We start from the raw sequence: 55,332 nt of genomic DNA on the forward strand, positions 1-55,332 counted from the left end.
GCCACCGGCATCCGCATCCTGGCCGGCGTTGATTACAAGAGCAACCGCAACAACCTGTTCATCGTGGCCCTGTCTATCGGCTTCGGCATGCTGCCGCTGGTGGCGGAACAGTACGCGCAGCACATGCCGAAGGCCCTGTCACCGCTGCTGCACAGCGGCATATTGCTGGCCGCCATCGTCGCCGTGCTGCTCAATCTGTTCTTCAACGGCTTGGCATCGCAGGAAAAGGCGCGGGAGCAGGCGCGCGAGCACACCCATGGCAGCGAGTAAGGCGCCGCCAGCGCCGTGAAAAAGGGCGCGGGGCGCATGCGTCAGCCAGGCGGCAGAATCCTCAGCACCACGCAATTGCGCCCCGCATCCTTGGCCTGGTACAGCGCGGCATCGGCCAGCCGCAACAGGGCGTCAGGATCGGCGGCGCCCGGCGCTGACTGGACCGCGATGCCGACGCTGATCGTCACCTGCTGCGCTTCCGTACTCGCGTGGACGATGTCCAGGTCTTCGATGGCGCGCCGCAGCGCTTCGCCGATCTGGCGCGCTTCGTCCGCGCCCGTGTTCGGCAACACGATCGAAAACTCTTCGCCGCCGTAACGCGCCGTCAGGTCGCCTGCGCGCCGCATGCCGGCCGCCAGCGCCTGCGCGACCCGGATCAGGCATGCGTCACCGGCCTGGTGGCCGTGGCGGTCGTTAAAGAGCTTGAAGTAGTCGACATCGAGCATGACGACGGCAAGCGGCTGGCCGACGCGCGTGGCACGCGCGCATTCGGTGCGCAGCACGTCGTCGAAATGGCGCCGGTTCGACAGGCCCGTCAGGCCGTCGGTGATGGACAGGGTCGCCAGCTTGCGGTTGGCCTCTTCCAGTTGCCCGGTGCGCTCGGCAACGCGCCGTTCCAGGCTGTCATGCAGCCTGGCGCTGGAGATCGAGATCATCGCCTGCGCGCCGAGCATGCGCAGGAATGCGACGCGTTCCTCCGTAAACGAGGCGTCGGCCAGCCGGTTCTCGAAGTACAGGATGCCGTCGATCCGGCCGCCGTGCCGGATCGGCAGGCACATGACGGCGCGCGGCAGGTGCAGCTGCACGTACGGGTCGGCGGCAAAGCGAGAACCGCCCGTGATGCAGTCTTCGATCACCTCCGCGCCAGTGCGGATGACGTAGCGCAGCAGCGACAGCGGGAATTGCGGGTCGCTGGCGGCGTTCAGGTCCAGCGGGCGCGCTTGCAGGACGGTGACGCCATCGCCGTCTATATTGGCCTCCAGCTGGTAGCTGCCTTCCGACAGCAGCAGCAGGCGCGCTACCTGCCCGCCGGCGTTTTCGCACACGATGGCAATGAGGCGTGTCAGCACGTTGCGCAGGCCGACTTCGTTCGACAGGATTTGTGCCGCCTTCAGCAGCGACACCAGGTCGAGCGCGGAACTACCGTGCGTGTGGGAGACGGAATGCCGCTGCGTGCCGCGGCCATCCATCCTTGACAGCAGCGCGGCATGGCGCTCCCGCAGCTGCGCCACCTTGCCCTCCGCGCCCCACTGGCCGTAATGCGCGATGGCGTCCCCGATGAAGACGGCTGCCACGCGCGGCTGCCCCTGGTCGCACCAGCATTCGCCGCACAGTTCATTGCCCAGCGCTTGCATGTTGACGTAACCTGCCAAGCCAGCCGCGTCGATCGCCTGCTGGTAAAGGCGCGTGGCCAGCTGCAGATCGTCCCGGTAGCGTGCCATCTCGGCCATCACCAGCAGGTGCTTGGCCGCGCTGTTGTCCGAGCCTTGCCTGGCCCACTCGGCGAGACTCGCTTGCAGCGTGCCGATCACGGCCCGCAGATCGCCCGCATCGGTGCGCGCGGGAGCGCGCCGCAAGGCGCGGATCAGGATCAGCACGGCATAGAAGCTGCACTCGGCCACCTTGGCCTGGCCGCGCATGATCTGCGTGACGATGCCGAGCTGGCCGGCCAGCTGTTCGGCGTCGGCGTTGTCGAACAGGTAGGCGTTGCGTATCTTCCCTTGCAAGAAGTAGGCGCGGTACAGGTGCGAGTCGCCATACCGTGCGAGGAAGCCTGCCTCGCTGAACGCCGCATCGTCGTAGCTGTCATGGCGCGGCAGGAGGCCCGTCAGGCACTTGATCGGCTGGACCGCGGCGGCGACGCAGCAATCGGCCATCGCCTGCTGGCCGTTGGCGCGCATCAGCGCCAGGTCGTGCTCGATGTCGTGCATCAGGTGCGGCAGGTAGTCGCCGAGGATGATCCGGTCGGTGGCGCGCACGGCGGCCACCACGCCGACCTGCACGAAATCGGCGATTTCCAGCGCCCAGCCAAACGCTTCCTCGTACAGGGCGTCGGAGCTGCGCAGCGGCTGAGTCCAGTGGTTGCTGAGCGCGCCGAACATCAGGCCCGTGAGCGTGCGCGTCTGCAGATTGGCGCGGCGCCTGGCCAGCGCCATCGCCATCGCGCCGAAGTGGTAGCCGCGCGCGATGTCGCCGCTGTACAGCGCCAGCATCATCGCGTAGCCGACATAGGCGACAGCGCTGAAATCGCTGCTCCCCCGCTGCATGGACAGGCGCGTCATCGACACCACCATCAGCGCGCTGAGATCCTGCTGGCCGGCGTAGTAGCTGGCCATCCACAGGCCCTGCATCATCTGCATCGCGGCCACCGCGTCCGGCTCGCACATGTCGGCGGCCGCCAGCAAGGTCTCGGGCGCATGCGCGCCAGGCTGCCGCCCGATGTCGGCGAGAATGTCGGCGAAGCGCGCCTTCATGTGCGCCACATCGTGCGGAATGTCGATGTCCAGCTGTGCCAGGCCGTCGCGCTGCACGGCGATGGCGTCGAGCAGGCGGCCCTGCAACTGATACTGGTGCGCCTGGATGGCAATGCAGCGTACCTGCTGCAAGGGGCTCAAGATACGGGTGCGCACCAGTGGATAGATCGCCTCGGCGGCATCGAACTGGCCACACAGGTAGGCCGCTTCGGCGGCGCCCAGCTGCAGCTCGAGCCAGAGGCCGGCGTGGGTGTTCCATGCGTCCGCCGGCAGCAGGTCGAGACCGATGCGCATGTGCTCCAGGGTCGACTGGAACGCGGCGGAGCGCCGCGCCTTGACGCCGGCCTGGAGATTGAGCGTCGCCAGATGCACGCGCTCGCCCGCCTCGTCGATCAGCACGCGGCCGGCGTTGAGCTGCTCGACGATGTCGAACAGCGTCTCGTCCTGGCGCTCCGGCGGCGTATGCCGCAGGAGCAGGCGGCCGATGAGAAGATGGTTGGCCGCGCGCGCGCCGGCATCGGCGACCAGGTAGGCTGCCTGCTGCACCCGGTCGTGCAGGAAGCGGTAACTGACGCCGCTGTTGCCCGCGACGGTGTCGCCATTGACGTATTTGTAGCGTTCGTCGAGCGGCTGGATCAAGCCTGCCCTGAGCGCCGGCCACAGGTCTTGCTGCGTTTGCCGGGGAGCGCGGTCCACTGCCAGGGCGAGCGTGTCGAGCGTGAAGCGGTTGCCGCTGGAGGCAGCCAGTTGCAGCAGGTGCTGCGTCACGCCGGGCAGGCGGCGGATTTTCTCCAGCAGCACCTCGACCACGTTGTCGGCGTATCCGGCCTGTTCTATCGCAGGCAGGTCCCAGTCCCAGCAATCGTCGGCGGGCCGGTAGCGCAGGTGGCCCGCCTCGTTGAGCGCGGCGAGGAACTGGTTGAGGAAGAAGGGATTGCCGGCCGTCTTGCGGTAGCAAATGCTGGTCAGTGGCGCGCAGTAAGGCGCCGCCACGCGCACGGTGGCCGAGACCATTTGCGCCACCTGCGGCTCGGTCAGCGCGCTCAGTAACAGCGTCGACTGGCGCACGTCACGGGCGAGCAGCTTGTCGCGCAGCGCGCTGAGCGGATGCGCGGGGCCCACTTCATTATCGCGGTACGCGCCGATGAACAGCATGCAGCTCTTGTCGCAGGAGACCATCAGCAGCTCGATCATCCGCAGCGTGGCCGCATCGGCCCATTGCAGGTCGTCGAGGAACAGCACCAGCGGATGCCCGGCGCAGGCGAAGACTTCGACGAAGCGGGGGAAGAGGCGGTCCAGGCGCAGCTGGGCCTGTGCCGGCGCCGCCGCGGGCAGCGGATCGGTGGGGCCGACGATCAAGGCCAGTTGGGGAATCAGCTCGACGATTACGCCCACGCCGCTGCCCAGGGCTTCGTGCAGTTTTGCGGACCATTGCCGCAGGGTTTCTTCCGGCTGGTCCAGCAACTGGCGCACCAGCCCCTGGAAGGCCTGGATCAGCGAGGCATACGGCACGTCGCGCTGGAGCTGGTCAAATTTGCCGGACAGGAAGCGGCCGCGCCGGGCGATGATGGGCTTTTGCACTTCGTTGACGACCGCCGACTTGCCGATACCCGAATGGCCGGCCACCAGCAGCATCTCGCACGTGCCGGCGGCACTGCGCTCAAACGCCGCCAGCAGCGTGGCGATGGCATCCTCGCGCCCGTGCAGCGTTTGTGGAACGAGGAAGCGGCCGTCGTGGTCGGACAGCCTGAGCGCCTGCGCCGGCTTGTTCGCGCGGCAGGCTTCGAGGTCGCTGCGCAAGCCTTGCAGGCTCTGGTAGCGCTGATCGGCATTTTTTTCCAGCAGCCGCTGGATGATCGGCAGCAGCTGGCCGGGCAGGCTTGCCAGCGCCGGGTGCGACCATTCCGGACTGCGCGCAATGTGGCAATGCACGAGTTCCATCTCGTCGCCCGTCTCGAACGGCGCCTGGCCGGTCAGCATTTCGTACAAGGTGGCGCCGAGCGCATAGAAATCGGCGCGCCAATCGACCCGCCGGTTCATGCGCCCCGTCTGCTCCGGCGCCATGTAGCGCAGCGTGCCTTCCAGGGTCTGGAGATTGACGATGCCATGGCTTTCGCAGGGCAGTTCACAGGCGATGCCGAAATCGATCAGCTGCAGCAGGCGCCGTTCGGCATTCCACACCAGATTGGAAGGATTGATATCCTTGTGGATCACGCCCTGACGATGGACCTCGTCCAGCGCCGCGCACAGTTGCAGCGCGATGTCGAAAAAATCGTCCAGCGCCAATGCGGGCTGCGACGGAGTACTGCGCCTCGCCACCTGCGCGCGCAACACCTGGTCGAGCGCCAGGCCGCCGGTATCTTCCAGGATCATCGTCCAGCGCCCGCCGTGCAGCTGCAGCGCCAGCGGATGCGCCACGCCCGGATGGCGGCAGCGGCGAGCAATCGCATACTCGCGCTTGAATTGTGCCAGTTGCTGAAAGGAGGGGAACGGCTGATTCGGCATCTTGACGATCAGCGCAGTGCCATCGGCGGCCCGGGCGCGGTAAACCCGCGAGCGCGTACCGCTGTGCAGCTGTTTGATGATCTCGTGGTCGAAAAGGGAGCGCATGGGCAGGGCTTAGCGGTACACAGACGGTTGCGGGAGCCTTGAGGCGCACATCTCGGAGTACTAGTTGATTGCTAGTATTATATCAGTAGGGAGTTGCGGGGGAGGGCGCGGGGCGATGGGGGCTGTTGTAAAAACGTCAGCGGGGGCAGGCACTGAGGGGGAGCGATGAGGGGATGTGGCACCAGCGCAACCTGGAAACTGGATAATGAGCATGATGGCGCACTTTGTACGCCATCGGAAAAAGAATGTGCAGGCTAATTCGCACAAGCAAACAGTGCGGCTTCCTTTTTTCATGCGTGCTCTGACTCAGCGTGCTCGCGCCCCGCTTACCGGTAAATAGTCAGGTATTTCGCGGGAATGTCGAGCGGGTGGAGCATGCCAGCCAGCGCCAGGTTGATCAGCAGGGCGACCACCAGGCCGACTCCTGCCGGAACGCCGATGGCGAGCCTGCGCACCATTGGCGAGTGCGCTTCGGCTTGCCAATATGCGGCACAGCCCAGGTGCGTGAATAGCGCATACACTGCGAAGAAATAATACGGTGCAAACAACAATTCATATGGCATCAGCACAAAACCGGCTGCGGCATAGTAAAAATTGGTGTCGAGCTTGAGCGCGGCGCGGCCAAACAGGACCGCGCCGACATGAAAAAGCAGGAACAGGGCCAGATAGATCCCTGAGCCGGCCTGCAGCCACGCTACGAACCCGCAGCGTTTTTTCCATCCCCGCAGCACCATCCATATTCCGCTGCCACATTGAAACAGCACGCACGCCAATAGCACCGGCTCGACGACGGCATGTCGATAGAGTGGCCGTGTCGCCTCCATGAAGGCGATGTGCGCATGTGCGCCGGCAATGGCCATCAGGTGATTGACAAGATGCAGCAATATATAGGCCGCCAGGACACATGCCGACAGGCGGTGAAATTTACGAATTGACATATGAATCCATGAGTGAGTGTGATTTTCCCTATGTTGCGCTGGGGCTCCACACCTCATCGAGGGCTACAGATATTGCACCGAAAATTTCATTTATTAATAAATCGTCAATTTCGCGCAAGGCGGACATGGCAGCGGTATTCATCAGACTCCCTCGGTTGGCATCAGATGGAGGTAGTATCGTTTGGTTGTCTAAGCAGGTCTTGAACGTTTGCGACACGCAACAATATTTTTATGACGCTATCGGATGCTGTCCGCCTTGTTGCCTGCGCGTGGCGCTAGCCTCTTGTGTACGAGCCTCGTTGGTGCGCAGCACCGTTTATTTTCCGCCGTTGTGGCCAGCCACCGGTGAAAAGGCGGGGCTTTTGACACGCACTATTTGACAAAAGGACTTGCCGTTCAAGACGGTATCTGACGGATATCCGGCTTGGGCATGGCGGACAGTGAGAGGGTGCGCAGTACTTCCAGGCCTGCCACGAAGGAGTGCCCGCATTCGGGGTTCTGGCACATGCAGGTGATTTCCTTGAACATGGCGGACATCGTGCGGCTCTTGACGGCGCGGACGGTGTACTCGCAATGCGGGCAGGGCAGGCCGATGACTCTCATTTCAGCTTTCTTTCCACTTGGTACAGGGCGCGACCGCGACCTGTCATGTTTTTCGACTGTATGCGTAAGCGCGACTTGACGAGCCATTCAGCCGCCTGATCTATACTTGCCAGCCCCTGGCGTTGGCGCACGAGTTCCAGCACCGCGCGCTCTTCGTCATTGAGGTTAATTTGGTGGTCTGGCATTTTCTGTAACTTTAGAGTTGCTCAAAAGTGACTCGGTTTAAACGCTACGACGCTGTACGCTGTCGATGGTGGAGTCATCCAAGGCGATCACTGCCAAGGCTTCACGCATCACGATCTGGCGCACCAGCACCGCAAGCTCTTCGCCCTGGTAATTGGCGATCGAGGAAACAAGCTGGTGCTCGTAATCGTCCAGGCGCAGCATGACGCGGTGGCTGCGGATACGTTTTGCATCGGGGTACATGACGTTGTCCTTAGTGGGTGGGTTTGGATGCGAGTTCACGCTTGTAGTCGGCGAGGCCGCGCAGGATCAGGAGGCGCAGGAGCCACGCACGTGAGCGCTGTTGAGCCGCGGCAAGAGTTTCGATTTCTTTTACCTCGTCAGGAGCCAGACGAACGCCAAGCGGCTGAGAGGTGACGCCTTTGGTAATGCGTCCGACTTTTGACAAGTTTTTCATAATGTTATGATGTGTAATCGCTACAGGATGGCGTAACTATAGTATGTTAAAGAATACTTGTCAGCGTAGATGTATGGATAAAAATATTTTTGGTGATAGGTTAAGGCAAGAGCGCACGCGCTTGGGCCTTACACAAGAAGCGTTCGCGGCCATTGGTGGCGTGAAAAAACTCGCTCAGATTAATTATGAGCAAGGGAAGACCTTGCCTGATGCCGGCTACATGGTTTCATTGGCCAGCATTGGAGTAGACATCTCGTATGTGATGCTTGGTGTTCCAACAAGTAATTCTTTAACTGACGATGAGAACGAGTTGTTAGTAGGCTATCGACGGCTAGATTTGCGCGGGAGAGCACGTGTGTTGGGAGTTGTCGAAGGCATTGCTGACGCACCTGCTAGCGCTGTCGCTAAGTCTGTAGAACGGCATACTCAAGTCATTGTTCATGACGAGATTGGTCAGCAGATCCACGGGAATATAACTGCGCCGCAAACGATCCATGTAGGTCGTAAAAAAAAATGATCAATGCTATGTAATGGCCGACACAAATCACTCACCGTTTGGCTGTGCTGTACAGTGGATTATCCTCTACTTCGTAGTGTGCATGGTTGCCGTGTGTTTCAAACGATAGAAAAAACATTTGATGAACTAAATTAACTGGAGATTTCATGGCACTTACAGACGAAATTCAAGCTACTAGAAAAAGAGTTGTAACCGATGGATATGAAATGTCACTCGGTGAAATTATCAACTTATACAAGGATGGAGAACTTGTTATTGATCCAGTTTTTCAGCGGCTTTTTCGCTGGGAAGATGAGCGAAAAACACGATTTATTGAATCATTAATTCTCGGAATTCCTATTCCACCAATTTTTGTTTACCAAGATGAAAATGGAGTTTGGGAGCTTATCGATGGGCTTCAGCGCCTATCAACCGTTCTTCAGCTTACTGGCGATCTTAAAGGTGAGCGCGCAGAGCAGTTAGGCCCTCTCGTTTTGAATGGAACTCGATTCTTGCCGAGCCTGGACAAAAAACGTTGGAAAGAGTCTGCTGAAGGTGCAGATGACGGGATTGGACAAGCGCTACAGATAGAGATGAAGCGTGCACGAATTCGTGTGGAAATTCTTAAGGCCGATAGTGATGTCGCCGCGAAATTTGAACTCTTTCAGCGTTTAAATACAGGTGGAGCAGGGCTATCCGAACAGGAAGTGAGAAACAGTATGGCGGTTTCTTTAAATAGGGAGTTTTACAACTGGCTAATGGAACGTTCCATTGATGTTTCCTTTTTAAGAACCACAGATCAAACTGATGTTGCTATCGAGTCGCAAACCGGCGTTGAATTGGCGTTGCGATTTTTTGCATTTAGAAATGTCCCGTATCTAGCTGGTTTAGACGTTCATGAGTATCTCGATGATGCCTTGATAAAAATTGCAACTGATGAGAGTTTTAATATGGACTCTGAAAAAGAAGTATTTTCTAAAACGTTTAAGTTCTTAGATGATGCGTTAGGTAGCATGGCATTTAAGCGCTGGAACGGAACCAGTTTTTCCGGGAAATTCTTAATTTCTGTATTCGAAGTGATGGCTACTGGGGTTTCTTTAAACCTTGAAAAGATCGAAGCCATGTCGCCAGCAGTACGTCATACATTCCTTAATGAAGTCGCTCGAGGGCTTTGGGTTACAGATGCTTTTACACAGAGTTCTGGCGCTGGCATAAGAGGCACCACGCGTCTCTCAAGACTTCTTCCTTTGGCCGCTATTCTCTTGAATCCAACAGGCGCTGGCAATGTCTGATATTAAAACCTTAACCCAGCTTCAGGATGCACTTGATAAAGAGATGGGGTGGAGAGTTAAGGAAATAGGCGCATTTAGATTTGCGTCTAAATCTGTTGGTCAGGAAAAAAAGTTTTTTATTAGGGCCGGAGTGGCAATTCTTTATGCCCATTGGGAAGGGTTTGTAAAAAATGCATCTGAGCATTATTTGAATTATATAAATAACCAAGGGCATACCTATAGGGAGCTGCAAAGTTGCTTTTCGTTGTTTGGTTTGAAAGGTAAGTTGCAGACTCTTGTTAATTCAAGAAAATCTGGCCCGAATCTTGAGGCATTTAACTTTATTTTTTCTGAGCTTGAAAAGAAAGCTAATTTGAATATGTCGTCAGCTATTGATACGGAATCAAATTTGACTTCAAAAGTATTTTCTAATATAGCTGCATCTTTGGATATAAATACAGCCTCTTATGCGACGAAGTTTAATCTTATTGATGAAAGCCTTGTGCATAAGAGAAATAAGGTTGCGCATGGTGAATATCTGGATTTGGGTGGTAGGGAATTTGGTGAGCTTGTTGAGGAGGTTTTGCAGTTGATGCGTGAGTATAAAACCGATATAGAAAACGCTGCCTCGATGAAGAAATATATAAGATCGATTCCGAATTTGTTGCAGGCGTAAACGCGGAATTAATTGAGAGATTTTCCTTTGGTATTGCTCTTATTGGTTTTAACTTAATCTGATGAAAAATGTCATGTGAGTGAAAATTTTCGTGCTACGGCTTCCTGATAGAGGTGGTCACCGTAAAAACCGCTGTATAACTTCCTTGGTGAGAAAAGAGTGAGCGCAAGTACTTATAACGAGTTTCGAAGAATTATATTTTCTGCAGCAAACGACCCACAGAAAGGATTTGCTGTTGCGGGAGAGTGGCTAGAGAATACTTACAAGAAAAAACTTGACCAAAAAAGCTACGCAGGTTTGAAAGCTGAATTAAAATTTTACGAAAAGCATCGACGTGATTTCTTTTTGACTGTTGCTGGCGATGTGGGCGAACACGCCGATTTTGCTGGCAATTATGATGGGGTACCTACTAGATTTGATGTAACTACTAATATCAATTTCAAAAAATTCCGTGATTATGAACCTTACGTCGGCGATGGGATTCGTTACAAGATTGCGTTGTTAGATCAAAAAAATTTCGAAATTGTTGATGTATTTGATCTGGCTTTTGATCGTTGTAAATGTGGTGGGCATTTGATCCCATTCATAAATATGCTTAGTGGTAACTATAATCGTCATGGAGATCCTCTCTGGCATAATGATCAAGCTGAACTGCATATTTGCTCGACATGCCATAACTTTGTTGAGGTTAATCGATTTTATAATCAGGTCCGTTTTAGTCCTCAAGAATATTATAATGACTTATTGGATATTGAAGATTATGAAGAGAGAAATAGGATGTGTAACGAATATTGTGTTGAAAATTACAAATATTTTCGCAGTACCCATCAAGAGAATCTGATGGGCATTGCTGAACCGACATATGTTAATGCTGGCTATAAAGGAGAGGATGGTTATTGGGCTTTAGGTTTTACTTTCCTTAATAGGGCTATTGAAGAGGATTTTTCGGCGCCCATACAGACCGACGGACCATTTGTATAATTGTTGTTGGCATTGGATTGCTCCGTTTTAGAGGAAAATTCTGTTTTAGTGAGGTTGCTATCGATTATTGGACACAATTTTTCTAATCAGATATGAACTATTAATTCCTACTAACTACCGAGGATCGTTGCTAAGGTTCCTCTTTATTTTCGCGGATAATATCCCGTACTTCTTCGATATGCTTCCAAGCATGCAGCGCCGCCCGCTTCGCGGCCTGCTTGCTCTTGTAAACATGCTCCAGCGTCTTGAGCGTACCTGTGGCGCCAGCCTGTTCTTGTCCCGCTTTTTTCTTCTTCGCCGCTACGTCCCTCCACTTCGCCACCACGCCCGTGATGCCTTCGTCCGGGTCTTTCTCTTCCTCGCGCTCGGCCTCGACCGCTTCTTTCTTCGTTTCAAACTCCACGCGCGTGGTAAAGCCGTTGCCACCTAGGCTGTGCGTGACCTTGACCGATAGCCATTCGGTGGCGTCGATCTCGGGCTTGAAGCCTTGCACCGTCACGGGCGATTGCGGGAACACCGCCGGGTTGCCCAGGGCCAGGTTCATCTCAAAGGTGGCCAGGCCGCGCAGGATGCGCTGCCATTCGGCGACGGCCGCCGCGCGCGCGTCTGTTTCATTGGCGAAGGTGGTGCGCAGGCGCTTGCTGTTGCCGGGTACGCCGGCCACGACGCTGCGGCGGCGCGCGTAGCGCTCGTCGTACCAGAAGGCGCGCACGCCCGTGTAGGCGTCGCTTTCGGCGCTGTGGTAGCGGTGGCCATCGCCCAGGGCGCGCGTGATGGGAATCACGGGCAGCGCCTTGCCGTTGGCCGTGCGGCTCTGGTTGATGGGGAGGAACAGCAGGGTGTCGTTCTTGACGGTGGCCACCGCGTCGTATTTCCTGCCGAGCCGGCGCAGGAAGGCCGCATCGCTTTCGTGGGTCTGGTCGATGTGCTCGATGGCCGTGTCGCGCAGGCGCGCGGAAACGCCCGACGCCAGCTCGTTGCGGAAGGCGATGGCCTCGATGATGGCGCCCAAGGTGGTTTTGTGAAAGCTGTGTTCCTGCTGCTGTTTGAAGGTGTCGGCTGGTCGGACTGACCGCAAGCCATTTCCATTCCCTGCGCGTAGTCGTGAAAACGTGAGAAAGCAAGTTCAGCTCACGATTTACGGTGGCGCCGGTGACCTTGTTTCCCCCGGTCATGCGCTGATCGCGCCAGGTGCCGAGCAGTTCGGGCGTCACATTGGCCAGCTTGATATCTTTGATTTTCACGCCGCCAATGAGCACTTCGCCGATGGCAGTGAGGCGCAGCCTTTCCCGGCGCTCGCCGCGCTTGTGGATGGAGATTTCTTCTAGATACCTGTCGAATGCATCGCCGCAGCTTTTCCCGACGACAATGCCACTGTCGGCGCCGCGCCGGATTTCGGTTTTGCGTTCCGACGCCCAGGCCGCAGCTTCGGCCTAGGTGCTGAATGTTTTAGATTCCCGTGTGCCGAGGATGGCGATCTTCGCCCGCCAGCCGCCAACCCGTTTCCTGAGTGAAGCCATGCATTCCTCTCGTTGAGGCGTAATCACGGCGTAAATCTGGCGTAATCGCTACTGGTTTTTGTCGGGTTTAATCTGGATTAAGGGGAATGACGGGACGTAAAAAAAGCCACTAACCCGTTGATTTTATTGGGTTTAATGGCCTTTTTTACGTTTCTGAATTCTGTGCGCTGGTGCCCGGAGCCGGAACCCAATAATGCTTAAAATCAGTCACTTGCCTACAGGAATGGTAAATTTAAGCCAATTAATCGCGTGCCACTGCTTTCCTAATGCGCCAGAACCTTTGGCAACTCTTGCCAATTCGTAGTGTACCGCGGAGTGCGGTTTTCCGACAACATTGCCCAGCGCCTAACCAAGCCTGCAGAACCAAGGTGTACCGTGTCGCGGCCGAACCGTTCATTTAGGGCATCGAGGGCGGCCATGGCACGTACTGATCGAGCACGATCCTGGCCACCATCAAACAAGACACCTTGGCGCTGGGTATCCGGTTGCAGATCCATCAGTATGATCCCGGCTTTCTTGTATTTGAAGCCATTGCGAAAAATCATGGCCAGGCCGTGCAGCGCGGCTCCGGCCAGAACGCGGTTATCGGCGCTGGGCTCGACCAGCGGGATGGTGATGCCGTTAGAGTATTGCTCGTCCTGCTCACGGAACCGGTTTGTTTGCACGAAAACATGAACGGCACCGCACAGGGAGTGCTGTCCGCGCAGCTTCTCGCCGGCGCGCGCGGCGTAGGTCGATATCGATTCGCCCAGCTCGGCCGCCGTCATGACCATGGCGCCGAAGGAGCGCGACGATACAATTTCCTTGCGCGGCGGCGCCACCTCTTCCAGTTCCATGCAGGAAATTCCGCGCAGCTCGTTGCACGTGCGCTCGATCACAACACCGAAATGTGCCCGCATGGTGCTGGGCGGGGCGTTTTTCAAATCTTGAACGGTATTGATGCCCATCGCGCGTAGCTTGGCGCCGATGCGGCGGCCGACGCCCCATACCTCGCCGACGTCAATGCGCTGTAGCAGCCAGGCGGTTCGAGCATCCGACATGGTCGTGAAGTCGGCAACGCTGTCGAATAGGGGAAATTTCTTTGCCACGTGGTTGGCCAATTTGGCCAAGGTCTTCGAATGGCCCACACCCACGCATACGGGTAGGCTGGTCCACTGCGCCACCCTGGCGCGAATATCTTGACCCATGGCGGTTGGGGATGCCCACAGGCCGCCCATGCCTTTCAGGCTGAGAAACGATTCGTCGATTGAGTAGACCTCGACATTGGGACTGTAGGTCCGCAGGATGGTCATAATGCGGTTGCTCATGTCCGCGTACAAAGTATAGTTTGACGATAAGCCAACTATCCCATGTTGGCGCGCCAAGTCGCGCATCTGAAACCAGGGCGCCCCCATTTGCACGCCCAAGGCCTTCACCTCGTTAGACCTGGCCACGGCACAGCCGTCGTTATTCGACAAGACCACCACCGGACGGTCGCGCAAGCGGGGATTGAAGGCACGTTCGCAGCTGACGTACATATTGTTGACGTCGACAAGCGCAAAAATCTGCTTGATCGGGGCGCTCATGTCACACCCGCAGCTTGCGCACGACGCCCGTCACCACGCCCCATATCTGTAGCTCGCTACCTTCAGCCAGGCATATCGCCTTGTACGCTGGATTATCCGGACGCAGCTCCACTTTCCCCCGCTGGCAATACAGGCGCTTGAGGGTGTATTCGGCGTCGATGACGGCAATGACAATGTGGCCGTGCAACGGTGCGACGGAGCGGTCGACCACCACCTTGTCGCCATCCAATATGCCGGCATCGCGCATCGAGTCACCTTCGACCGTGAAAAAGAACGAAGCTGCCTTGTGCTGCACCAGCAGCGCATTCAGGTCCAGGCCATCCTCTGTGTAGTCGGCGGCTGGCGACGGAAACCCAGCGGATATGCGATGGGAAATTTCCGGCTGCGCGCTGGGAAGAGGAAATTGAGCAAGCGGCAAAGGCACTTGCAATACACCAGGCTGGCTTGGTTGAGTAAATATTAATGTTGCATTCATGGCTGGCCAATACTGTGTTTTTATACAGTATATCGGCCGAAGCAAGAAACAGGAAGTATAAAATTGTTTCTAGAAAAGTGAGTCTGGCGGCGTAGCCTCAGCCTTCGCCGCCGGTTTCGCTCTTGTACGAGTGGGCAAAGGATCCGGCTGAGCGACGAGCAGGTCGGAGGGGTACTGTCGATAAACGTCCTGCTCAGTCACCAGCGAGCCGTCCAACCAGCCCTGATACTGGTCCGGATCCAAAATCATCACCATGCGTTTTTCATCGTCAGGCTTGTGGAAGCGCTGCATCAGCGGGTGGCCGTCGGCGTTGATCGTCAGCATCGAGAACGACAACAGCTGGTCCGCCGGGCGATATTCCCAGATACCCGCAATGGCCACCGGGCCGCCATCCGCGCGCTCGATGCGCCAGCGAACAGGCTTGCCGGTTTCGTAATTGGGCTCGAAGAAGTTCGCCGCTGGAATGATGCAGAACTGCTTACGCTTCCAAGCGCTGCGGAAAGAAGGCTTGCTGGCCACCGTCTCGGTGCGCGCGTTGTATGTCTGGCGGGCCAGCTTGTGGTCGGCCCAGTGGGGCACCATGCCGAACATGGCGGACGCGATTTCCAGCTCTCCAAGCACCTCGTGGGAAGTGCGCAAGATAGGAGCCATGTAGCCAGGCCAGGCCTCGAGCGGGAACACCAGTTGCGGTGAAGCCACATGAAAATGGTTATCTATATGAAAATTAGTACTTGGGGTATAGTCTGCGCACATGAAATGTCTTAACCAGTTAAAGTCAAAGAGCGTTACAGAAAAATATTAGACTAGAATAGCAGAAAAATCCACATAAACCCAAAATAGCCAATATGACATCAACTAATTTTGAAAAATTATATAAAAACTTATCCATCGTAAAATTAACAATATTATCAAATATCAGAAAAAGAAAATTTCTCATATTTGTTGTATTGTTCATATTAACCTTGACAGTTTTCGCTGCGAAAAATATTGGAAACAATGGTGAAAATATTAGAACATTTACCATATCGATATGTGGAACATTTATAGGCGCATTGTCCGCTTTTGTTCTTACGATTGTAAGAGAAGAAACAACAAAGAAAAATAATGAGATATCTAGTCTGCACTATGCGTTATTTATTCTGGGAAGGCAATTTAATACATTGATCATATTGAATAAAACCTGCAAGCAGCATAAGGATAAAAGAGAATTGAAACGAGCTCTCGAACTTCCGGCGAACAGACTTCAGGATACCTCTGATCTCAAATTTTCCTATGAAGATTTAAGTTTCTTAAGTGGTGTGGACACTGTCAAGGTTCTGCATCAACTTGGTATCGCTCAGGATTGCTTTTATCAAACTGTAGAGGCGCACAGACATAGGAATGAATATTATGTCGAAACTATACAGCCGATAATTAAAGAAAAAGAAATTCACAAACAAAAACTATCTGAAGAGCAAGTTAAAGATATGTTAGGGGAAGTTGAATCGGAAATAATAATTAGCAACACCAACGATATTTATATATTCATAGAAAATACTATGAGAGTACTAAGTGAAACTCAAATGGAGCTAATAGAAGCCGGGAAGAAAATTTACCCAGGAATAAAACTTCCTAAATTCTCACCGGCAAAAGAATATCTTTAAAAATATTTCCGGATTTCATAAAGTTAAACCGGAAATATGTTATTAAAATAGGCCCACTGGGTCGATGTTCCTATCCCAGCTATAAATAATCAGTTCCCTGCGCTCGACTGCCTTGCCACCACCACCCACGTTGTATTGGATGCCGGTCGTATCCATCTGAAAATCCGCGAACACGCGTCGGATGTCCGGATGATCATTCAAACTCAAGATGGCCTTGCCCTTCAGCCTGGCCATCAACTCGGCCATCTTCTCGTACTGAGCAAATTCAAATTCCACGCCATAGCCCGCCGTCTCCCAGTACGGTGGGTCAAGGTAAAAAAGCGTGTGTGGCCGGTCGTAACGCTCCATGCACTTGTACCAGTCCAGATTCTCGATATAGGCACCAGACAAGCGCAGGTGTGCGGCCGATAAGTTCTCCTCGATGCGCAGCAGGTTGAGCGGCGGCGCGGTCGTGGCCGTACCCCATGTCTGGCCGTCGACCTTGCCGCCGAAGGCATGCTGCTGCAGGTAGAAGAAACGGGCCGCTCGCTGCAGGTCCGTCAGGGTATGCGGCGGCGTTTCCTGCAGCCACTTGAACACCTCACGGCTCGACAGCGCCCACTTGAACTGGCGCACGAATTCCTCCAGGTGATTCTTGACGACCCGGTATAGGTTGATCAGCTCGCCGTTGACGTCGTTGAGCACTTCCACCTCGGCCGGCGGCCGCATGAAGTACAGCGCGGCGCCGCCGGCGAAAACCTCGACGTAGCAAGTGTGGGGTGGAAATTGCGGAATGATGCGGTCGGCCAGGCGTCGTTTGCCGCCGATCCAGGGGATGATGGGTAATGCCAAAATGTGTACCTCCTAGTGTTAAAGTCGAATTCCTCCCATGAGGCAATCCAATCCTACTCACCAGGCTCCACCGGCTGATTGCTGCTGTTAGCGCAGCGACAATCAGCGCTCTGCTTTCTCATCTGGCAGAATGCATCCCGCAATTGCCGCCTCCAGCTCCACTTCATACTTCCTGCCGCGCGGCCAGTCCCGCGCCAGCGCCAGGACGATCTCGCCATCCGTTGCCGCGGGCGCCAGCTGGTCGAATTCGTAGGCCGGCCGCTGCGGTACCGACTTTACACATGGTGTAAAGACGGGAACTTCGACCAGCTGCGGCGCCGGCGGCGCGCTGGCGCAACCGGCCAGCAGCAATACAGGCATCCATTTCATCGCGCACCCTCCAGCAGCAGCCTGACGGCCGGCATCGCCTCATCGCAGGTCGCGGCGCGCGCGCCCGCGATCTGCGCCAGCGCTGCGTCGTACTTCTTGCTCTTGGCAGCGGTGGCCGCCTGCGCCGCTGCGCCGCGCTCCTGTGCCGCCAGGGTTGCCTTGGCCATGCCATCGATGGCGCGGTTTTGTTCGCTGATGGACGCGCGCAACGCAGCGCTGACGCGCTGCTCTTGCGCCAGCGCCGCGCGCGCAGCATCCCGGTCGCCGGCGGCCAGCCACCACCCGGTACCGCTGGAACTAGCCACGAGCAACAGCACGCCGGCCAGTACGATGGTGGCCGCCTTCCATATCCCGCTGACGGCGCCGGCCGCCAACGCGCCCAGGGCGCTCATACGATGCCCGTCACATAGCTGACGCTGCCGCCGGCAAACTTGGCAGTCAGCACCTGGCGCCGCGGCGCACCTGCAGACAGGCCGATATGCACCCACGTTCCCTCGTAGATCAGCTGGTCGAAGGCGATATCGCTTTGCCGGATCAGCAGGGCCAGCGCCTTGGGCACCAGCTTGGCCGTGCTGATATCGGCGGCCAAGCCCAGCACGTGGGCACTGTTGCCGGTGCCGCCCACGGCCTTGTTAAGCGCGGGCGAGCGGTAGCCGCTGGAAATGGCGATGGGTGCGCCCACCAGCGCGCGTACCTGCTCCAGCAGCGCGGCCAGGCGTGTGAGGTTGGCTATGATGGCCGGTGACGGCGCATTGTCGATACCCTTGCGGGTGGCCACCTGTGAGGCGACCAGTTCGGCCAAGCTGAAATGTGGGCTCAGGTTCACAGGCCACCCCGCACGTCCTTGACGATCGCGGCCGCGTCACGCGCCAGCTCGCCAATGTCTTTGTCCTTGCGTTTATCGAGCCAGCGCACCGTGGCGCCCAGCACCCACCAGGCGGGCAATCCGGCGGCCACCATCAGTGGCGCGGCGATGAAGAGGAAGCCCAGGGCCGGGTCGCTGCCATACAGCACGGCAACGGCGCGCGCGCTGTCGAACAGGCCCGGCATCCAGTTACGCACGACCACGACCAGGGCCGGGCCCATCAGGGCGGAAAAGAGAATGGTGACGAAGAAGCGCACGCCCGCTTCCTTGGCTGTTTTTGGCCACATGAACATGAATCCCAGTGAGGTTGCGGCAGCGCCGGCCAGTACCGGGATGCCAAAAATTTTAATCAGTGCGCCGCCGGCGGCGGTGGTTTCGATGGCCATAGTGTCTTTCTTGAAGAGGAGATAGGGGAGGGGGGACGCTTCCGACATTACGGCGATGGCTGTCTCATTTCTAGGGAAAAGTGAGACAGTATTTCCGCCGAAGGAAAATAAAAAAACCCGCCGAAGCGGGTTTGTGACGAAAATGACAGATATGAACTACATGGCTTCCAGAGCAGCAAGGCGCTCCTCTGTTTTTGCGAGGCGGGCCATCAGGCCACGAGCCACAAACATGTTGATCTGGTCAGTGCGCAGAGAATAGAGGCTACCGGCCTCCTTGATCACTACTTGAGAGGCCTCCACGGCATCGGTTTGCGGGACAATAACAGTCCCGTCAGTGTCGACCACATCAGGCTGAGCCGGGATTGCAGCCCGATAACCCAGCTCTTCCTCCCACTGATCGTAGCAAATGAAGCCGTATTCAAACGGGTCAAGCCCATTTTTCTCCATGACGGCAATCGCGCCCTGTACCGTCAGGCCTACGTGCCGGCGCGCGTCCGCACCTTTGGCCTGAATTGACTCGAGCCACTTGTATGTACCGATGCTGTCAGCAATTTCGATTGCTGCTGCGATCTCATTTTCCAGCATCGGGCGAATAGGCGTCTTCAGCGTAGCGTCGGAAGTGTTGATCGCGCCTGTCGAAGAAAACACTACCGACCAGCGCTGTGACGCACCGCCAAGCGCCGTAGTTCCATCGACGGAAGGGAAAATCTGGCCGCGAGTCATCCCCAGGACGTCCGCCATTACCCCGTCTTTCCGCATCGAGAACGTGAACGTGGAATTGGTGGCAGCGTTGTCGCATAGCAGACGACCACACAGCCCATTCGCATTATACGAATCCCAAATGGACGGCAACTGAGCGGCGGACTTTGCAGAAAATACGCCATAGCCATTTAGCCCCTGCGAAATAATCTCGCACGTAGCAACCGATGAGGCTGTAATTTTGGGGACGCTAGTGAAGGTAACATCGCCAGTATTTGAGATGCGGTAGCGCTCGACGCCGTTCGTCGTCATCGCCAGCATGCCTGCAGCCGGGGCACCAATGCCGGTTCCATTGGTGCCAAAATCCATCCCACTCGCTGGTATATGGACAGTCCCTGTAAAGACCGGATTGTCGACTGGCGCCTTCAGCCCGATGGCAGTTTCTTGGGCCGCTGATACCGGCTTCAATGCGTCGCTGGTGTTATCCACGTTGCCCAGGCCCACCATCCCTTTTGTAACGCCTGACACAGTGCCGGCGAACGTCACCCCAGCGGGCGATACCGTGATACTGCCTATGCCATTTGTCACTATCGACAGCACGTTGACGCTTGGCGAATACATGCCGCAACCGGCAGTACCAAAATCCATCCCGCCGGCCGGATTGCGCACGACGCCTTTGAAGACCGGATTATTGATGGGAGCTTTAAGATCAAGAGCGTTTGCCTGCGCTATCGACACAGGTTTTTCTGTATCGCTGGTATTGTCTACTTTACTCAGGCCCACGTCTGCTTTCTTGCCTGACATAGCCACGGCGGCCAACGTTGGCTTGTTGAGGATTCCCCGAATGGAGCCTGGATCTGCAGCCCAGTCAGCCCTGATCGGCTCCAGCTGGCCTTTCGCCAGCAAGTTCAGCTTGTCGAGCCAATCCGGCATGTCTGGGTAAAAAATATCATCCATTACAGTTCCTCGATATCAAGCGATGTGGCATAAGTTTGGAAATACGGTGTCGATACGGCGGCCAGTTCAGCAAGGCGGCCGTACAACTGGTGAGTTTGCTCCAGCTCAGGATCGGCATTCTCGGGAAACAAGCTCACCAGAATCGGCCGGCGCTTGCCGCTGCCGCGCACCAGGCGCCACACCGCGGCGCGATCCACCGGTGTCATGTGCTCGAGCGACAACGACAACTTGCGGTATGTGCTGCCGGCGGCAACGCGCTGCTCACCACCGGCCGTTCTGTAGAGCGTCGACGTATCGAGCGGCGTCACGCTGGCGCCGTAGCTGGCGTTGTTCTCCGGCTCCCAGTAGTTCCCCATCACCAGGCGCGAGAACTCGACGTAGCCGGCCGGATTGCCAGGGTCGGCGAGGTCGATCACAAAATGACGCGCGGTCTTGCGTGGGAACCAGGCCCGCGCATAGGCGCCGCCGCCAAATGAAAAAGCATTGGCTGCCAGTGCTGTGGCCCCAAAGTCCCAGGCGCCCAGCGGCGCATAGCCGCAGGCCAGAATCAGGCCGGTATCAATCGCCGGCACGGTATCGCCTGGCTCGGTATAGCCACGCACACGGATTTTGGCATTCGAAGTCAGGTTGCAAAACGGCAAGACCACGCCGCCGACGATCTCGCCCAGCGGCAGCGTCGCGGTAATGGTCAGGGCCGTGCCGACCGAGCGCAGCACTGAAGACTTACGCTCGCGCTGCAGGTTGGCCGGGCCCAGCAGGCCAGCCTGGCTGGATGCGGTGAGCGCCGCGCGGTCGCCGGCGTTGTCGTAGATGATGCGAAGATTGGTCATATTATGGGAATTGGGAGTTGTCGATCACTGAAAGCCGCGAGTACACCGGCAAACGCCTGGAGTTGTCAATAAAGTAAACCGATCCCGCTTGGGTGATGTATTGGTAGCGATCAGTCGGTATCCGTCGAACCCAGAGCCGCGAGCCAGATGCCCAGTACAGAGCATTGAACTTGAGAATGTCGTAATAATCCTCGAAGATACCCTCCCCGTTATTGAAGGTGCCTTGGTAGTACGCGCCACTAATCGTCCCGCGAGTGTTGGCCAGGATAGACTTGCCCACCAAGTTGAAAGGTGTATCAACGAAGGTGTCGCCTACATTTTCAGGATCATTCCCATTCTGTGCCGGGATATCCACTTTCAGCACCGCCTGCGTATCGTAGGTATTCCCTGCCTGTCGTAGCATGCGCACGGTACTGCAGAAAAGCATCGATCCATCCAGCGCCCGGACTATAATCCCCTTGCCATATGGGGGCGTTGGCAGGTTGAGATCAAGGCGTCCAAATATCCGCAGGCTGAGCCCCATATCTTCCACTACGCCCCCAGCTCCCAAAAGAACGATGCGGGGGCTATAGATGAACGTCGCCCGCCAGGACGAGCCGCCAAGATTCTCCAGTCGACACAAAGCGATTCCAGTCCTGGGCGCACCAGGAGCAGTTCCGACGACGTTATACGGGACATCAAAATACACTTGAGGCACGCCGTTGCAGGAAAAGTCGACCGACGTAAATCGGGCGCCGCTTCCGGTCGGGATGGCCTTCTTGCCTAAATAAACGAACGCACGATGACTGGCATCGATGGTGATGTTCCCCACCGCTAGGTTCTTGGTCTCGATCCCGACTCTCAAAGCTTTGCCCCTGTGTAAAAAACTGATAACAGCCCATTGCTAGCCATGGGAAGCCGGTCATCCTCGTTGTCCGAGAAGACAGTGACGGTAGGTATCCCGGATGGGTAGGAAACCTTGCAACTCAATACGCCACCACCATCGTCCAGCCCATATCCATCACTCTGCCCACCGCCTGCCGGCAGCCCTGGTGCCTGATAGGGCGAGATCAGACTCGCACTGATTTTCTTTCCAGCGTACGCAGGATATGAAAAGGTCCGCGACACGTTCTGCCCTCGAGGGATCACCTCTTGGACAAGCCAAAACAGAGTGGACTCGATTCTTGAATCGTACGTAATGGCATTGCTATTCAAGTCCTTGCACAACACTCCATGGCTGCTCATGCGTCCAGGTCCCCGATTTGCACAACCACGACCTCGGCGCCGCTTGCGTTGATGCCGATTACCTTTTGCACATCGCCACGGATTTCCACACGTGCGCCGCTGGTGCGACTGCGCAGCAAGCCAATCGTGCCAGTAGCCGCCACCAGTTCACCGGAGAACCTCGCGACCGGAGCAGTTGTCGGTGTTCCAGGCGTCACGGTAAGTCCTGGCATCTCAAGAAGGCCCGTACTCGACAGCTGGAAAAAACCACCTGGCACATTGATATTGCCGATAAGCAAACCCTTGTCGCTCAAATGAAAGCCGCTGCCGCCGTTGCTAGGCCATCCGTAATTGTTAGCCGGATACCCGGCGCCACCATGCAGCGTCGCGCTGAAGATATCGCCTGCCGTCACCTTGCCCAGGTCGGCGCTGATTGCGCTCAACTGACCTACTTTAAGTGCGTTGAGGTACGGCGCGGCCCATTTGGTCGTGCCGCTGGCCGGATTGAAAATGCCATCGGACCGGTACAGCGATTCACCAGCGCCAAACAGCGGCGGCGAACCCTCCCATACCGTGCCGGCGCCCCAGGTATCAATCGGCGGATAGGATGCTGCACCCTCCGTGCTGAGCGTCGCCGGCGCGCTGGCCAGGGACAGCAGACTGGTCTTGCTGTAGCAGACCCGTGCTGAATTGCCCGTTACGCCGTCGAAAATCTTGCTGACCGTCTGGCTTGCTGTATAGGTCAAGCCGTCGACCACGATGCTGGCCGTCACCGTCACGCTGTCGCCCACCATGCCGCCATAGGTCATGCTGGCCACGTTGCCGACGCGCGTCAACACGCTGGCATTGCTGGCGGAAAACGCCACCTGGCCCTGCATGTTCACCAGGCCGGCCGTGAAATCGATGCTGACCGGCGCCGCGATTGTCGTAGCCGCCACCTTGAACGCCTGTGCCGTCGCTGCCAGCAGCAGCACGCGGTCGTTGGCCGGCTCGAAGCGCGGGACGGTGTTCATGATCAAGCGGTCACGAGTACCGCCGATAGAGGTCATACCAACACCCCGACGGTGACGCGGCCGGTCAGCCATGACGGCGAAAGAATCACCACCACGCCAGGCGCACCGTCTTGCAGGCCAAAACGTTTATCGCGCAGCACCACGGGCTGCCCAAGTTCCAACAGCATCATCTCCGGCTCTCCATCAAACTCGTAAATCGTGCGTTGCACCTTGTGCAGCGCCAAACGCCGCGTCGCTTCCGCGCGGGCGTCTTCCGTGGTTTTGAGGCAGGTATCGATCTGCGGCGGGTCATCCGTCAAGCGGTAGCGCGCCTTGACCGCCTCATCGACCACCGTTTCCGTCAGCCATTCCGTGGCGTACAGGTCGGCATGCGCGGGCGGGATGCTGGTCGTCAGGTTGGCCTGCACAGTCCAGTTCCGGTCGTAGCCAATCTTGACGGCCGCCACCACGGCCAGGCGCTGCGCAGGGTGCAAAGAATCCTCCAGCATCTGGTCCGGGCCAATCTCAACCGGTACGCCAGCGGCCGGCAGCGCGATCTGGATCAGGCGCAGCTTGCCGGTGCGCGATATCAGCGCCTGCGCACCCACGCTGGCAGCCAACTGCTGGATAGCCTGCGCCTGGTTGGTACGATCCGCTACGTACAAGCCCACCAGCTGCGGATGGGCGGCATCGAAGGCGGCCAGATTGGCCAGGTCCAGGTCGGCGGCAGTGAAGCGGTCGCCTACCTTGCCGTAGCCGGTGGCGATGCGCTGCACCAGCGGTGCGATGCGTGGCGCATAGCCGCCAGCGTTGTCCCCCTGCACGCTGGCCGTCACCACGTTGGCCAGCGGGTTGATGGTCAATTTGAAGCGGCCCGCAGCGTTGTCGATCGTAATCGGGACCGGCTTGCCGTTGGTGCGCACCTCGAATATAGACTCGACACCGCCGAGAAATCCGTATTCCAGCGTCGCCGGGTTCGTCAGCAGCGGCGCTACGTTGTGGCATTCGCCAAGCGGGATGGGCAACGTGACATCCTTGTTCGTCGACACGCCACCCAGCTTGACCTCGGTCATGGGCGTATCCAGGCGTTGCATCTTGTCGCGCAGCGCCAGGTTGAACGAATTGCGGTCCGTACTGCCAATGTCGGCAACGATGCCGTCGAAGACCAGGCGAAAATCCGCGCGCGGCCAGCGCAAGTCGCCCGACCAGACCTTGATCGCCCGATTTCGCCAGACGTCGGCGAGCCAGCCATCGAGCGCGCCATCGGTATTGTCCAGCTCGATATCGCCGCCGGACAATCCCGCCTCGCCCGTCAGGCTGACCTGCTCGGTAAAGGCCAGGCCACCGGTGGCCAGCGGCAGATACTCGGTATTTGCTGGTACTTCAAGCGGTCCGGTGAGGAAAGACCGGGAGGCGATGTACCGCGTCACCTCCTGGCCGGCCACGCTCACTTGAACCTCGATAAGCACCATGCGGATGGCTGACGGTGTCTCCAGCCATTCCAGGAATTGTGCATCTGTCATTTACTGTACTCCACCTGTTTTACCCGAGCGGCTGCTCGAGCAGATTTGTCAACGCCATCCACCACGGTTCTCGCGGCAACGGCGTTTGATTCAACTGTGGCCTTGATAGCGGCACCGGTCTGCTTGTCCTGATCGGCGCGCAAGCCCTTGATCTCGGCTGTTTGGGCATCCAGCCGGGCATTCAACGAGCGGATTTCAGCGACCAAGGCGTCGGAAGCGGCATTCGAGCCAGCCGAATAGCGCATGGCGTCAAAGACTACTGGTGCCGGGGCGCTAGAAAAAGCGACTGGTGCAGCTGCTGCTGGCGCATTGGTAAAATCCACACCAAGCCCGGTGGCCATGCCCATCGCCGCATGCAAGTTGGCGATGGCTTGCGCCACCGTCAGCACGCTGTCGTTGATGGTGATCAGGCCCGATACCTGGGCCTTGATGGCGTCCAGGCTGGCCTGCTGCACGTCGACCTGGGCCGAGGCCCACTTGGCCGCGTCTTCGTTGGCGGCGATGACGCGCGCATAGTCAGCCGCATACTTGGCATCTGAAGCGTTTACCACCTGCGAGGCCGTCAGGAATGCTTGCTCGGCAGCCGATAGGCCAGACTGCGCCGTCGCGTCGCCAGCATTGGCTGCTGCCAGGGTCTTCTCGAACTGGGCGCGCGCCTCGGCATAACGTTGCTCTGGCGTCAGGATGGACTGACTGCCCAAGGCCATGCTGGCGTTCAGGCCGTTGAGCGTGGCCACCCACGACTTCGATTTATCCAGCGCCGTCTGGGCCGCTGCCGATTCCTTTTCGTAGGCCTTGCCCAGCGCATCCTTGGCCGAAACTACCGCCTTTGCCGCCTGCACCTGGTCGAACAGCGCGCGGTTGACGGTGGCGACGCTGGAGCGCTGGATGGCCAGCAGTTCTGTTTCGCTTTTCGTCAGCTCGTTGAGCTGCTTTTGCAAGTCCATGCGCTCGCTGGCGATTTCGCTGGCGGTTTTGACCACGGCAGCGTAATTGCCGGTAGCGGCGGCCAGCTGGCTGCTGTAGTCGGCTGCCGCCTTGAAGGCCGGAGCCAGGGCCAGCAGCTTGATATACAGTTCCTGGTCCGCCGCGCTGGCCAGGTTCAGGCCCAGCACCTTTTTCTTGTAGTCGTCCATGGTCGTGGTGCCGGCCATGCCAAGCTTGCCCAGCGTATCGGCCACGGTCGCCAGCACGGGCGCCATCTGCTCCGCTTCACTCAGGAAGTTTTCGGCAAAGAAGCTAGTCCCGCTGCTGAGCGAGTCCAGGCTACCGGCCAGCTTGATCAGGTTCTCGCGCGCACCAATAGTGGCCACGCCCACGGCGCCAAACGCGTCTTGCGACGTGCGACCGATCAGCTGCAGAGCAGCGTCGACGCCGGCGTAATTCCCGGCTACGCGCTGCAGGGTCGTGCTCAGCTCCTCGTTGCCAACCTTGAACTGGCCAAGGCTCGGGACCAGCTCCAACGCAATCGCGTTGCCTACGCCTTCGAAGAACTTGGTGACGGCACCCAATCTATCCGCTTCCGTGGTGAGGCCGGTGAGGTTGATGTTGAGCGCTTGGGCGCGCGTGGCCAGGCTGGTCGTGTCAACGCCGAGCGTATTGGCCAAGGTAGCCGAGACATTGCGAATTGCAGCATACGTCTCCACAAAAGCATTGGACGTCGTGGCGTCGACGGCTTTGCGGTCCGTGTCCGACTTGTCGCTGCGCAGCCAGCCGCCTTTTTGCGTCCATTTGGCGTACTCGTTGCCGGTAAAGCCGGAACCGGACAGCGTTCCGGTAATGCCAGTCTCGCCATACTTCTTGTCGCTCATGCCGAAGATGCGGTTGCCGAGACCGCCGATCACGCCTCCCAGGGCGCCACCAATGGCCGCACCGATAGGGCCGCCCATGAACGCCCCGGCGATTGCGCCGATGCCTGTACCAGCGTTCACAGTCGAGTTGCTGCCATACTGGCCAGAAATCATCCGACCACCCAGCACGCCAGCAGCGATGCCGGCGGCAGCCGTAACCGCTGCGCCAGCATAGGCGCCGGCCGTAACGGCGCCAGCGCTCCCCACACCGCCCGAAGCTGCATACAGGCCAGCAGCATCTGCTGCGCCCACCAGGCCCGTGCTGCCCAGGCCGGCGCCGAAGGCTTCAATGGCTGTCGAGCCAAACAAGCTGCCCAGGCTGACCACGCTGGTGCCAAGGCCGGCTGTGATACCAGCAAAGCCCTGCGAGGCAATGGTGTAGGCGGTTTTGGCACTTTGCGCCAGGCTAGCAATGCCGCCCAAGCCCCCGCCGGCTGCGCCGCCCGTTAGTCCAATGCCATCGGCTGAGGTAAGGCCGGCTGCCCCAGCCCCGGACACCGACGCACCGATGTTGATAATCCACTTCTTAAGTGTCACCTGGTAGAGCCACGCGAACAAACCGTTTTTTAGTGCGCCCCATATCCGGTCAATAGCAGATATGCCGGAATCTCCAATCGACATAAAGGTATCTTTGGCTGTTGATTCGATCGAATCCCACATTTTGCGGTTGGCTTCAATCTCGGGTTTAGCCAACTGGTTGCTGTACCAGATCGAATATTCTTCCTGTAGACGTTTCTGGGCGTCTGTGCCAGCACCAGCCAAGAAAATGCGCTCTTGCCACATGGTGGCGTCGATTTTGAGCATCGCGGCGGCCCGCGCCTTCTCATCGAACAGTGATTCAGCCGCAAAGCGGCGGTTCTCGTCCGCCAGCTGGGCGGCATAGCCGAGTGCCTTGGTCTGCGCGAGCGTGGCTTGTTCGACGCGAACGCGCGCAGCCGCCTCTTCCGTCAGGCGCTTGATCTGATCATCGGTGACCACCTTGCCTGCTACTTTCTCCTGCAGCAGGAATTTTTCAAGCGCAGTCTGCTCGCGGACTGCCACCATGGCCAATTCACGGGCATCGCTAGACTTGCCCATCATTTGGTACTCCACCACCAGCGCGGCCGCGGAGTCTTGACGCGCCAGAGTGCTTTCCTGGATGTGCGTGGACACATCCTTTTCGGTAGCCCGGGCCTTGGCCACCTTTTCAACAGCCGCCAGCTCGTCCAGCGCGGCGTAGGTTGCCGTCAGATGCGCATCGGCCAATTTAAGTTTGTTGACCTTGCTTGCCTCGTCCAGCTTGATTCGCAGCTTCTGGCTTTCGGTCGCATCGACGTCGGTGGCGTTCTCCAGGCGGCCAGCCTCGATCTTCTCGCGGATGCTCGCAATTAACGTGGAGTATGCCTGTTCCTCTTTTTTGAGGCCGGCAGCAACGCCCTTGTCAGCATATTTAGCCCTTACCAGCTTTTCCATTTCCGGAGGGATTTCCCCGAACTTCTTTTTCAGCTCATCAAGTTCGGCCGCCATTTTCTGAGCGGCCGTACCATTCTGATCGAACCAGGTCTTGATATCCGCGTTACGCGTGAATGCCTTGTTTTTTTGCTGTTCGCTATTAAATGTCTCCATCTCCTGGTTGATTTCGTTCAGTCGACCGCCCCAAACACCCATCAAGGCCGATTTGGCAACAATATCCAAATCGGTACGCTTGCCGATCGAGTTAATTTCAGCCAGGATTCTTTCTCGGTTTTTCTCTCCGTCCGTCTCAGGTGCCGCGCCTGTTGTCATTTTTTTATTTGCAAGCTCGTTGCGCTCCTTGAGCTTTTCAATTTGCTTGTTCAAGTTTGCTAAGTATTCGTCGATTTCCTCAGCTAGCGTTGTCGTTACCGCCTTCTCTGCCTCACTACCTTTGCTGCCCCACAATACCCATGCGGCCGCACCCACGCTAAGCAACGTCGTGATAATCCCGATCGGACCACCCAGGAAGCCCAGCGCCTTGGAAGCAAGGCTCGCAGTGACGGCAGTACGTCCGATCGCGCCATTCAAGCCGTTCGTGGCGGCGGTGCGCGCGCCAGTCGCAGCGGTATCTGCAGTTGTTGCAGCAGTAACCGATGCCGTTGCCGTTGCCAACTGTGCCGAAACGCGCCCAAGAGCGATGCTTGATGCCGTAAGTTCAGCCAATGCTGTCACTCGTGCCTGTTCGGCCACGGCCAGGTCGAGCGTCGATGCACGCTCAACGCGCAAAGCAAAACTTAGCGCGCCGGCGGAAGATGCTGCTGCAATTGCAGCTTCGGCTGCGGCAATATTTGCCTTTGCCTGATTGTATTGAGCGAACACCAATTCGCGCGCCGCGAGCAAAGCTGACTTTTGCGCTACCAGGCCCGCCAATGTCGCTTCAGCCTCGACCAACTTGGCCGAGGTGGATGCTGAAACTGCGGTGGTACTGGCCACAAGAGCCTCGGCCTTAGAAATTAACGCCGCGCGCTCGACAACGAGTAATGCGGCTAATTCGGCATTTGAAGCAAAATAGGCCTGCACCGCTGCGACGCCCATGAAAAAATACCCGGCCATTTTCAAGGTCAACAAACCAGCTGTGGCCGCAAACAACACGTTAATATTGTCAGAAAGCAACTTAATACTTGTGGTTAGAATATTCACGGTGCCATTTGCTTGCGCTTTGATGGCCGTAAATTCCATGAATTCATTTTTCAGCACAGTGAAAGCACCACCGATTGTGGCAACTTTTTTACCTTCCTCGCGCAAGGCTACGAGCGCGTTTGGCAAGACCTCTGCCATAATTTTTGACGTAATCTTTCCCTCACCAGCCAAGCCCTTCAAGGCGCCAATCGGCAATCCCATGCCATCGGCCAGCGCCTTCATCAAACGGGGGGCAGCTTCATTCACCGCATTGAATTCCTCGCCACGAAGCGTGCCAGATGCGAATGCTTGCGACAGTTGCAGCTGTGCCGATGCAGATTCTGTTGCCGTTGCGCCGCTGACCTTCAAGGCCAAATTAACGGTCTCTGTGATTTCAGCAACCTGCTTTTGCGTGGTGCCCAGCTCCCTGGTTCCGTTTGCAATACGGGCATAAAGGGTGCCGGTGCCGTCCAATGCTTGCTGTGAGCTGTTGGCAATACGCTTCACGTCGGCATATGCCGCGTTGTATTCACGTTGAGATACCGTCGCCAGGCGCAACTGGGCGGTGAACTTGGCGTATTCGTCACTCATTTTGACGATGCCAGCCAGGCCGGTGCCCAGGCCGATGGCGCCCAACGCGGCGCCGACCTTGTCGCTGTACGCAGCGATATCCCGAAGAGACGATGTCGACTGTGTGCGCAAGCGATTGAATTCACGGATCGCCTGTGCGGAGTCTGCAGTAATGATGACGCGAGATTCATTTCCCATCGGTCTTTTCTCTCCAGGCGCTCAAGGTCGCCCGTTCCATACATTGAATTTCAAAAAACATACGCTCTTCATCACACCGCTTGACGCGGTTCTTACGCATGACGACCTCTACACCTGGATAGGACAGCCCTGTCGGGCCGGCCATCCCCGCCATCCACTGCGTGCTCACGGCTTGAAACAAATTCCAGCTGGGTAGATTCTCGGGCCATAAATAAAGCTCTTCGCAAACAGCAGCCGCGCGCTTTACCCGTAATCCAAAGGCGGCTGCTGCTGTATCGGTAGATTCCTGCTCCTGCTCTTGATCTTCGTCCGACACGACCAGGCCGAGCGCCACGCAGCGCGCGACCTGACTTAGTTTTTTGCCTTGGCCCCGGCTTCTTTCATGTAGGCGGTGAAGCACAACATACCCATGCCGCTAATGCTGAGCAGGGCCGCCAGCGCTTCTTGGCAAAATTCGGCGGGTTTTTCGTCGTCTTCCAGCACCAGGCGCTGGTCGCGCCAACCCATCGCCACGTCTGCGATAAAATCGTCAACTTGCGTATCGCCGCCGTTCAATGCACTTTTCAGGCCAGCGGTATCCAGACGTTTGCAGATCAGCGAGAATTTAAATGGGATCGCGTTGCCGCTTTCGTTGGTGTGCGAACCAGCTACCGGGACTGCTACCGTATTGCCAACGACGATTTTGTATTGCTTTTTCATAATTTTTCTTTCTGAGGGTAGGGCACTCTGGCACCAAGGGTTTAGAAACTGGTGGCAATGCGGATTTCGTCGTTGCCAGTAATCGGGTTGACCAGCAGCTTGTAGCCGATCATGCGGGCGCCATTAAGATCTTCCTTGGACGGTTCAATGCGCTGCACACCTGGCATGAACACGGCGACGCGACTGCCGGCCACGGTACCGTGGATCATTCCAAGGCTGGTTTTGGCTGTGGCCAGGACTGCAGCCATTGCGGCCACCTCCTGCGCAGCTGTCAATTCCAGTTGCACCGCGCCAGTTACCTTGCGCTCGGTAATCGGTACGGATTCACCACCGAGGAGCGCTTGAAACGGCGAGGTGATACCCAGATCGATCGTCAGCCCCTTACTCGGGTAGGAATCGCCACCGACCAGCGCTGGCGGCGTAGCGGTCGCATGTGTAGCACCCCACATCAGCTTGCCGGAGTTGGCATCCAGCACGATTTCCGGGACTTGCCACTCTTCCAGGTCTGCCGTTGGAGCCGCTGCCACGCCAATGCCACCGTACAGGCAGACGAACTTGCACGAGATGACTGGCTTTTCGCCAACGCTTAACTTCAGCGAAGCGGTACCGCGAGCACCCAAGCCTTTATGCAGCACGCCATCGTCGTACCAGTAAATAGTGGCCGATTCGAAACCGGTTGAAATCGGGACATAGTCCACACGCACACCTGCCGTGATAACCTCGGCGAAACCACAGGCGCGCAGCAGCGGGCCCCATGCGGGGGCGATGCCCAACGTGCCGGCGCCGACCAGCTCGACATCGAAGCCCATCTCGACATAGCGGCTACCGACCAGCTGTTCATCACCGCCCAAAAATGGACGAATGTTGTTGCGGTCGACGTTTTGGGCGTTCAGCGGGTTGATGCTCAGCGTGCTGACCAGCATTGCGTTGGCCGCGCCAGTTGGCACTGCGTCGGCACCGTATACCGGCTCGATCTTGGCGAGGATCGCCGTATTGCGAATGAGGCGAGACATGGATTACTCCTGGTTGGGTTGCGTGGCCGGGGCCGGGGCTGGGTTCTTGATGAGCGATCCGTCAGCACGATTGCGGGTGTAGCTGCCGCCCGCTTTCGGCTCAGCCTGGCGAATCGGCGCTGGCGTATCTTGCGCGGTCGCTGCTGCCGGCTTTGGTAAAACGACATTCATGTCAAAGTCCTTCCTTTGGTTTGATGCTTCACCACGAATTTAGCGGTGATGCAGGCTATTTTTGAATCGAGCTCGTCAACTTCCCACGACAACGTATCGCCCTGCAGCGGCTCGAACGACATGGCAGTACCCCCCAGCGTCGGCGCCAGCGCCAGGCGGTCGAATACATCCACCAGCAACGCATCGGCACCCGCGTCCGGCTCGCTACCCGTGGCGCGTGCATAGCATTCGACGTTGACCAGCGTGGCCCAGGTGGTGGGGCCACCAATAATCTCAGCCAAGGTCGAGGTGCTGCGCTCGACCCGCACTACGACGGCGCTGGACTGGTCCACGCTGATCGGGCGCATACGCGAGCGGTAAATACGGCCGCCCGCCATAGGTGGGTCGACCTGCAGCTGACCGAGAATGGCACCGACGATGGCGAATTGAGCGCTGTTCATGGCCGCTCCAGCAATACAAGCGTGATACCAGTAGGTACTTCGCCATCAGGCTGGCGCTCGGAAACCCGCCAGGACACCGGTTGCCCTGCAGCGCCGATAACGATCTGGATGGTGCTGCCCTCGAAATCAGCCGGCACATCGGCGTTCATGATTTGCATTTGTGGCACAGCGGCGCCCACACGGGCCGGGCCCACCGTAGCGGCCGAGTATTCGGCATCAAAAATGATCGGCACTTGCCGACCATTGATTGTGGCCGTGGCATTGGCCAGTTTTCTATGCGCGGTGCAGTTCATGCGCGCTTCGAGGACGTCGAACATCAGGCGTTGATCTTGATGTTGACCTTGCCGACGCCTGCACCAGCTGGCGCCGCGGCGAAGCCCGCCGCCGTGTTGCCGGCAGCGGTGGTAGTCAGACGATTGTTGGCAGCATCCCAGTACAGCAGGTCGCCAAGGTCGACCACGTCCGTGCCCAGCTTGGCGACTGCAAATACGCCTTCGGCGGTGATCGCGCCAGTTTCGCCGACGGCGATGTCGGCCAAGGCGATGGCGATGCGCTTGCCGATTACCACCACCGCACCAGACGCGACAGCGGCAGTGGCCGTGTAGCTCAGGACGTTACCTTCTTGAATATAGTTCTTGGCCATGATGGCTCCTATGTCGTGGATGAGTGCGCCGCCGCAGCAGCGCACCAGGTATGCGCGGTTTAGGCGCCCGGGTTCTTGGCCATGGTGCGGAAGTCGAGCGCCTTGACGCCCGCATCCATGCGCACCTTGAATTCGACGCCATCGACGTGCCAGCCGTTTTGCTGCTCCAGCGTCGGCGCTTCGTTGCCGTCGAGGTACTGCACTTCGATGCAGTCATGTTGGTCCTTGCTGGCCACGCCGTACCATGCGGTCGCGGAGTTAGCATCCAGGCGGGCGTCAGCCACGACGTCAAAGGTGCTGCGCACACTGTTGGGCACGGTGTTGTTCTTGTTGGCCGCGCCTACTTCGAACTCGCTCTCGCGCACCACGTTGGCCGTGCCGCGCAGTGCGCGCGGAACGATCAGCGTTTTCACATCGAGATTGAGAATCGAACCGGTGCCATCCTTTTGCAGGCCCATGGCTACTTGCAGGGCGTCAACCGTGGCGGTCGAAATGCCCGCGCCAGGCAGTAAATTCTTGTGATCAGCATGGAACAAGGCAATGCCATCCGACATACGCGGGTTGCTGGTCAAGATCGCATAGACCAGGTCGCCGATGGTGCGGATCGCGGCGCGGCCCATGCGTTTAGGGATTTTGGTGAAAGCGTCGAGGTCGTCGTTGATGATGGCCTGGCGCGTCAGCGAGAACATCTTGCCGTAGGTGGCCAGTTGTACCGATTCGCCACGCTCGCCGATGTCGGCATAGGTGTATTCGGCACCATCCTGGATCTTGTCGAGCGACGGGAAGGTGTTCAGGTCAACGCGCTTGCCGACCTTGAAATCACCCAGCGTGCCTTTGGAGGTCCACAGCTGGAAGGTTTCTTCGGCTTCTTCGTAACCCTTCAGCATGGCCTTTTCGGCGATGTTGCCGAGCAGCATGGGGAAATCGCTGCCGGTATGGGTAAAGGCGGCGGCCACCAGCTTCATTTTGTCCATGCCCTTGGCATTGATGCCGGCCTGGTCCAGGCAGGCGCGGGCAATGTCGAGCATGCTGTAGCTGCGGAAATTGTTGCTGCGGTCATCCTTGCCCAGGCTTGAGCGTGCCAGCACCGACGCCTCGACGCCGGCCCGGAACTTGTCGCGCTCATCTTCGATCGTCACGATGCGGCCGCCGCCCGCCGAACTGGCGCCAGCGCCCAAATGCGCCAGCAGTTTGGTGTTGGCCGCTTCGACCGTGCATTCGGTATCATCGGCGCAGACGGCTGCCAGGACGCTGACTCCTTCAGTCGAGGCGAATTTGGCGAAAGCTGCGCTGATGGAGGTACGACGGGTTTTATCGGCTTCCAGCGCAGCAGCGGCGATCTGCTTGGCCGCAACAGCGGCAGCGGACGGCTCCACGGCTTGCGGATTAAGTGGTTGTGGCACGGCATTCTCCTTCGGGGTGATGGTGGGTTGTGGCGCGACAGATGCCGCAGGACCTGCTGGCAGCGGGAAAGATGCATACCGCGCCTGGATGGATGGGTTGAGGCTGGCCGAGGCAGCCAGCGGCAAGGCAGCGATGGCGGCATCGGCGAATTTGGCGGAGATTGCTTCCTCGGCCGTGTACCAGTGGTCTTTGCCGTCCTGCAGCAAGGCCAGGATTTCGGCTTTGTCACCGCCAGTCTTGGCGATATAGCTGGTGGCCATGGCTTCGGCGTAGCTGTCGAGCATGTCGGCATCTTCGCGCAGTGACGCGCTATTGCCGCCCGTGTACATCCAGGGGGCATGGATCATCAGCATGGCGTTTTCGGCCATTTCGACGGTATCGCCAGCCATCGCGACCAGACTGGCGATGGAAGCAGCAATGCCGTCGATTACGGTGGTGACGGCGGCCGGGTGGCGCTTCAACGCGTTGTAGATGGCCACGCCATCGGTCACGGAACCACCATAGCTATTGATGCGCACGGTCAGCGCGTCGACGTCCAGCAAGCTCACCTCGCGCACAAAGTCCTTGGCCGCGACGGTATCGCCATACCAGCTCTCGCCGATATCGCCATAAATGAGGATTTCGGCGCGAGCTTGAGCGTTGACGCCGGCGGCCGGGCGCGCTTGGGCGCGGATGGTGTACCACTTTTCTGGCGTTGCTGTTGTCGTCGCTTTGGGGCTTGGCATGATGCGTTCCTTAGTCAATGCGCTTAGTGTGTTTGTTTGGGTGTCTCATTTCTACGGAAAAATGAGACACTATTTTTCGAGTGTTGTTAGTGGGCGATTACGCGGGTTCGGAGTCGTCTTTTGGCGGCACGGCCTTGCCCTGGTTGGCGAAATCCGAACCAAAGATCAAGCCTTTTTCCTTGACGGCCTTGCGGTGAGCGTCGATCTGCTCGAGCACATCGCGCGGGTTGGCGCCACGCTTGCGCATCACTTCGACCTCGCTGGCAAAGCCGTCCTGCACCAGGGAATGCCAGGCCAGGGCTTCTTTCAACGGGTCGATCCAGGGCATCGATTGGCCGACAAACAGCGCATCGTCAGCGCTGGCCGGGTCGACATCCTTGGGCATGGGGACGGCACCGGACAGGTGGGCGATCTGCACGAAGTCTTGCCACACGGGCTGCACCAGCTGGCCGACGAATTCATCCGTCAGCACGGCGTAGTTGATCCATTGCTCCACCAGTTCCTGGCGCTGCGCCGAATACGTGCCGTTGTAGTCTCGGGCCAGGCTGGAATAGCTGGCACCGACGCCGGCGGCAACCGCGCGCAGCTGCCCTTGGCGGAAGGTGATCAAATTCGGGTTTGGCCGGTTCGAGTCGATCATGCCAATTTCCTCGCCAACGGCCAGGCTGTCGATGATCATGCCTGGCGCCATGCCAATCTCGCGCGCAGCGGCCGGCGCGCGTGCGCCATTCTCGTCAGGCTGCCCATACAAATCGGGCGAACCGCGCTTGACGTAGGCAGTCAGGCTGGCGGCCACCTTGGCGGCGATGCGCTCGGACTCTTCGTAATCCTTGATGTCCTCCAGGCGCGTGATCACGCTGGCGAATTCGGACACGCCGCGCATCTGGCCGATGCGATCAACGAACGCCAGGTGGTGCATGCGCGCCACTTCGATGCGCTTGACTTCGTAGCCACGCTTGGACCAGGTGCCGGCGCCGGGGAATTCTTTGTATGCCCAGTACGCCAGCGGCCGGCCCCAGGCATTGCACTCGATGCCCTGATAGATATTGCGGGCCTCGTCCTGGTAGTCCATGGGGATCAGGTCAGCTTCCATCATTTCCAGCGAGTACGGCACGCGCGTGCCGTGATCCAGGCCGGCAACCGGACCGATCAAGCGCTGGGAGAATACCTCGCCATCGCGCAGCCAGGTCTTGGCCAGCATGCGCTGCACCTTGGCCCAGTGATGCCGGTGCGTCACTTCAGGGATCAGACACCAGTCGCGGTAGGCGTCGCGCAGCTGCTTGGCGTACTCATCATGGATCGTACCGTCACGGCGCCGCGGTTGCGGCTCGATGCCGATGCCGGTCGGGCCGATGATGTTATTGACCAGGGTGCGCAGCGCGCCGCGGGCGATATCGTGATTTTGTTCCAGGTTGCGCGCCAGGGTGCGCAAGGTCACCGCGCCTTGCTTGACCTGGGTATCGGGTGAGCCGGTATCTTTGGCATGCTTGCGAAGGCGCGACGGCTTGGCCGCCTCGTACTGGTTCAGGACGCGCCGGGCAGCCAGGCGCTTGATGCCGGCATTCGGTGCAAAGAAGGAAATCAGTTGGTCGACAACGTTCATCGACACCGGAATGGCGGCGGCCATTATTGATCACCAAAGCGGGCGAGGGCGAAGCCAAGGCCGCCAATGCTGGGTGTGCGGCCGGCAGCGGCGATTTCGTGGTTTGCAGCCTGCTGCCATTCCTTGCGGCCAATAATTACCGACCCCAGGTCTTCCATGCGCAGGGTGCGGTCGCCCAGTTTGACTTCCTTCCCTTCCAGGATAGCAGCCTCGGCAGCGAGGTATTTGGCGAGCATGTCGGTTGCAATGGTCATCGGGCGATCCTTTTGGTTGATCGCCCGACCTTACGGGGGGGCTTGTCTCATTTCTACGGAAAAATGAGACTATATTTTTCAGCCGCTCTTGATGATCTTGTAGAACTGACCGCGCGAGATCTGAAATTCAGCCTGCAGTTCGCGCCGATTGCGCAGGTTGTAGCGGGTGCGGATGGCCAGCGCGCGCGCTTCCTGGTCGACGCTGCTCTTCTTGATATAGACCTCTTGCCCGCCCCAGGTAGTACGCATGGCGTCTTCGATATCGCGTACCTGGTCTACCGTAAGCAGTTCGCCGCCCAGCGCCGCGCGCACTGCAGTAAGCAGTGAGGCGAGTATGTCTGGCTGATGCGCCTTTTGCTTTTGAATCATTAAAATCCCCTTTGTAACCAATCGTCGGAAGCGAAATTGCTGTTGATGCGTCTTTTTTGTGGTGCTGGCGCCGAGTCGGTCGGCGCCGGTGTCGTGACTGGTGCTGCTGGCTGCGGCGCAGCGCTACTGATCGTTAACGGTGCGGCGAACAGGTCGGCCATCGAAGGCTGCACTTCTTCCTCCAGCTGGTCCCACCACTTCGCCGTTTTCTTCGCCAGTTCGAAATGCGTCTCCAGCCATACGGCGTAGACAGTGCAATCCCAGGCCTCGACGCGCTTGCGGATCGCCGACCAGCGCGATTCCGTTCCACCGGCGGTAATTCGCTCAGCGCGGATTTCACCTGCCATCTGTTTGAAAAATTCATCGGGCAGCTCCTTCGAAAAATGGATGTAGCCGGGGCCCGGCTTGGTGATCTGCAGGCGACCGTAAATCAGATCCTTTGCCAAATTGGTACCGACCTGCCAAAGCAGGGCGCCGTGCTTGCGGATACGGCCACGCCAGTCGATGTCGACCTTGGTGGCGCCGTCCTTGATGTGTTTTTCCTTACCCGAACGGCCCTTGACGGCGAATACGCGGCGCGCGGCATTGGCGGCGCAAAATGCGTAGACCGCATGCGTGTTATGGCCGCCGCTGTCAATGGCGGTACCGTGGATTTTCAGTTCCTGGCCGCTGGCGTGGCGGAATCTGGTCTCAAACAAATACTCGGCGACGTCTGCCCACACGGCATCCTCGTCCGGATTTCCGTAAAAAATGCGGTAGTCGATGATCCAGGTCTGGCAGCCGCGGCCGTAACCCCACACGGCGATCTCGATCCGGTTCGGCTGCGTGTCGGCGCCGGCCAGCAGGCGTACGCAGCCGTGCGGCACCGAACCTAGCTTGTAGGGCTCGGCGCGCTGTTTCAGCTGCTCGGAGTCGGTTTTTTCGACATCCAGTTCCCAGGTGCGGCCCAAGGTGGTGTTGGTGAAGGTTTTCAGCGAGGTGATGTCGCCTTCCTGCGCCTTGTTGTGCGCATTGATAAATTCGCGCACCAGCGTGGCCCAGGTCACCAGTGGGCTGTATGCGGTCCAGACGTGAAAGGCGATGTGGCGCAGCGCACTGATCACGGCGCCGCTTGCGTTGCGGAACACGCCGGCGTGGTCGATCGTGATGCTGGCGTCTTCGTTTTGCCAGCGGCCGTTTGGTGCCGCCGCCAGGTACTGGCCCTGGTCGATCATCGAATCGCAATGCGGGCACATGTGGCGCACGCTGTCCGGATCGTTGTCCAGCCATTTGAAGCCGTGCGTTTCGTCCTTGCCACCCCATGTCAGCGCGTGGAATTCGCCACAGTCGGGGCATGGGATGGAGAACTGGAAGCGCGCGTCGGCCAGGATGAAGCGCGCTTCGATCAGCGAAAAGCCTTTCAGGCCCGGGGTGGAGCCGGCGACCAGCTTCGGAAACGTGGCGCCCTCGACCCGCTTGGCCGCCAGGGTAATCGGATCGCCTTCCTTTTCGATGTCGCTGTCGAAGGCGTCGAGCTCATCGAGCAGCGCGTTGTCGACCGAGATGCGGCGGTAGCTGCGCGCCGCCTTGCCGCCACGCGTGTGCAGGAGGCAGCCCAGGAATTTCTTTTGCAGCAGGGTGTTGTCCTTGTTGCGGGACATGTGAGACGGAAACGCTTTGCGCATGACTTTCACGTCGCGCAACATCGTTTCCAGCTCTGTCTTGACGAATTCGTCGCTGTCACCGTCGGTCGGCTGCCACAGTGCCTGGTTGCGGCGCTTGTGCTCGATGAAATAGGCGATCGCCGCCAGCAGCATCTTGGTGTAGCCGACCCTGGCCGACTTCATGAAATCGACTTCGCGGATATCGTTATTGCTGATGCATGCCATGATGGCGCGTTGGAACGGCCACGCCTCCCAGGCCTGCTCGACGTAGGACGATTCTTTCGACAGGTAAAAGTGCTTGGCAGCCCATTCGTCCAGCGTCATTGGTTCGGGTACACCGAATGTGCCCAGCCCGCGCGTCAGGCAGGCGGACAGTTCAGGCGAGCGCCAGTTGAGGACTTCGGCCAGATTGCTCATTCGCCCTGGTCCTCGATCACCAGGTGCTCAGGGGCAGCACCGTCTTCCTCTTCGTCGTCGCGCAGGTCGGCGAGCGAGATGTTGGCCACGATGTTGCGCACCTTGGCGATCTCTTTTTCGATATTGCCGATCTCATCCGACGACAGCGACGGCACGCGCCGCTTGACCGCGCCCGGGATGGCGTCGAACAGGCCGCCGATGCGCGCGCCAGCCTTCGACAGAACCTCTTCGATCAGCACCACTGGCGCCAGTTCGCCGCGCGTGACGCCGTTCTGCATCTCGATGCGCTCGCGCTGCACCTTGGCCAGCATGGCGCGCTCAGCAACAAGGTCCAGGCCTTCGCCAGACGAGCGGCCGGCTGCAGTTTCCCGCAGGTGCGAGCAGTAGGCATGCAGCATCTGCTGGCCGGACATGCTCGAATCGAGGATGCCGCGCCCGACCAGATTGCCTACCGCCTGCTGACTCACGCCCACCAGCGCGCCGAAGGCGGCTTGTGTCATGGGCATAGATAAATCAGACAACACAACCCCCTTGCAAATACCCTGTGACTAGCGAAAAAAGGGGGTTCGAATTACCCTTGCAAGGGGAAGCTGGGGAGTACCTTTGAGAAATATTTACCCATTGAAATATTTCTATTGATGCATTGTTTCTAGGGCGCAACAAGCGTTTTTGCTCGATGGTTTCCATTGAATTTGATTTCATAATGGCAATCTTTCTTAGTGTCAGCGTGCGGTCCGCAAGGCGTCGACGAAAGCGCGCGCGAACTGTCCTGCAAACTCTTTTTCAACGGTCTTTTCAACCACGTATTCGAAGTCGAAAATCTTGTGATAGCTGGCGTAGCGTACGAAAACCATCACCGGCTTGAGCGATCCAGGGCCACCGCCCCGCATGCTTTGGTACACGCCCAGCGGCATGCGATCGCCTGGCCGGCCGACGAAGTAGCGGAAGCCTGGCTTCTTCTTCGTGCCCATGGCCATCTTGGCGCGGCCTTGGGCCGTCATGTTCGCCTTGTAGCCAGCTTCCGGGAACGAGCGGAAATAGGCCAGGATCTGCACAATCTGGCCTCGGTTCATGTTGCCGTAGCTGTCAAGCTTGGCGCCATTGCCGGGCACGATGCGGTAGCCAGGTGGCAGCGCACCCACCGACTGCATGGCGCGCTCGAAGCGCTTCATGGGCCGCGTACCGCCCTTGATCTGCGGCGCCAGGTAGGTGGCCGCCGGCGTCGCCTTGGCGGCGAAGTCCTTCAGCTTGACTTCGGCGGTGAGGTTGGTCTTGGTGGCCGGCCGCACGAACAGGCTCGACAAGGTGTAAGGCGTCGGGCTGCGGAATATGTCCCGCATCTCGTGCTTGAGCTTGGCGCTTGCCAGCTGGGCCGTTCGCGTTAATGCCACGCGCGTGGCGAACTGCACCTGCTTTGTCCCGGCATCGGCAAACGCCGTCAACTGGCGGATGGCTGGGGCCACGTTGATGGTCATGCGCGCATCCCCAGTTCGCGCTCAGCGCATTCGATGACGAAAATGCTGAACTCCATGCCCGCCTTCTTACGTTCCATGATGCGCCGGGCCCAGCGCCTGCCATCGCCCTGGCCGGCTTCGCCCAGGTTCTTGAGCTTGAACGCGCCGATCAGCTGCTGCGCCTTGCGGCTCGACATCATCGTCTTGCCGGGCGCGGGCAGGGCGACCGGATCTAGTGCTGGAATTGGTGCGATCTCTTCGCGCTCCAATTCGGCAGCGAGTGCGGCTTCCCACCGCGGCCGCAGCACGGCATAGGTGCTGTGCGCGCAGTCGAAAGCGCCCAGCTTGCGCCAGGCCCAGAACACGGCCGGCGACGACCACACGTTCGGCTCGCCGCGATCACGCAGCGCGCCTTGCTCCAGCGCTTCGTGGAACGCCACCGACGGGTCGATGGGCGGCCGACACAACGCCAGGAATTCGGGCAACGTCGGCGGCCAGGCGCGGGTATCCAGCCGCTCGACGCCGCGCGTCAGCTCGGCCGCGGTCAGTACGAACAACTTTTGGGCCCAATGGCGCTTGATACCGTCGGGATCGATGCCTTTCCACTGGTCTGCGAATTTCACGCCATAGCTGAACGCCATCTTGTTGAACAGCGCCTTGACCCACCTTTCCGGGATCGCCTTTTCAGGCCAGGCAAGTGCTTGCTCTTCCAGGGTTGATATCGATAATGTTGATTGATCGTTCATTTTTTTGTGATCCGCTTCCTGTTAATCCATCAAGGGTTTCCTGCCGTGCCTGATCGCGTACTGTCACCGTGCTGCCTGGTGCTGCCCTTGCTGGCGGCAGGGCGCCGGCCACCTGCATGGCCTTGGCCTCGCTTGCCCAACGCTTCAGGATGCTCAACACGTAACCGATGCCGATGCCACCGTTCGGTTTGGACTTTTTCGCCTCAGCGCATGCCGCGAGCGCCGTATCGACGCTGATACCTTGCTCGACCAATGCCAGCAGCCGGGGATCTGCTGGCTGTATTGGTATGCCTGCCTTGCGAAACGCAATGCTCAGCTCGACCGCCGTAGCCGCGCCCGCGCGGTCTATGCTCAGTGCTGGCTGTGCTGGGGGGGGGGTCTGGTTTTGGTTTTGGTTCTGGTTTTGGTTTTGGTTCTGGTTTTGGTTTTGGTTGGCACCATCGCGCACTGTTCCCGCACCCTTCGCGAACTGTTCGGGAGCAGTGCTTGTACTTTGAGCATGCTGCTGTTGCACAAAATCCAGCGTGCTTTGCCCGGCTGCCGCGAGTTCAGCGGCCAGTCGCGCCGCCTCATCGCGCTTTTTCTTCGCTGCCTTGCCACCAGCACTGCTGGCCTCCAAGCCTTCGTAGTACGCCTGGATCTGCGCCTCAGCATCAGCATCCACCCAGCCGGCATCGGTCAGGACGAAAAAGTCTTCCAGCACATTTTGCGCAGCAGCGATTTCTTCGGGTGTGCTTACGCGCAGCAGGCGGAACAGCCTGCCGGTGTCGGCCAGCAGTGGCGCTTCCTTATCGAAATATAGGTCGCGCATATCGCGGTAAATGCCGCGTTCCAGGCGAGACAGATGCAGCGTGCGGGTATTGAAATCGCCGATGTGATGCGGGTAATAATTCATGGGTGACGATTGCCCTGGTCCTTGAAAACTACTATTTTCAGTTTCTTTATCACAATCAATTTCCCTGTGGCAACAAACAGAGCGAAAAAGAGCCGGCCTTCATAATCAGGCCGGCCCAAGTAAATCGGCGTTATCGCTGCCGCGCCGGGTGGAACACCTTGTCGATAACCGCTTTGGTGCGGCTCATGGCGCGCTTGGCCCCTTCGAGCAGGCGCACCACGCGCGCTTTCTTTTCGTGGGCGCGGGCGGTGCGGCGCAGGGCCAGGTCCAGGTTGGCTTGTGTCGGCTGGGCGATTGCGGTGGCAACGGCTGCCAGCGCATCAGCGTCGGCGCTGGCCATCTCGCATACGTCGGACAGGCCGAGGCCGATTTCGTCGGCCGTTTCCAGGGAGCGCACGCACAGGCCGAAGCGATGCAGCAATTCGTTCAGGCAATCCATCCGCTCGGCAGGCGGCAGGCCGGCCAGCACTGACAACATGAAATTGGCCGGCAACAGGTTGTTTTCCTTCGATTCATCATCCAACCAGCGCAGTACGCGGTCGCCGTTGTTTTTCGTGCGCTGGTACTCGTCCGGATGGGGCTCGAAGCGAATTCCGGTGGCAGCTGGACCGCCCACCTCGTCGTGCGCCTGAACGATCACGCTGATCGCGCTGTAGCTCGACAGGCCGGCATCTTTTCGCCAGGAGCTGACGTGTTCGCGCAGGATGCCGATCAGAGTTTTCTTGTGCGAATCGTTCCGCATGCTTTTTTCCTTTTGGTAACTTATGCTGGATGAATGAACATTTTTTCCCTGCTGGCAATACTTACGAACGCTGCTGACTGGATGGCCGAACCAAATGAGGCGGGCACAACTCTTCGTGCAACGCCAGCAGACGGAGGCCAATTGCCAACGTGGGCCTACTACCTCTGCGCCCCAAGCCAAAAGCACAGATCGTTGACTGACTACAAGGAACCCTGTCTGCTAGCGCCTGCTGGGATAGGCCAGTAGCGAGCAATTCTGAGACAATTTTTTTCGTATCCATACCAAATTATTACATATGTATTTTGCTTTAACAATACCTATGTATTTGACCTATTTATTACAATCGTAATATGAAGAAAATATCTGAACGACTTATCTGGGCCCGGGCACAAAAAAGCTTGAGGGACGGAAACGACTTCACGCAAGTCGACCTTGCAACAAGGGCTGGCGTCTCGCAGGGTGCCATCGGCCACTTAGAGTCCGGCCGGACGAGCACGTCGAGAAGCATAACCAGTATCGCAAAAGCCTTAGAAGTTGATCCAGTGTGGCTTGCCGAAGGCAAGGGCGAACCTTTTCCCGTAGCTTGGGGCGCTGTTCCTGAAAATATCGGGAGTATCGGAGTTGTCGTTGCCGAGGAGGGAGATCCAGATTTCTACCAGATACCCAAGGTGCAGCTGCAGCTTTCCGCTGGTATTACAGGGTTCCAAACTGTCCCAGAGATACACGACGGTTCAAAAGTAAGTGTGGCGAAGAACTGGGTAGACAGGAATAAATATCGGCCCAGTGCACTGCTTGCGTTGACAGTAAAAGGCGAGTCCATGGAGCCTAACCTTTATCACGGCGATCTCGTAATTGTAAATACAGATCTAGTAGCTATGTCTGACGGAATGGTATTTGCCGTCAATTATGAAGGTGAAGCAGTAATTAAACGACTATCAAGAGATTTAGGGCAGTGGTGGCTTTGCTCAGATAATCCCGATCAACGAAAATATCACCGCAAAAGCTGTCGCGGTGGAGAGTGTTTAATGATCGGCCGTGTGGTTCGCCGAGAAACAGACAGAATATAATTTTTAGAATTAAAAGATAATCTGATGAGTAAAATAAAATGGTTGGTTTTCTTTTTGGTAATTTCATTCATGATTGGTGCAGTCACACTGTATGCCAAATACGATTCCTGGGTCACCTTACCCAAGGCACGAGAGCCTGTACGGGCGGTTACTAAAGATCCTGAAAGTGCACAATTCAAGGCTGATTACCTCACTAGAGACGGATGGCTTTGTGGCGAAATGAATGCAAAAAACGAATATGGAGCATATGTTGGTTTTAAACGATTTATTTCCAACTCTACGACAGGCAAGATTTATATTGAAGGTTCGGGACATATAGGTCAGCTAAGCACCGAGGAAATCTTAAAGCAACTAGATAAGAAGATTGCGCTGCTTAAAAAGCAAAATGAAATAAAGGCAGCAGGAGGCTCCGTTACGAAATATTCGGATAGTGAACGAGATCGAATAGCACTCCAAGAGGTATTTGAGGATCACTGGGGTGAGATTTGTAATTTGCCACATTGAAATAATTCATGTGTCTAATTTCTGGTGCGGTGCTAGGATGCGCAACCGTCAGTATCTTGCATGTTCGACTTGCACTAGTGCTGGTTGAACTTGAATACATCTACCCGCACCGAGCACGGACGATGCTGGATTTTTTGCAAGGGGCACTTACAGCAACCCCCATCATCCTGCTCTCGCCAAGGATTTTGGGCTTCTCCAGGGCGTACGCAACATTTGACATTGATCTTTTTCTGCAGAAAATCAATGTTGATGAAATAGCATGGCTCGATCTGCCCACCCCAGACAATGTCCGGGCGGCGGAGCTTCCGTTCTAGAAAAAATTCCCCACAGCAACTAGTTACTCATTTCTAGCGTTTCACGTTCGAAAAATCTCAAGCATGCAAAAAAATATTACATACGTATTGTTTAGTTCAAATACGTATGTAATAATTCCTCCATCGACACATCCAGTCACCGATGGAGAGCCCCATGGCACCTCAAACATCTACAACAGCTTCTATCAGTACTTACGCAAACACCGCAAGGGTGCGCCGAGTTGCTCTTGTGCTGTCAAATCGACTTCAACGCAATGCCATGGGCGCTACTTTTAGCTTGGCCAATGTGAACGGCGAAAAAATTGCCTTGGTATCAATTGCCCAGCAAGGCCTCGGATCGACACACCGCGCGGCAATGCGCATGGCGTTGTCCAGCGAGCTGGCGGGCGCGCTTCGCGCAGCCAGCACGGACTATGAGTTGCGCGGTGCGGTGTCGCCCGAAACCATGAACCGTATGCGCCAGCTCCTTGCCACTGTGGACGCATGATGAGCACCTTCACTGTCACCGTACGCCTGGCCGTCATGCTACTGATCACGCCCCAGGCCCTGAGCACTGAACGGCTGTCCGCAATGCTGCTGATCACTTACTCGGCCCTGGGCACCGACAGCGCCGCAGTAATCATGGCCGCTATCGACTGCTTCGGCCCATGCGTCATTACTGCTAAACCACGCTGAAAGCCGCGTATGCGCACCATTTTCAACCTGTTCAGTTTTTACCGCCGCCGCGGCGCCAGCATCTACGTCGCCGCGCGCCAGGCCTTGCACGTATATCGAAACGGATTCTGACATGACAAAAATCGAACCCGACCGCGCCGCGCTGGAAATCGCCTATGGCCAGTTGCACACCACCAGGCCGCTCGACGAGCTGCTCAAGGTGCCAAATCTCCGCGCGACGTTGTACGCGGTGGCGCGCCGGCACATGAAGCGCCGCGACCGGTTCGATCCGAAAAAAATGCAGGCGAACGATAACGATTAATTTCGAGCAACACCAACCGCAGCACCAACCTTAGAAAGCACGCCATGTTTACAACATTGCACGCGCTCACCCAAAGCGCGACGCTGATGATCGTCGTCACCGCCGAGGGCGACGACCTGCGCGTCAGCATCACCCCGACCCAGGCCGGCGACAAGACCAAGGCCCACAAGTTGCAGTCGCTGTCGCTGGTGGCCAGCCCGGCCGAGCTGGACGATGGCTTCGCCGCGGCCATTCAATCCTGGCAGGCGCCGAAGCTGTCGCTGCAGCAGCAGGTCGAGGCCGCGAACGCCGCGGGCGCCGATGCCAGCGCGGCGCCGACCGGCAGCAAAGCGGCGCCGAAGGAAACGACCGTCAAGCGCGCAGGCCCTGGCCGGCCGAAAAAGAACGACAGCCCAGCACCAGGCGGCGAAGTCCCAGCCGGCCCTGATAACGCCAGCCAGAAAGAAAACACGCCGCCTGCCGGCAGTGACGCTGGTGCTGCTGCGGCGACCAGCATGCCACCAGTTGGCGGCACCGAGACCGAAGAGCGCGAAGAAATCATGCCGGAGCCAGCCGGCAACCCTGCCATCACCACCGCCGTCGACACGGCAACCCTCGACCTTTTCTAAGAAAGCTATCCGCCATGGCAATGCAAATCGAAAAACTGATCCGTGAATTCCGTTACAACGGCGTGGTGCTACAGGACCCGAATGGCACCTTCAACCTGGTGCAGGTTCGCGACTTCTACGCCACGGTCTACCCGGAAATCATCAGCGCGGATATCGAGGGACCCGAGCAGCTGGGCGCCAAGGCCGTCTACACGTTCCGCCGCGCCGTCGGCACCAAGGGCTGCGAGCTGACCGGCCTGATCCGCGACGTCGGCGCGCTGCTGCACGCCAACTGGCTCGACAGCGAAGACGCTGAATTCATCAAGGAACTGCAGGCCGCCGTGGGCCGCAACGAGGTGACGTACATCGACTACGATGCGCGCGTGCGCCTGACCGAATTGCACGGCAAACACTGCAGCGTGGCGGCCTGACCATGTTGACGCGCAAAACTGCAATCGCGCAGCTGCGCGAAGCCGGCACGCTGGCTTCAAGCGGCGTGCCGGCAAATACGATTACCCCGGCCGAGGTGGATTCGCCCCTGGCTCACGCGCTGGCCAGTACCCTGGCACGCGACAAAACGCGCAAAAACCCGCGCTTGCTGGCGCCGTCGTTCGCCCACGTGGTGCTGCCATGATGGGGCCGGGCCTGCTGGCGATGCCAACCCTGCATGCGGGCATTCCGTCGGCCGTGCGCTTGCGCGAGCCAAATAGCCTGGTCGCGCCTCTTGCAATTGCGCTGCTGCAGGCAAACCAGATTACCGCAGCCATGCTCAAGCCGCGCCCGAACGCGCTGCTGGTCGAGGTATTTGCGGAACCGGACGAAAGGGCGCTAGCAGCAAAGGCCCTGAGCACCTGGTGGACCTCGATCCAGTATTACTCAAAATATTTCAGCTGGGGCCTGCATGTGCAGCAGCTGCCTGAAGATGGATATCACCACCAGCATGATTCAGGCACCATCTGGTTTTGCATGACCAGGAATACAGACGTTCCGATGCCGCGTTTCGCCCTGGAGCCGCGCATTACCGAGATGGAGCAGCACCTGGCCGGCTTCGGGCAGACAGTGCTGGCCGTACTTTTCGATGCCACGATGTACCTGCCGAATGCGCTGGACCCGTGGCGCGCGGTCAGCGCGGCAGAGTGGCTGCACTGGCACGAATGCCAGACGGACGAAGAATTGCTCGAAGATCAGCGCGAGGAGCGCGGCTACGACACCATCCAGCAGGTGATCGACGATGGCGACATTCTGACGCGCGCCGAATTTTACGGCGACATGCCGCGCTGGGTAACGCACCCAGCACGCGTGCTGTCGCGCGGCGAGATCGTCGCTGCCGCCAGCAACAGCTTTCACCGCGACGTGATTGCCGCTTGCGATGCCATTGCCGCGCTGGTCAACGGCCCGGAATTTACTATTCGGCCACATGAGGTAGGCGCGCACAACTATCCGGCCGACTGCGTTGATGGCTGCATGGTGCTGCTGTGGAGCGATAACGACCAAATCAGCCGCGTGCTCGATGACGAATTGAACATGCACGGCGAATCGGGCGAATACATCGAATTCATCGACGTTCACGGGATGGTGCCGTCGGGCGCCGCCATCAAAAAATATCAATCGCGTACCCGCCAGGTCATGCAATTGGCCCAGCTCACCGAGCGCCTACTGGAACTGATCGGAGAAATTATATGAAAACCGTAGCCATCATAGCCGCCGGCGACACCACGCTGAACCTGAGCGGTGCCTTGCTGCTGTACCAGGCGGACAATCATGGCGGCCCTATCTACGCCACGACGCACGGGATCGTGATCGATGCCAATAACCCTGCGCGCCGCGTGATCGGGCCCGGTGTGCCGATGACGCAATCCGCCCTGGCGGCGTTTGCCGCGCGAGTTAGCGTCAAAACAGCATACGCCGGCTTTGTGCCTGAAAATTTGTTGTACACGGCGCCGAACATGATCGCCTGGTGGACGCCGGCGGCGGTGCGCACCACCTGGTTCAAATCAAATTACCCCGAGATCGGCACCACCCACGGCCCGGCAGCGCATCCGGCCCTGGTGTTTGTTGCCGTGCCCGGCGGATGGTATGTATTCGCGCTGCGCGAGTCGGCCAGGCCTGGCCCCGCGACAACCCTGTATCACGCGCCTCACTTCAATGTATGGGATGGCGGCCGAATTTGCACCGGCAATGTCCCGCTGCCCGAAGCGCTCGCAGCCAGTGCAATACCCGCCTATGAAGACGCGTTTTTTCGCAGCCATTTCACACACTCGAACCGGCAGATACCGCATGCGGTGAGAACCAAGGGTGGCACGAAAGCCCTGTGGGTCAGCCAGCTGGCCAAGCCAGACCCTGACGCTATGCGCAGCGCGCTGGCGTCAACGAAAGAAGATTTACAAAGCGCGATTGCGCGCATCACGCAAAGCAACAGCAACCAATAACCACCCATACCAAAGGACACACGATGAACGGCCAAGATCTTGCAATGAAATTCGATGAACTGCTCAATATCACCAAAACGTCCTACGAGGTGTTCCTGCTGCACACCGAAACGGCGCTGCGCGACGCGCGCCCGCTGCTGCTGGCGGTCGACGAAGAAGCGGCCGATCCGGAAAAACTGGCCATGGATATGGCACTGTTGCGCGCCGCGCCGGTCGTCGTGGTGCCGTTGCACAGCGAGTTTCACGCGCTGGAGGAAGCCGGCCACCGCTTCCTGATGGCTGATGACGGCGTCTACCTGGAGGTGCGCAGGCCGTGGCTGCACATGATCCAGCGGCTGGCGGAGCAAAAAGCGGTGCGCATGCCGTTTGGCGCCATCGTGCCCAAGGTCGAATTCGCGTTCGGCAAGATCGGCACCGCGCTTGCGGAATTGCGCGCTTTTGGTGAGGTGGCGCGCCTGCAGTCCCCGATCGAGAGCGCGGCCAGCTTGATCTGGAACGACGAAACGCGCGAATGGGCCTTGCGCTATCCATTGCCGATCGGCGAACCGACCAGCGGCCACATCCAGTACCAGCAGTTGTTGCTGGCAGAGCGCGAGCACCTGGCCATCGATTTGCACAGCCATGGCGCGCATCCGGCGTCTTTCAGCGAGACCGACAACCTGGACGACGCCGGCAGCGTGAAAATTTCCGGCGTGTACGGCAACCTAGACCAGCAGCTGCCGACGGTCGCATTCCGGCTGTGCGCGCTGGGCCTGTTCATAACGCTGGCGGTACCGGCCGACAAGATTTTCACGGCCGAACTGGCCGCCGCGTAGGAGCCATCGACATGCCCCACATTACTCCCGCCCATTTCCTGCAGCACCAGGTGATGATTCACCTGGTGGGCTGCGGCGGCAACGGCTCGCAAATGCTGACCGGCCTGGCGCGCCTGAACCACGCGCTGACGGCACTGGGCCATCCCGGCCTGAACGTGATCGCGTTCGACCCGGACACGGTCAGCGAGGCCAACATGGGCCGCCAAATGTTTGGCCAGTTCGACGTCGGATCGAGCAAGGCGATCGTACTGGTCAGCCGCATCAACGCTTTTTTCGGCCTGAACTGGGAGGCGCATTTTGGCCTATACGAAGCCGGCAAGGGTGCGCCGGACATGCTGATAGCCTGCGTCGACAGTGCCAAGTCGCGCTACGAAATCGCCAACGGCCGCGCGCTGCGCCATCCGAACAAGCCGTACTACCTGATGGACATGGGCAATCGTGCCGCCGACGGCCAAGTGCTGTTCGGTGAGCTGTCCAATGCCGACGGCAGCCCGGCCCATAAGGCTCCAGTCGGTAGTGCCCGCCTGCCAGACCCGTACCACGTGTTGCCCGAGTTGGTCGACATTCAGGCCATCGAGGACGACACGCCCAGCTGCGGCTTGGCGCAGGCGCTCGAGCGCCAGGAACTATTCATCAACCAGGCAGTGGTCACGCCGGCGCTCTCGATCCTCTGGGAATTCTTCCGGCACGGCCGCTTGACCTGGCACGGCGCCTTCGTCAACCTGCGCACTGGCAGCATGCGGCCATTGCTGGTGAAAGAGCCGGCCCCGGAAGCGGCCGAGGCAGAAGAACTGCGCGTGCGGGTGATGGCATGAGTACACACACACCTGGGCTACTTTTCATGGCCGAAACCTTCCAAGAGGACGGGCCTCCAGAAATTGTGATTCGAGGCATTGGCGGACGCGCTGCCGTAGCGGTCGTCTTGGACTTCGGCAATGCACCCGGGATGCAAGAGGCCAATGCGCAGCGCCTTACTACCTGCTGGAACGCCTGCCTGGGCTTACCGCAGGAAACTCTCGCTGGCGGATGGACGGCGGCTGGCATGAGTACCTACGCGAAAGGCCTGGAAGACAAGCTACGCGTCGCCCGGGCATTGCTTCTGGATCTACAACAATTGAACGACGACGAGGAGGTTGTCGACCATGACGAGGGCATGCCGTGTACGTCGGCAAAGTTCGAAAAGGCGATGGAAGGCGTACGTGAGATTTTGGCTGGAGGCGGACGATGAAGGAGCTTCCTATTTTGTTCAATGCGCCGATGGTGCGCGCGTTGCTCGACGGCAGCAAGACGCAGACGCGCCGGATCATGAAGCCGCAGCCAGAACCAGTACCGCATCGCCCGGGCGATTACCAGTGGCCTTGCAATGCTCTCCAGTCGATGGTGAGCGTAGCGGATACGCGCGCGCCTGGCGCCCACGGCATGGCTGGCGACGCATGCCCGCACGGCGCGCACCGCGATCAAATCTGGGTGCGCGAAACTTTCTTCGCCTACGGCCGCTGGGTAACTCGCTACAGCAAGAAGAAGGGCCGGGACGAAAGGCACTTCATCGATATGACGGCCGAATGCGATCGCACATACCAGTACGACGCCGATTCACCGGACGTACCGGCGGCAGCTGAGCGCGGCGGCGCGCAGCCAGGCTGGTACAAACGCCCGGCCATCTTTATGACTCGCGCGGCGAGCCGGACCCTGCTGGCGATCGTGTCGGTGCGAGTCGAGCGGCTGAACGACTGCAGCGAGGTAGACGCATTGGCCGAGGGCGCCAAGGCTGAGCCGTGCGATCACGTTCGTATGTCTTGCGACGAGATCGGCTGCTGCGGTCCAACGGCCAGGGGCATGTACGCAGCGTTATGGGACCAGATCAATGGCGCCGGCGCCTGGGCTGGCAACCCATGGGTGTGGGTGATCGAATTCAAGCAGGTGCCACAGCACCACCAAAAGTAAAGGATTGGCCATGAACGCCGACAACACCAAAATCAAAATTTTCCAGATCGATGACTGGGCATACGTCGCCGCCGAAACTGAACAAGATGCATGCGACTTTATTGCTATCGATGCGGCGCGGCCGGACGATCCGGAGGCCTGGGAGTGCAGCGAGATGACGCGTGGAAAGCATGCGGATCTGGAGGCACTGCTCGCAGCACACATCGAAAACAGCGGCACGTTCCCCGATCTGATCGGCATTGACGCACATTATCAATAAGGACATCCAATAGTGAACACCTACCAAGAATTCTGCCGCCTGCGCGATCTCCATATTCCAGGCGTGAACGCCCCAAAACACACCGAGGCCGACGCCTTTTACATGGCCGCCGCCCAGCTGGCCGTGCCCGACGGCTACAAAGTGGCGCCGCTTGAGCCGACGCCTGAAATTATCGCCGCTGCCGCAGTTGCCGCCTGGCCGACTGCCAGCCCGGCCGACATTACGCTGGCGCGCCTGGCGGCGCCGATCGTCCTGATGCAGATGGATATGGCGCCGGGCACGACGGTCGAAGCGGTCGCCGGCATGCTGGCCACGATGGCGCCGGCATATCGGGCCATGCTGGCTGCGGCGCCGATTCCGCCAGCGGCCGACCAACACCCTGATGACGCCGCTGTCGATCGATTCGCTGCGGCGATGAAGGAGAAATTGACCCTCACACGAGCAAAGGGCCGCAGCGGCTGGGATGATCCTGATCAGTGCAGCGTCGATGATTTGACGGTCATGCTGCGCAACCAGGCAAACGGCGGGGATCCTGTCGACGCAGGCAACTTCGCAATGATGGTCCACCAGCGCGGCGCCCGCATCGCACCGCCGAAATATGCGCGTGCCGACGCCATTGAGGCTGCCGAGCTGCAAACCGTCTTGATGGATACCTTCGCGCACTGCCGCCCGGAGCACCCGGCCGGCATCACCGCCTGGGCCAAGGCTGCTTTGCTGGAAGTAAAAGATAGCCTTCGCTACCCGTTCACGATGTCGGCAGCCCTCGCCGATGTTCTGGGATTGCCGAATTTCCGTACAGGGCCAATCGCGGACGTTTACCGTGCAGCTGGCGCCGAGATCCGCACCAATTGCGGGGACGAACAGGCTTTCGTGCTCGACCGGTATCTTCGCCTGGCGCTCGAGCACGGCGATGAATGGCGTACGGCTGCCGAGGCCGATCTTAAAGCAGCGTACGCGCGGGCCGAGGCTAGCAGGGCGGTGAAATCATGAGCCGCTTTTCCGACTGCTTCGCGCCCAGGCCTGCGCCGAAGCCAATCAGTGCCGCGCGCTGGGTTCCGTTAGCAAAGAAACACGGCCTGGACATTGACTTCAAAAGCAAGTGCGCCAGCCATGAATTGGCTGTTGAATTTTGGGGTGAAGATTGGTGTTCGCCTGATGTTGGCGCATGCGTTGTCAAGGTGGCGGGAATTATCGATTCGAGCGATCACGGGACTACATTGAAAAAAATAGGAGGGCAATCATGACCACCACCGAAACCGACGTCCTGGCCAAGCTGGCTGAGGCAATCGAAAAAATGCAACGGCCCGTTTTGCCGCTTTCCGTGGACCTTTGGGATACCAACTGCCTGGCTACCTACTTCAAGCGCTCAGCGGCCCGGGTTCGTAGCGACATAGTATGCCTTCCGACGTTCCCTCGACCTATCCGACTGCCAGTGGAGGGACGCTCGCAGGCGCTGTACAAAGCGCGCGAGGTGATCGCATGGACGGAAAAGCACACTTCATAGCTTCGCCGCGATATCGTCGGCAGTTGCGTTGTAATACGTCTGCAACTGCCGTATATCGCGGTGTCCGACCATGCGCGCCAGATCCAGCACACCAAGTTTGCCGGCCAGGCGCGTGATGGCTTCGTGTCTCGTATCATGGAATGTGAGGCCTTTGACACCAGCCCGCTCACGGGCCTTGCGGAAAAGTGCATCGAGGGAGGCGGAGGAGATATCAAAACCGTCGGGCACCATCGCCCATATCTCTTGCGCGCGCGGCGAAAGCGCCACATCCCTAGGAAAACCATTCTTCGTCATTTTCAACCTGGCCACGCGGCCCGATATATCCGCCTTGCCCAGACCGCATATTTCTCCCGCGCGCATAGCCGTTTCAATAGCGAACAGGAAGGCTAGGGCGATGCGATGCTGTTTCGTCGTCGGTACCATGCCGGGGGCCTTTTGATCCCAACCCAGAGCCAAGCAGATGGCTGTGATTTCGTCCTCGCTTATCAGCCTGTCCCTAGGTGGCTTGACCTTCGGCCGTGCCACATCGGTCGTGGGACTCTTCGATAGCCACTTCCATTCCTTGCGCGCCACCGAGAACACGTGCGACAGCAGGTTCATTTCCCGATTTACCGTTGCCCCGGATACGGTCCTGAGCCTCTCATCACGCCAGGCGGCCACGTGGGTTTCATCGACGTCAGCGATTTTCACGGTGCCAAGGGATGTAGCGCCCATGGCGGCCAGACGGTTGACCTCCCAGCGCTTGCCGGCTTTATTCCTGGAAACTTCGCGCTCGTACCGATCAAAAGCATCTTTGCACGTCTCTTCGATAATCTTGGCCTTGCCGTCGGCCAGCTGCACGCGTTGGGTGGCCTCCCAGGCGAGGGCGGCCGCCTTTGTCTCAAAGGTGCCGGATACCCGAACACCCTTGACCATGAGGCGATGTCGCCAAATCTTGCCATCCTTGACCGGAGCTGCCATTTTGGTAAATCCATTGGTAAATTTTGGCAAATGGTAGCAGCATTTCGGTGCCCTATGCCGCATTTTGCTTTTTCTGCAGACGAAAAAAAACCCGCTTTCCCCTATGAAAATAGAGAAAAGCAGGTTTTGTACTACTATGCGTTTTTTGTTCTGAGTGCCCGGAGCCGGAATCGAACCGGCACGCCCTTACAGGCGGGAGATTTTAAGTCTCCAGTGTCTACCAGTTTCACCATCCGGGCAGCGCGGCGAGATTCTAGCACAGGTGATGCCCATAATGCCATCTTGTGCCTGAGCCAGGCTGTCCGGTTTGCGCCGGACAGCTTGGTTTTACCTGCCGGCCGTCAGAACGTCGCCTTGAACTGCACCCCGTACGTGCGCGGTTCGTTGATGATGCCCGTCAGGTTGTCAAAATCGATGGCGCCCAGCGACTGGATCTGGTTGGTGATGTTGCGGCCGTACGCGGAGATTTCGTATTTGTCCCATTTGTAGCCGACGCGCAAGCCGCCTTCCAGCAGTTCCTTGGCCTTGTATTCCTTCGCTTCATACAGGAAGAAGTTGTAGCTGGTGCGATAGGCCCAGTCCGTGTAGGCGTAGAACTCGCCATTGGCGAGGGGAATGCTGTATTTCAGGGTGAAGTTGGTCTGCCATTCCGGCGCGCGGGGCAGCGGGTTGCCGTCGATGTAGGCCGTGCCCTTGAACGGACCGAC

The 55,332-nt window shown here is 58.4% G+C and carries 65 protein-coding genes and 1 tRNA gene (2 of these 66 cut by a window edge); 26 read left to right on the forward strand and 40 right to left on the reverse strand.

The features are described 5' to 3' along the window. Positions 1-270 carry the final stretch of a nucleobase:cation symporter-2 family protein gene (locus tag OX460_RS01865; protein ID WP_289897428.1) on the forward strand. It extends 1,230 nt beyond the left edge of the window, so the window shows 270 of its 1,500 coding nt (coding positions 1,231-1,500); the start codon falls outside the window, past its left edge; its stop codon occupies positions 268-270. A 41-nt stretch (positions 271-311) separates the two neighbouring features. Here the strand turns inward: OX460_RS01865 and OX460_RS01870 are convergent, their stop codons facing one another. From OX460_RS01870 to OX460_RS01895, 6 genes are all read right to left on the reverse strand, one after another. Continuing rightward, positions 312-5,354 (reverse strand): diguanylate cyclase, encoded by a 5,043-nt coding sequence (locus OX460_RS01870; RefSeq protein WP_289897429.1) that lies wholly within the window; start codon positions 5,352-5,354, stop codon positions 312-314. 326 nt (positions 5,355-5,680) lie between these two features. Beyond that, positions 5,681-6,292 (reverse strand): hypothetical protein, encoded by a 612-nt coding sequence (locus OX460_RS01875; protein WP_289897430.1) that lies wholly within the window; start codon positions 6,290-6,292, stop codon positions 5,681-5,683. 396 nt (positions 6,293-6,688) lie between these two features. Next, entirely contained in the window at positions 6,689-6,895 is a 207-nt protein-coding gene (locus OX460_RS01880; RefSeq protein ID WP_289897431.1) for an ogr/Delta-like zinc finger family protein, read from the reverse strand. After that, positions 6,892-7,080, reverse strand: coding sequence for a hypothetical protein (locus tag OX460_RS01885; RefSeq protein ID WP_046682347.1), 189 nt, complete (start codon positions 7,078-7,080; stop codon positions 6,892-6,894). Before OX460_RS01885 ends, OX460_RS01880 begins: the two co-directional genes overlap by 4 nt. Positions 7,081-7,117: 37 nt before the next feature. Beyond that, entirely contained in the window at positions 7,118-7,321 is a 204-nt protein-coding gene (locus tag OX460_RS01890; protein ID WP_289897432.1) for a hypothetical protein, read from the reverse strand. 10 nt (positions 7,322-7,331) lie between these two features. After that, on the reverse strand, positions 7,332-7,535 hold the full coding sequence (locus OX460_RS01895) for a ribbon-helix-helix protein, CopG family (RefSeq protein ID WP_289897433.1): 204 nt from the start codon (positions 7,533-7,535) through the stop codon (positions 7,332-7,334). 73 nt (positions 7,536-7,608) lie between these two features. Between OX460_RS01895 and OX460_RS01900 the strand changes: the two genes are divergently transcribed. The 4 genes from OX460_RS01900 to OX460_RS01915 all read left to right on the forward strand — a co-directional run bounded on the left by OX460_RS01900 (position 7,609) and on the right by OX460_RS01915 (position 10,959). Further along, positions 7,609-8,052, forward strand: coding sequence for a helix-turn-helix transcriptional regulator (locus tag OX460_RS01900; protein ID WP_289897434.1), 444 nt, complete (start codon positions 7,609-7,611; stop codon positions 8,050-8,052). Positions 8,053-8,198: 146 nt separating this feature from the next. Continuing rightward, the gene (locus OX460_RS01905) at positions 8,199-9,323 is read left to right on the forward strand and encodes a DUF262 domain-containing protein (protein ID WP_289897435.1); all 1,125 of its coding nucleotides are present in this window, start codon (positions 8,199-8,201) and stop codon (positions 9,321-9,323) included. Further along, the gene (locus OX460_RS01910) at positions 9,316-9,978 is read left to right on the forward strand and encodes an MAE_28990/MAE_18760 family HEPN-like nuclease (RefSeq protein WP_289897436.1); all 663 of its coding nucleotides are present in this window, start codon (positions 9,316-9,318) and stop codon (positions 9,976-9,978) included. The genes OX460_RS01905 and OX460_RS01910 overlap by 8 nt, the downstream gene beginning before the upstream one ends. A 159-nt stretch (positions 9,979-10,137) precedes the next feature. Next, the gene (locus OX460_RS01915) at positions 10,138-10,959 is read left to right on the forward strand and encodes a hypothetical protein (protein ID WP_289897437.1); all 822 of its coding nucleotides are present in this window, start codon (positions 10,138-10,140) and stop codon (positions 10,957-10,959) included. A gap of 130 nt (positions 10,960-11,089) precedes the next feature. On the opposite strand, the gene OX460_RS01920 is transcribed toward OX460_RS01915, so the two are convergent. Continuing rightward, a complete protein-coding gene (locus OX460_RS01920; RefSeq protein ID WP_289897438.1) occupies positions 11,090-12,037 on the reverse strand; it encodes a contractile injection system protein, VgrG/Pvc8 family in 948 nt (315 codons plus the stop codon). 34 nt (positions 12,038-12,071) lie between these two features. Here OX460_RS01920 and OX460_RS01925 point away from each other — a divergent pair, with 34 nt between their 5' ends. After that, positions 12,072-12,287, forward strand: a complete 216-nt coding sequence (locus tag OX460_RS01925) for a hypothetical protein (protein ID WP_289897439.1) — start codon at positions 12,072-12,074, stop codon at positions 12,285-12,287. Positions 12,288-12,742: 455 nt separating this feature from the next. Here the strand turns inward: OX460_RS01925 and OX460_RS01930 are convergent, their stop codons facing one another. The 3 genes from OX460_RS01930 to OX460_RS01940 all read right to left on the reverse strand — a co-directional run bounded on the left by OX460_RS01930 (position 12,743) and on the right by OX460_RS01940 (position 15,272). Then, positions 12,743-14,044 (reverse strand): Y-family DNA polymerase, encoded by a 1,302-nt coding sequence (locus tag OX460_RS01930; protein WP_289897440.1) that lies wholly within the window; start codon positions 14,042-14,044, stop codon positions 12,743-12,745. Between the two features lies 1 nt (position 14,045). After that, positions 14,046-14,519, reverse strand: a complete 474-nt coding sequence (gene umuD, locus OX460_RS01935; RefSeq protein WP_289897441.1) for a translesion error-prone DNA polymerase V autoproteolytic subunit — start codon at positions 14,517-14,519, stop codon at positions 14,046-14,048. A 69-nt stretch (positions 14,520-14,588) separates the two neighbouring features. Further along, positions 14,589-15,272, reverse strand: coding sequence for an SOS response-associated peptidase family protein (locus OX460_RS01940; RefSeq protein ID WP_289897442.1), 684 nt, complete (start codon positions 15,270-15,272; stop codon positions 14,589-14,591). Positions 15,273-15,364: 92 nt separating this feature from the next. On the opposite strand from OX460_RS01940, the gene OX460_RS01945 reads away from it, so the two are divergent. Then, complete coding sequence (locus OX460_RS01945; protein ID WP_289897443.1) at positions 15,365-16,162, forward strand: hypothetical protein; 798 nt, start codon at positions 15,365-15,367, stop codon at positions 16,160-16,162. Positions 16,163-16,204: 42 nt separating this feature from the next. Here OX460_RS01945 and OX460_RS01950 read toward each other — a convergent pair whose 3' ends face one another. The 27 genes from OX460_RS01950 to OX460_RS02080 all read right to left on the reverse strand — a co-directional run bounded on the left by OX460_RS01950 (position 16,205) and on the right by OX460_RS02080 (position 43,266). After that, positions 16,205-16,993: a DNA adenine methylase gene (locus OX460_RS01950; protein WP_289897444.1), complete on the reverse strand. Its 789-nt coding sequence runs from the start codon at positions 16,991-16,993 to the stop codon at positions 16,205-16,207. Between the two features lie 102 nt (positions 16,994-17,095). Next, on the reverse strand, positions 17,096-17,362 hold the full coding sequence (locus tag OX460_RS01955; RefSeq protein ID WP_289897445.1) for a hypothetical protein: 267 nt from the start codon (positions 17,360-17,362) through the stop codon (positions 17,096-17,098). Beyond that, a complete protein-coding gene (locus OX460_RS01960) occupies positions 17,359-17,754 on the reverse strand; it encodes a hypothetical protein (protein ID WP_289897446.1) in 396 nt (131 codons plus the stop codon). The genes OX460_RS01955 and OX460_RS01960 overlap by 4 nt, the downstream gene beginning before the upstream one ends. Further along, complete coding sequence (locus OX460_RS01965; RefSeq protein ID WP_289897447.1) at positions 17,751-18,188, reverse strand: D-Ala-D-Ala carboxypeptidase family metallohydrolase; 438 nt, start codon at positions 18,186-18,188, stop codon at positions 17,751-17,753. The genes OX460_RS01960 and OX460_RS01965 overlap by 4 nt, the downstream gene beginning before the upstream one ends. Then, positions 18,185-18,514 (reverse strand): hypothetical protein, encoded by a 330-nt coding sequence (locus tag OX460_RS01970; RefSeq protein WP_289897448.1) that lies wholly within the window; start codon positions 18,512-18,514, stop codon positions 18,185-18,187. The genes OX460_RS01965 and OX460_RS01970 overlap by 4 nt, the downstream gene beginning before the upstream one ends. Positions 18,515-18,769: 255 nt before the next feature. Beyond that, on the reverse strand, positions 18,770-20,269 hold the full coding sequence (locus OX460_RS01975; protein ID WP_289897449.1) for a tail fiber domain-containing protein: 1,500 nt from the start codon (positions 20,267-20,269) through the stop codon (positions 18,770-18,772). Next, positions 20,269-21,099 (reverse strand): hypothetical protein, encoded by an 831-nt coding sequence (locus OX460_RS01980; protein ID WP_289897450.1) that lies wholly within the window; start codon positions 21,097-21,099, stop codon positions 20,269-20,271. The genes OX460_RS01975 and OX460_RS01980 overlap by 1 nt, the downstream gene beginning before the upstream one ends. Before the next feature lies 1 nt (position 21,100). Beyond that, a complete protein-coding gene (locus tag OX460_RS01985; protein WP_289897451.1) occupies positions 21,101-21,910 on the reverse strand; it encodes a hypothetical protein in 810 nt (269 codons plus the stop codon). A gap of 409 nt (positions 21,911-22,319) precedes the next feature. After that, the gene (locus OX460_RS01990; protein WP_289897452.1) at positions 22,320-23,351 is read right to left on the reverse strand and encodes a hypothetical protein; all 1,032 of its coding nucleotides are present in this window, start codon (positions 23,349-23,351) and stop codon (positions 22,320-22,322) included. Next, complete coding sequence (locus OX460_RS01995) at positions 23,348-24,817, reverse strand: hypothetical protein (protein WP_289897453.1); 1,470 nt, start codon at positions 24,815-24,817, stop codon at positions 23,348-23,350. The genes OX460_RS01990 and OX460_RS01995 overlap by 4 nt, the downstream gene beginning before the upstream one ends. After that, a complete protein-coding gene (locus tag OX460_RS02000; protein WP_289897454.1) occupies positions 24,814-30,048 on the reverse strand; it encodes a tape measure protein in 5,235 nt (1,744 codons plus the stop codon). The genes OX460_RS01995 and OX460_RS02000 overlap by 4 nt, the downstream gene beginning before the upstream one ends. Further along, positions 30,038-30,364: a DUF1799 domain-containing protein gene (locus tag OX460_RS02005; protein ID WP_289897455.1), complete on the reverse strand. Its 327-nt coding sequence runs from the start codon at positions 30,362-30,364 to the stop codon at positions 30,038-30,040. The genes OX460_RS02000 and OX460_RS02005 overlap by 11 nt, the downstream gene beginning before the upstream one ends. Positions 30,365-30,399: 35 nt before the next feature. Continuing rightward, positions 30,400-30,747 carry a hypothetical protein gene (locus OX460_RS02010; protein WP_289897456.1) on the reverse strand — a complete coding sequence of 116 codons (348 nt, stop codon included), beginning with the start codon at positions 30,745-30,747 and terminating at the stop codon, positions 30,400-30,402. 41 nt (positions 30,748-30,788) lie between these two features. Continuing rightward, complete coding sequence (locus tag OX460_RS02015; RefSeq protein WP_289897457.1) at positions 30,789-31,760, reverse strand: hypothetical protein; 972 nt, start codon at positions 31,758-31,760, stop codon at positions 30,789-30,791. 167 nt (positions 31,761-31,927) lie between these two features. After that, positions 31,928-32,371 (reverse strand): hypothetical protein, encoded by a 444-nt coding sequence (locus OX460_RS02020; RefSeq protein WP_289897458.1) that lies wholly within the window; start codon positions 32,369-32,371, stop codon positions 31,928-31,930. Continuing rightward, positions 32,368-32,688 carry a hypothetical protein gene (locus OX460_RS02025; protein WP_289897459.1) on the reverse strand — a complete coding sequence of 107 codons (321 nt, stop codon included), beginning with the start codon at positions 32,686-32,688 and terminating at the stop codon, positions 32,368-32,370. The genes OX460_RS02020 and OX460_RS02025 overlap by 4 nt, the downstream gene beginning before the upstream one ends. Continuing rightward, on the reverse strand, positions 32,688-33,014 hold the full coding sequence (locus OX460_RS02030) for a capsid cement protein (protein ID WP_289897460.1): 327 nt from the start codon (positions 33,012-33,014) through the stop codon (positions 32,688-32,690). Before OX460_RS02030 ends, OX460_RS02025 begins: the two co-directional genes overlap by 1 nt. 59 nt (positions 33,015-33,073) lie before the next feature. Next, positions 33,074-35,143 carry a ClpP-like prohead protease/major capsid protein fusion protein gene (locus OX460_RS02035; RefSeq protein WP_289897461.1) on the reverse strand — a complete coding sequence of 690 codons (2,070 nt, stop codon included), beginning with the start codon at positions 35,141-35,143 and terminating at the stop codon, positions 33,074-33,076. A gap of 97 nt (positions 35,144-35,240) precedes the next feature. Further along, on the reverse strand, positions 35,241-36,770 hold the full coding sequence (locus OX460_RS02040) for a phage portal protein (protein WP_289897462.1): 1,530 nt from the start codon (positions 36,768-36,770) through the stop codon (positions 35,241-35,243). Next, complete coding sequence (locus OX460_RS02045) at positions 36,770-37,000, reverse strand: hypothetical protein (protein WP_289897463.1); 231 nt, start codon at positions 36,998-37,000, stop codon at positions 36,770-36,772. The genes OX460_RS02040 and OX460_RS02045 overlap by 1 nt, the downstream gene beginning before the upstream one ends. Before the next feature lie 78 nt (positions 37,001-37,078). After that, positions 37,079-37,369: a Mor transcription activator family protein gene (locus tag OX460_RS02050; protein ID WP_219889317.1), complete on the reverse strand. Its 291-nt coding sequence runs from the start codon at positions 37,367-37,369 to the stop codon at positions 37,079-37,081. After that, a complete protein-coding gene (locus OX460_RS02055) occupies positions 37,369-39,429 on the reverse strand; it encodes a terminase gpA endonuclease subunit (RefSeq protein ID WP_289897464.1) in 2,061 nt (686 codons plus the stop codon). Before OX460_RS02055 ends, OX460_RS02050 begins: the two co-directional genes overlap by 1 nt. Beyond that, positions 39,426-39,935 (reverse strand): DNA packaging Nu1, encoded by a 510-nt coding sequence (locus tag OX460_RS02060; protein WP_289897465.1) that lies wholly within the window; start codon positions 39,933-39,935, stop codon positions 39,426-39,428. The genes OX460_RS02055 and OX460_RS02060 overlap by 4 nt, the downstream gene beginning before the upstream one ends. A gap of 216 nt (positions 39,936-40,151) precedes the next feature. After that, positions 40,152-40,904 carry a hypothetical protein gene (locus OX460_RS02065; protein ID WP_289897466.1) on the reverse strand — a complete coding sequence of 251 codons (753 nt, stop codon included), beginning with the start codon at positions 40,902-40,904 and terminating at the stop codon, positions 40,152-40,154. Next, positions 40,901-41,629, reverse strand: a complete 729-nt coding sequence (locus OX460_RS02070; RefSeq protein WP_289897467.1) for a hypothetical protein — start codon at positions 41,627-41,629, stop codon at positions 40,901-40,903. The genes OX460_RS02065 and OX460_RS02070 overlap by 4 nt, the downstream gene beginning before the upstream one ends. Next, on the reverse strand, positions 41,568-42,524 hold the full coding sequence (locus OX460_RS02075; protein ID WP_289897468.1) for a YdaU family protein: 957 nt from the start codon (positions 42,522-42,524) through the stop codon (positions 41,568-41,570). The genes OX460_RS02070 and OX460_RS02075 overlap by 62 nt, the downstream gene beginning before the upstream one ends. Before the next feature lie 130 nt (positions 42,525-42,654). After that, positions 42,655-43,266, reverse strand: coding sequence for a hypothetical protein (locus OX460_RS02080; RefSeq protein WP_289897469.1), 612 nt, complete (start codon positions 43,264-43,266; stop codon positions 42,655-42,657). A 350-nt stretch (positions 43,267-43,616) separates the two neighbouring features. Between OX460_RS02080 and OX460_RS02085 the strand changes: the two genes are divergently transcribed. The 19 genes from OX460_RS02085 to OX460_RS02175 all read left to right on the forward strand — a co-directional run bounded on the left by OX460_RS02085 (position 43,617) and on the right by OX460_RS02175 (position 53,665). Next, entirely contained in the window at positions 43,617-44,333 is a 717-nt protein-coding gene (locus OX460_RS02085; RefSeq protein ID WP_289897470.1) for a S24 family peptidase, read from the forward strand. 24 nt (positions 44,334-44,357) lie between these two features. After that, positions 44,358-44,837, forward strand: coding sequence for a hypothetical protein (locus OX460_RS02090; RefSeq protein ID WP_289897471.1), 480 nt, complete (start codon positions 44,358-44,360; stop codon positions 44,835-44,837). Positions 44,838-44,959: 122 nt separating this feature from the next. After that, a complete protein-coding gene (locus tag OX460_RS02095; RefSeq protein ID WP_289897472.1) occupies positions 44,960-45,151 on the forward strand; it encodes a hypothetical protein in 192 nt (63 codons plus the stop codon). 154 nt (positions 45,152-45,305) lie between these two features. Further along, positions 45,306-45,638: a hypothetical protein gene (locus tag OX460_RS02100; RefSeq protein ID WP_289897473.1), complete on the forward strand. Its 333-nt coding sequence runs from the start codon at positions 45,306-45,308 to the stop codon at positions 45,636-45,638. Beyond that, positions 45,638-45,826 carry a hypothetical protein gene (locus tag OX460_RS02105; protein WP_289897474.1) on the forward strand — a complete coding sequence of 63 codons (189 nt, stop codon included), beginning with the start codon at positions 45,638-45,640 and terminating at the stop codon, positions 45,824-45,826. The genes OX460_RS02100 and OX460_RS02105 overlap by 1 nt, the downstream gene beginning before the upstream one ends. A 112-nt stretch (positions 45,827-45,938) precedes the next feature. Further along, positions 45,939-46,127, forward strand: coding sequence for a hypothetical protein (locus tag OX460_RS02110; protein ID WP_219327149.1), 189 nt, complete (start codon positions 45,939-45,941; stop codon positions 46,125-46,127). A gap of 44 nt (positions 46,128-46,171) precedes the next feature. Further along, positions 46,172-46,735 (forward strand): PRTRC system protein E, encoded by a 564-nt coding sequence (locus OX460_RS02115; RefSeq protein ID WP_289897475.1) that lies wholly within the window; start codon positions 46,172-46,174, stop codon positions 46,733-46,735. Positions 46,736-46,749: 14 nt separating this feature from the next. Next, a complete protein-coding gene (locus tag OX460_RS02120) occupies positions 46,750-47,145 on the forward strand; it encodes a PRTRC system protein C (RefSeq protein ID WP_289897476.1) in 396 nt (131 codons plus the stop codon). Between the two features lie 2 nt (positions 47,146-47,147). After that, complete coding sequence (locus OX460_RS02125) at positions 47,148-47,348, forward strand: hypothetical protein (protein ID WP_289897477.1); 201 nt, start codon at positions 47,148-47,150, stop codon at positions 47,346-47,348. Continuing rightward, complete coding sequence (locus OX460_RS02130; RefSeq protein WP_289897478.1) at positions 47,345-48,397, forward strand: PRTRC system protein F; 1,053 nt, start codon at positions 47,345-47,347, stop codon at positions 48,395-48,397. The genes OX460_RS02125 and OX460_RS02130 overlap by 4 nt, the downstream gene beginning before the upstream one ends. Continuing rightward, positions 48,394-49,143: a PRTRC system protein B gene (locus tag OX460_RS02135; RefSeq protein ID WP_289897479.1), complete on the forward strand. Its 750-nt coding sequence runs from the start codon at positions 48,394-48,396 to the stop codon at positions 49,141-49,143. The genes OX460_RS02130 and OX460_RS02135 overlap by 4 nt, the downstream gene beginning before the upstream one ends. A gap of 23 nt (positions 49,144-49,166) precedes the next feature. Further along, positions 49,167-49,958: a PRTRC system protein A gene (locus OX460_RS02140; RefSeq protein WP_289897480.1), complete on the forward strand. Its 792-nt coding sequence runs from the start codon at positions 49,167-49,169 to the stop codon at positions 49,956-49,958. 11 nt (positions 49,959-49,969) lie between these two features. Continuing rightward, positions 49,970-50,773: a PRTRC system ThiF family protein gene (locus tag OX460_RS02145; protein ID WP_289897481.1), complete on the forward strand. Its 804-nt coding sequence runs from the start codon at positions 49,970-49,972 to the stop codon at positions 50,771-50,773. Positions 50,774-50,799: 26 nt separating this feature from the next. Then, on the forward strand, positions 50,800-51,186 hold the full coding sequence (locus OX460_RS02150; protein ID WP_289897482.1) for a hypothetical protein: 387 nt from the start codon (positions 50,800-50,802) through the stop codon (positions 51,184-51,186). After that, a complete protein-coding gene (locus OX460_RS02155; protein ID WP_289897483.1) occupies positions 51,183-51,902 on the forward strand; it encodes a hypothetical protein in 720 nt (239 codons plus the stop codon). The genes OX460_RS02150 and OX460_RS02155 overlap by 4 nt, the downstream gene beginning before the upstream one ends. A gap of 10 nt (positions 51,903-51,912) precedes the next feature. Continuing rightward, positions 51,913-52,161: a hypothetical protein gene (locus OX460_RS02160; protein ID WP_289897484.1), complete on the forward strand. Its 249-nt coding sequence runs from the start codon at positions 51,913-51,915 to the stop codon at positions 52,159-52,161. 12 nt (positions 52,162-52,173) lie between these two features. Beyond that, the gene (locus OX460_RS02165; RefSeq protein ID WP_289897485.1) at positions 52,174-53,151 is read left to right on the forward strand and encodes a hypothetical protein; all 978 of its coding nucleotides are present in this window, start codon (positions 52,174-52,176) and stop codon (positions 53,149-53,151) included. Continuing rightward, positions 53,148-53,405, forward strand: coding sequence for a hypothetical protein (locus tag OX460_RS02170; RefSeq protein ID WP_289897486.1), 258 nt, complete (start codon positions 53,148-53,150; stop codon positions 53,403-53,405). The genes OX460_RS02165 and OX460_RS02170 overlap by 4 nt, the downstream gene beginning before the upstream one ends. Then, the gene (locus tag OX460_RS02175) at positions 53,402-53,665 is read left to right on the forward strand and encodes a hypothetical protein (RefSeq protein ID WP_289897487.1); all 264 of its coding nucleotides are present in this window, start codon (positions 53,402-53,404) and stop codon (positions 53,663-53,665) included. The genes OX460_RS02170 and OX460_RS02175 overlap by 4 nt, the downstream gene beginning before the upstream one ends. On the opposite strand, the gene OX460_RS02180 is transcribed toward OX460_RS02175, so the two are convergent. From OX460_RS02180 to OX460_RS02190, 3 genes are all read right to left on the reverse strand, one after another. After that, complete coding sequence (locus OX460_RS02180) at positions 53,660-54,655, reverse strand: site-specific integrase (RefSeq protein ID WP_289897488.1); 996 nt, start codon at positions 54,653-54,655, stop codon at positions 53,660-53,662. The two genes, OX460_RS02175 and OX460_RS02180, sit on opposite strands and share 6 nt — an antisense overlap. A 125-nt stretch (positions 54,656-54,780) precedes the next feature. After that, a tRNA-Leu gene (locus OX460_RS02185) sits at positions 54,781-54,864 on the reverse strand. Positions 54,865-54,966: 102 nt separating this feature from the next. Beyond that, positions 54,967-55,332: the final stretch of a TonB-dependent receptor gene (locus OX460_RS02190; protein WP_289898404.1), read on the reverse strand. Its footprint extends 1,932 nt past the window's final position; the window shows 366 of its 2,298 coding nt (coding positions 1,933-2,298); the start codon falls outside the window, past its right edge — the gene reads right to left on this strand; the stop codon is at positions 54,967-54,969.

The organism is Janthinobacterium sp. SUN033 (assembly GCF_030397595.1).
Taxonomy (GTDB): domain Bacteria; phylum Pseudomonadota; class Gammaproteobacteria; order Burkholderiales; family Burkholderiaceae_D; genus Janthinobacterium; species Janthinobacterium kumbetense.

Coding starts and splice junctions, on each gene's coding strand:
- OX460_RS01870 (WP_289897429.1), bottom strand. CDS start 5,354: ATGCGCTCCCTTTTCGACCACGAGATCATCAAACAGCTGCACAGCGGT.
- OX460_RS01875 (WP_289897430.1), bottom strand. CDS start 6,292: ATGTCAATTCGTAAATTTCACCGCCTGTCGGCATGTGTCCTGGCGGCC.
- OX460_RS01880 (WP_289897431.1), bottom strand. CDS start 6,895: ATGAGAGTCATCGGCCTGCCCTGCCCGCATTGCGAGTACACCGTCCGC.
- OX460_RS01885 (WP_046682347.1), bottom strand. CDS start 7,080: ATGCCAGACCACCAAATTAACCTCAATGACGAAGAGCGCGCGGTGCTG.
- OX460_RS01890 (WP_289897432.1), bottom strand. CDS start 7,321: ATGTACCCCGATGCAAAACGTATCCGCAGCCACCGCGTCATGCTGCGC.
- OX460_RS01895 (WP_289897433.1), bottom strand. CDS start 7,535: ATGAAAAACTTGTCAAAAGTCGGACGCATTACCAAAGGCGTCACCTCT.
- OX460_RS01900 (WP_289897434.1), top strand. CDS start 7,609: ATGGATAAAAATATTTTTGGTGATAGGTTAAGGCAAGAGCGCACGCGC.
- OX460_RS01905 (WP_289897435.1), top strand. CDS start 8,199: ATGGCACTTACAGACGAAATTCAAGCTACTAGAAAAAGAGTTGTAACC.
- OX460_RS01910 (WP_289897436.1), top strand. CDS start 9,316: ATGTCTGATATTAAAACCTTAACCCAGCTTCAGGATGCACTTGATAAA.
- OX460_RS01930 (WP_289897440.1), bottom strand. CDS start 14,044: ATGAGCGCCCCGATCAAGCAGATTTTTGCGCTTGTCGACGTCAACAAT.
- umuD (WP_289897441.1), bottom strand. CDS start 14,519: ATGAATGCAACATTAATATTTACTCAACCAAGCCAGCCTGGTGTATTG.
- OX460_RS01940 (WP_289897442.1), bottom strand. CDS start 15,272: ATGTGCGCAGACTATACCCCAAGTACTAATTTTCATATAGATAACCAT.
- OX460_RS01945 (WP_289897443.1), top strand. CDS start 15,365: ATGACATCAACTAATTTTGAAAAATTATATAAAAACTTATCCATCGTA.
- OX460_RS01955 (WP_289897445.1), bottom strand. CDS start 17,362: ATGAAATGGATGCCTGTATTGCTGCTGGCCGGTTGCGCCAGCGCGCCG.
- OX460_RS01960 (WP_289897446.1), bottom strand. CDS start 17,754: ATGAGCGCCCTGGGCGCGTTGGCGGCCGGCGCCGTCAGCGGGATATGG.
- OX460_RS01970 (WP_289897448.1), bottom strand. CDS start 18,514: ATGTGGCCAAAAACAGCCAAGGAAGCGGGCGTGCGCTTCTTCGTCACC.
- OX460_RS01975 (WP_289897449.1), bottom strand. CDS start 20,269: ATGGATGATATTTTTTACCCAGACATGCCGGATTGGCTCGACAAGCTG.
- OX460_RS01980 (WP_289897450.1), bottom strand. CDS start 21,099: ATGACCAATCTTCGCATCATCTACGACAACGCCGGCGACCGCGCGGCG.
- OX460_RS01990 (WP_289897452.1), bottom strand. CDS start 23,351: ATGACCTCTATCGGCGGTACTCGTGACCGCTTGATCATGAACACCGTC.
- OX460_RS01995 (WP_289897453.1), bottom strand. CDS start 24,817: ATGACAGATGCACAATTCCTGGAATGGCTGGAGACACCGTCAGCCATC.
- OX460_RS02000 (WP_289897454.1), bottom strand. CDS start 30,048: ATGGGAAATGAATCTCGCGTCATCATTACTGCAGACTCCGCACAGGCG.
- OX460_RS02010 (WP_289897456.1), bottom strand. CDS start 30,747: ATGAAAAAGCAATACAAAATCGTCGTTGGCAATACGGTAGCAGTCCCG.
- OX460_RS02015 (WP_289897457.1), bottom strand. CDS start 31,760: ATGTCTCGCCTCATTCGCAATACGGCGATCCTCGCCAAGATCGAGCCG.
- OX460_RS02020 (WP_289897458.1), bottom strand. CDS start 32,371: ATGAACAGCGCTCAATTCGCCATCGTCGGTGCCATTCTCGGTCAGCTG.
- OX460_RS02025 (WP_289897459.1), bottom strand. CDS start 32,688: ATGTTCGACGTCCTCGAAGCGCGCATGAACTGCACCGCGCATAGAAAA.
- OX460_RS02030 (WP_289897460.1), bottom strand. CDS start 33,014: ATGGCCAAGAACTATATTCAAGAAGGTAACGTCCTGAGCTACACGGCC.
- OX460_RS02035 (WP_289897461.1), bottom strand. CDS start 35,143: ATGCCAAGCCCCAAAGCGACGACAACAGCAACGCCAGAAAAGTGGTAC.
- OX460_RS02040 (WP_289897462.1), bottom strand. CDS start 36,770: ATGGCCGCCGCCATTCCGGTGTCGATGAACGTTGTCGACCAACTGATT.
- OX460_RS02045 (WP_289897463.1), bottom strand. CDS start 37,000: ATGACCATTGCAACCGACATGCTCGCCAAATACCTCGCTGCCGAGGCT.
- OX460_RS02050 (WP_219889317.1), bottom strand. CDS start 37,369: ATGATTCAAAAGCAAAAGGCGCATCAGCCAGACATACTCGCCTCACTG.
- OX460_RS02055 (WP_289897464.1), bottom strand. CDS start 39,429: ATGAGCAATCTGGCCGAAGTCCTCAACTGGCGCTCGCCTGAACTGTCC.
- OX460_RS02060 (WP_289897465.1), bottom strand. CDS start 39,935: ATGCCCATGACACAAGCCGCCTTCGGCGCGCTGGTGGGCGTGAGTCAG.
- OX460_RS02065 (WP_289897466.1), bottom strand. CDS start 40,904: ATGACCATCAACGTGGCCCCAGCCATCCGCCAGTTGACGGCGTTTGCC.
- OX460_RS02070 (WP_289897467.1), bottom strand. CDS start 41,629: ATGAACGATCAATCAACATTATCGATATCAACCCTGGAAGAGCAAGCA.
- OX460_RS02075 (WP_289897468.1), bottom strand. CDS start 42,524: ATGAATTATTACCCGCATCACATCGGCGATTTCAATACCCGCACGCTG.
- OX460_RS02080 (WP_289897469.1), bottom strand. CDS start 43,266: ATGCGGAACGATTCGCACAAGAAAACTCTGATCGGCATCCTGCGCGAA.
- OX460_RS02085 (WP_289897470.1), top strand. CDS start 43,617: ATGAAGAAAATATCTGAACGACTTATCTGGGCCCGGGCACAAAAAAGC.
- OX460_RS02090 (WP_289897471.1), top strand. CDS start 44,358: ATGAGTAAAATAAAATGGTTGGTTTTCTTTTTGGTAATTTCATTCATG.
- OX460_RS02095 (WP_289897472.1), top strand. CDS start 44,960: ATGCTGGATTTTTTGCAAGGGGCACTTACAGCAACCCCCATCATCCTG.
- OX460_RS02100 (WP_289897473.1), top strand. CDS start 45,306: ATGGCACCTCAAACATCTACAACAGCTTCTATCAGTACTTACGCAAAC.
- OX460_RS02105 (WP_289897474.1), top strand. CDS start 45,638: ATGAGCACCTTCACTGTCACCGTACGCCTGGCCGTCATGCTACTGATC.
- OX460_RS02110 (WP_219327149.1), top strand. CDS start 45,939: ATGACAAAAATCGAACCCGACCGCGCCGCGCTGGAAATCGCCTATGGC.
- OX460_RS02115 (WP_289897475.1), top strand. CDS start 46,172: ATGTTTACAACATTGCACGCGCTCACCCAAAGCGCGACGCTGATGATC.
- OX460_RS02120 (WP_289897476.1), top strand. CDS start 46,750: ATGGCAATGCAAATCGAAAAACTGATCCGTGAATTCCGTTACAACGGC.
- OX460_RS02125 (WP_289897477.1), top strand. CDS start 47,148: ATGTTGACGCGCAAAACTGCAATCGCGCAGCTGCGCGAAGCCGGCACG.
- OX460_RS02130 (WP_289897478.1), top strand. CDS start 47,345: ATGATGGGGCCGGGCCTGCTGGCGATGCCAACCCTGCATGCGGGCATT.
- OX460_RS02135 (WP_289897479.1), top strand. CDS start 48,394: ATGAAAACCGTAGCCATCATAGCCGCCGGCGACACCACGCTGAACCTG.
- OX460_RS02140 (WP_289897480.1), top strand. CDS start 49,167: ATGAACGGCCAAGATCTTGCAATGAAATTCGATGAACTGCTCAATATC.
- OX460_RS02145 (WP_289897481.1), top strand. CDS start 49,970: ATGCCCCACATTACTCCCGCCCATTTCCTGCAGCACCAGGTGATGATT.
- OX460_RS02150 (WP_289897482.1), top strand. CDS start 50,800: ATGGCCGAAACCTTCCAAGAGGACGGGCCTCCAGAAATTGTGATTCGA.
- OX460_RS02155 (WP_289897483.1), top strand. CDS start 51,183: ATGAAGGAGCTTCCTATTTTGTTCAATGCGCCGATGGTGCGCGCGTTG.
- OX460_RS02160 (WP_289897484.1), top strand. CDS start 51,913: ATGAACGCCGACAACACCAAAATCAAAATTTTCCAGATCGATGACTGG.
- OX460_RS02170 (WP_289897486.1), top strand. CDS start 53,148: ATGAGCCGCTTTTCCGACTGCTTCGCGCCCAGGCCTGCGCCGAAGCCA.
- OX460_RS02175 (WP_289897487.1), top strand. CDS start 53,402: ATGACCACCACCGAAACCGACGTCCTGGCCAAGCTGGCTGAGGCAATC.